Here is a 56,684-nt window from a genome sequence, read left to right as displayed (position 1 = left end):
TTTGGCTGGCGGCCAGCCGCTTCGGGTCGGCCGCGCTGATCAGCGTGTTGGTGCTGGCGTTGCTGGGCCGCCTGCGGCTGCCCACGCGCCAGGAATGGCCGTTGGTGCTGGGCGTGGCCCTGCTGCAGATGGGCGCGTTCACCGCGCTGGCGCTGTGGGCCTTGCAGTACGTTGCGCCGGGACGGGCGTCGGTGATCGCCTACGCCACCTCGATCTGGGTGATTCCACTGTCGTCGCTGGTGCTCAAGGAACGGTTGTCGGCGGCGCAGTGGCTCGCCACCGGGCTCAGCTATGCGGGCATTGGCGTGATCGTGGCGCCGGCGTTCAGCCCTTGGCAGGCGCAGGCGGCCATTGGCCTGCTGATGCTGCTGGGCGCCTCGTTCGCCTGGGCTTGCAACATCATCCAGCTGCGCGGCAGCCGCCATGTGCGGCTTGGCGCCGACATGATTCCCTGGCAGACCGCGATCGCCACCGTGCCGCTGGCGGCCTTGGCCTGGCTGCGCGACGGCGCGCCGGCATTCCTGGCCGTGCCCGATGCCTGGCCGGTGATCCTGTATACCGGCCCGCTGGCCACCGCGCTGACGTTCATCGTGGTGCTTGGCATGACGCAGAAACTGCCGCCGGTGGCGACGTCGATCGCGATGCTGTGCGTGCCGGTGATCGGCCTGGTGGTGTCGTCAGTGGTGTTCCATGAACGCATCTCGCCGGACCTCGCGCTGGGCCTGGGGCTGATCGCCCTGAGCGTGGCGGCGTCGGCGGCGGCGGCGCGCCTGAAGCGTCCCCTGGCGCTGCGGCCGTCATAGGGGCGGCGCGCTATCGCGGCGTGCTATCGTTGAGGCATTCAATTGAGAGTCACGCATGGCATTGCATCGTTTCGAAAAGGGTGAACTGGGTCACTGGCTGCGCGTCGTTGCCGATAATTCGGAACCGGGCGCCGTCCAGACCGGCGTGCCCGCGCATGTGGCCGAGGCGCTGCAAACCTTGCGATGCATCGACCCCGGCCCCGACGGCGGCTGGCGTATCACCGAGAAAGGCAAGCTGGCGCTGCGCATGGAAGAACCCGGCGCCATCCATTTGCGCTAGGCCGTTTTTCTCTCTCTCCCCGCATTCCAAGTCAGGTTTGTGACGAACTGCTCGCATTACTGCGAAATTGCGCTCGTTTCTTGCGAATGTTCTCGCCGTGTGTCATCAAGCGGCGCCACGCGCGGGCGGGCTACGGGAATCTCCTGAGACGGTTTGTTCGATTTGGCAGCGTCCGGACGTATCGCGCGCCGCGCGCCGCCGGTAAGATGAACTTGCGTGACGGAATCAGGTCTATTCATTGCGCGGGAATTCTGCACCCGCTACGTCACGCGTGGTTCACGCGTTTAGGTAACCGACTGGGAGGTAGCACATGCAGCATCGTGACCAGGAAGTACTGATCGACGTTTCCACAGCGGCCATGGATACCGGCGGATATGGCGTATTGCTGACGGTAACGGCTGAGGGCGGCACCGAGGTGGATGCCGCGTTTTCCCACTTGGGCAACTGCGCCTCCTTGGACGAGGCACGCGATCGCGCGGAAATCTTCGCGCAGAACTGGGTCGAGGAAAACATCTTCCGCTAGGCGCAGGCGCGCCTGCAGGAAGTTGAACGGCTGTACCGGTCTGTGTGCGCATGACTTTCAGAATGGCGTTCCAGAGATGGCGGCGAAAATTTCGGTTATCGTCGCTGCTCCATAACAAGCGGTCCTCATCGGACCTGCGTCGTTCCAAGATGACTGCCGCACAGACCAACTCCGCGCTGGCCGAGCAAATCAACGCTTTGCGCGAGCATTTCGACTCCGTCATCCTGCCCATGTGGATGGGGCGGGGCTTCAATGACGCGCTGGGTCTGCCATTCGAATCCCTGGATGCCGCCACCGGCGAGCCGCTGCCGGTAGTGCGTTATCGCGCCATGGCGTGCGCGCGTCAGTTGTATGTCTATGCCGAAGCGCCGGGCGCTGCCGCCGGCGCGCATGCCGACCGTCTGTTCTCCTCGCTGCGCCGCGTATTCCGCGACGAGACGCATGGCGGCTGGCGCTACAGTGTCGACCCGCAAGGGCAGCCGCTGGACACCTGCCAGGACCTGTATACCCACGCATTCATCGTGTTCGCCTGCGCCGCCTATTTCCGGCGTTCGCGCAACGCCGACGCGCGCAAGCTGTTGCTGGCCACCGCCGAGACCATCGAGTCGCGCTTTCGCGGCGCCGACGGGCTGTACCACGCGGCGTTGAGCCCGGACTGGCGCCAGCCGCTGCGCGGGCCGGCGCAGAATCCCATGATGCACTTGACCGAGGCCTACCTCGCCGCGGCGCAGGTTGCCGAACCGGCCCTGTTCGCCACGCGCCTGCGGGGCCTGGCGCAAGCCATGACCCAATCGTTCCTGAGCGCGCCGACGCAGTGCATCGCGGAATTGCCGCAAGGCACGCCCGGCAATCGCATCGAGCCGGGCCACCAGTTCGAATGGCTGTCGCTGGTGCGCGAGTCGGCCGAGGTGTTCGACGGCCTGGACCTGGCCGAATCGCTGCCGCGCGGCGTTCACTGGGCCCGGGGGCATGGGGTCGACGCGGCCGGTGTCGTGGCGGCGTTGGACGAGCGCGGCGGGGTGCTGGACGATATCCGCCGGATCTGGGCTCAGACCGAGTACCTGCGGGTATTGGCGGTGCTGGGCGAGCGGGCGGCCCTGGCAGAGGCATTGGCCGGGTTCCGCGCCCGTTTCCTGCATGCCGCGGGCTGGCACGAGTGCCTGGACGGCAGCGGCGCCGTGGTGCGCGCGGACATGCCGTCGACCTCGCCCTACCACTTGGCGACCTGCCTGGCGGCGCTCCCCGCCGTTGTTTAATTGCGCCGTTAACAATTTTTGTTTAGCCGGGGATAGCTTTTAATAGAAAAACATTGGTGAAATCCCTTACAATTTAGTAACTATGTTTGTGGGGAAGCATCAATGAGCGTTATGTGCTTGGCTTGCCAACGCATCAACCCCGGGCTTGCGGGTGTGACACCGCACGCGCACCTGGGGCATCAGGGATTCACCAACCCGACTCAGAAAGGCCGCGAGGAAAGCCGCGAGGACCACTTCCGCTGCCTGAACTGCGGCGCCAAGTGGCTGCGCGAGACTGACAAGTGGGGCGTGGATCTGGGGTTCAAGCTGGCGCCTTGAGGCGTCGGAACGACGCGGCCGAACGGCCACAAGCGCCTGTCATGATCGGGCCCCTTTTTGGGGCCCGTTTTGTTTTGTAACGTACGGATGCAAGTTCAGGCCGCGGGCAGGGCGCCAGCCTCGGGATCCTGTCTGGCGGTGTCGAGAAGCCACTGGCGGAAACAGGCCAGGGCGTAGTGGTCGCGCCGTTGCGGTGGGGCGCACAGGTGATACCCGCGGGCGATGGCGATGCGCAGATCGGGGAAGGGGGCGGCCACGCGGCCGGCCTGCAGGTCGTCCTGCACCAGGCAGCGCTGTAGCACGGCGACACCCATGTCGGCCATGACGGCGCGCACCAGGATGCTGACCTGGTCGAAGCCGCTGGCAAGCTTGAGCGGGGCGCGGCGCACGCCAGCGGCCTCGAACCAGCGGTCCCAATTGTCCTGGCCGTTGGCGTGGTACAGCAACGGCTCGCCGAGCAGGCCCGCGGGGCTGTCCCACAGGCCCGCGGCACGACGGGCGGCCAACCGGGCGGGGCTGCAGATGGCGATCATTTCGCGGCCGATCACGTAGTCGGCCTGCCAGCCGGGCCATTGGCCGGCCACGCCCGAGAGAATGCTGGCGTCGGGCGTGGCGCCCGAGAAATCCTCGTTGCGGCGGTAGGCCGCGAAATCCAGCTGGATATCAGGATGGCGCCGATGGAAGTCGGGCAGGCGCGGCACCAGCCAGGCGCTGGCCAGGGTCGGCACGCTGGACAGCGTCAGCCGCAGGCGGCGGTCGTCGGCGCGCAGTTCGGCGCTGAGCGCCTCGATGGCCTGCAGCGGCGCCAGGCCGCCTTCGTAGAGCTTGCGGCCGGTTTCGGTCAGGGTCAGCCCATGGGCGTTGCGGCGCATCAGGGGCTGGCCGAAATGGGCTTCGAGGCGGGCGATGGCACGGCTGACGGCGCCCTGGGTTACGCACAGGATCTCGGCCGCCTGCGTGAAGCTGCCCAGCCGCGCCGCCGTCATGAAGGCGTGCAGCTCGGACATGGACGGCGAATGCAGGCGCATGGCGCGGCGGGTTCCAGCAGGCCGCGAGCGCGGCCTAGCATGAACGTTGGTAATGAAGGCGTGCAATATAGTCGTTTGAAAGCGGATCGTAAAGTTCGGACACTGGCGGCCTCGCAGCAAGCCCTGCACCTTTTCCGGAGTCGCTCCATGTCCCGCCGCTTTTTCGGCTGTTCCGCGCGCATCGCGCTTGCCGGCGTCTGCGCCGCGCTGTCTTTCGCTGGTCCGGCGCACGCCGCCGACTATCCTTCCCGCCCCATCAAGCTGGTGGTGCCGTTCGCCGCGGGCGGTTCGACCGACATCGTGGCGCGCCTGGTGGCCGAGTACGCCGGCCGCGACCTGAAGCAGACCATCGTGGTCGAGAACAAGGCGGGCGCGGGCGGTTCGCTCGGCATGGAGCAGGTGGCGCGTTCGACCGCCGACGGCTACACCATCGGCATGGCGACGATGAGCACGCACGGGTCGAATCCGGCGGTCTATCGCAAGATGAACTACGACCCGCTCAAGGACTTCGAGCCGGTGGCCAACGTGCTGGCGGTGCCCAGCATTTTCGCGATCAATCCGCAGGTCCCCGCCAAGAACATGGCCGAGTTCGTCGCGCTGGCCAAGGGCCAGGCGGACAAGTACAGCTTCGCCTCGCCGGGCGTGGGCTCGCTGGGGCACGTGAACATCGAGAACTTCATGATGCTGGCCGGCATCAAGCTGCTGCACGTACCGTACCGCGGCGCGGGCCCGGCGCTCAATGACGTGATGGGCGGGCAGGTGGACGCCATCACCGACAACCTGTCCTCGACCTTGCCGCAGGTGCTGGGCGGCAAGCTGCGGCCGCTGGCGGTGCTGGGCGCCGAACGCTCGCCGCTGCTGCCGGACGTGCCGACCTACATCGAGCTGGGCTATCCCGACATGGGCACGGGCGGCTGGTTCGGCCTGGTGGCGCCGGCCGGCACGCCGCCGGCGGTGGTCGAGCGCCTGAACCAGGCCGTGCGCGCGGCGATGCAGGATCCGGAGTTCCGCAAGAAGGCCGAGGACGTCGGTGGTACGCTGATGCCGACCACGCCGCAGGAATTCAAGGTCCAGATCGAACAGGCCCTGGCGCGCTACGCCAAAGTCGCCAAGGCCGCCAACATCCAGGCTGACTGACGATGACGAACGCCGACTTCCAAGCCGTTTCCGTGCATGCCCCGACCGCGCCGGCGCTGCCGCTGGTGTGTGATTCGCCGCACAGCGGCGAGCGATATCCCGCCGATTTCGGCGCCGCGGCCAGCCTGGCGCAGCTGCGCCAGGGCGAGGACACGCACGTGGACGCCTTGTGGTCGGCGGCGCCGGCATTGGGCGCCACGCTGGTGGCGGCGCACTTTCCGCGCGTCTACATCGATCCCAACCGCACGCTGCGCGATCTGGATCCGGAGCTGCTGGCCGAGCCCTGGCCGGAGCCGCTCGACCCAGGCGAAAAGACGCGGCTGGGCAAGGGCCTGATCTGGCGCCGCATGGACAAGGCCACGCCGATCTACGACCGCAAGCTGTCGCTGGCCGAAGTGCGCCACCGCATCCTGGCGTACTACGAGCCGTACCACGCGGCGCTGGCGCAGGCCATCGAAACCGCGCAACGCGATTTCGGCGCGGTCTGGCATCTGAACCTGCACTCGATGCCCAACGATGCCTATGCGCGGCTGGGCCGCGATAGCGCGCATCCACTGGCCGATTTCGTGCTGGGCGACCGCGACGGCACCACCTGCGAGCCGGAGTTCATCGCCCTGATCGAGACCGCGCTGCGCGACCGCGGCTATACCGTGGCGCGCAACGACCCCTACAAGGGCGTGCAGTTGATCGCGCAGATCGGCCAGCCGGCGTTGAACCGGCACAGTCTGCAGGTCGAGATCCGCCGCCCGTTGTACATGGACGAGGCGACGCGCGAGCGCAATGCGGGCTTCGAATCGCTGCGCGCCGATCTGTCGCAAGTGCTGGCGCAGGTGGCGCAATACGTGCGCGCCCGCCTTCCGGCGATATCGTCGACAAAATAAACGCGCGTGCATCGTTGCGATCCCACGGCCCCGATTGATGTGAATCAATCGGGGCCGTTTCACGCGTGCTTAAGTTTCCCGGTGACGGGCCGTTGTCGCTAACAACGTGCTGCGTCGTTCACTGGCGCGGCCTATAAGGAACCGGTATGGCCGAGAAGATCATCAATGGTTTTTCCGTCGTGGCGTACGCGACGCAACCCGAGGGACGTATTCCGGCGCGCGCTTTTCTGGAAACGCGGCGTCTGCCGGTGAAGGCGGACACGGCCGCCAAGGACGCGGGCGCGCGGGAGGCCTGTGACGAAGCCGAGGCCGAGGACGAGCCCGAAAGCCTGGCCTTCGAGATTTTCATCACGCGCCGCTTTCGCGGCGCGGTCGAAGCGATGTCGGCGGCGCGCAACGCGCTGGATCGCGTCAAGTCCGTGGACGAGCACGGCGTGCCCGACCACTTGCCGGACTAGCGGCGCTTGAGTGCGGCGGTCGCCGGAGGCGCCGCCGCCCATATTGTTATCCCCACTTTGTATTTGTCGAACGCCTGAGCACGGGCCGATGATGCCGCATGGCAAGCATCGCCATTCACAGTCTGCTCAAAAGGAAGGTTGATGAATACGAACGTCCAAACGCGCGCCCATGCGGCGCGCGGCATTTCGCGACGCGCATTGCTGCGCGCGGCAACCGCGGCGGGCCTTGCGGCACCGCTGGGCATGCTGGGATCGCGGGTGCTGGCGGCCAATGGCGCGCCACGCACCTACAAGATCGCATGGAGCCAGACCGCGGTGTGCCAGTCGCCGGTTTCGGTGGCGCTGGAACGCGGCTTTTTCGACAAGTACAACCTGAAAGTCGAGCGCATCAATTTCAGCGGCTCGACCGATCAATTGCTCGAAGCCATCGCCACCGGCCACGCCGACGGCGGCATCGGCATGGCGCTGCGCTGGCTCAAGCCGCTGGAGCAGGGCTTTGACGTGAAGCTGGCGGTGGGCACGCATGGCGGCTGCATGCGCCTGCTGACCGCGGCCGATTCACCGATCAAGCGCGTGCAGGACCTGAAGGGTCGCCGCGTGGCGGTCTCGGACCAGGCCAGCCCGGTGAAGAACTTCTTCGCCATCCGGGTGGCGCAACTGGGCATCGATCCGGAGTCGGTGGACTGGCGCCAGTATCCGCAGGACCTGTTCGGCGAAGTGCTGCGCAAGGGAGAGGTCGATGCCATCGCCGGCGACGACCCGCTGATCTACACGCTGCGCGAGGACAACAAGCTGCGCGAGGTCGCCACCAACATCGAGGGCGACTATGAGAACCGTACCTGCTGCGTGCTGGGGCTGCGCGGCGATCTGGTGCGCAACGATCCCGAGTCGGCCGCCGCCATCACCCGCGCGGTGATCGACGCGCAGCGCTGGACCGCATCCAATCCCGATGAGACCGCGCGCATCTTCGCGCCCTATGTGCCGGGCAAGGTGCCGGCCGAGCGCGTGGCGGCGATCCTGCGCAGCCACAGCCATGGCCATGCGTCGACCGGCGGCGCGCTGCGCGAGGAGATCGTCGGTTACGCCAAGGACCTGAAGACAATCAAGGTGCTGAGCGCCAACCTGGACATCAACAAGTACGCGCAAGCGGTGGTGCCCAATGTCCTCGGCTGACACGCTGGCGGTTGGGGCGTTGCGCGGCGCGCCGGCCGCCGCGCAACCCTGGCGCCTGTGGAAGACCGGCGTGGCCGCCGCCGCCCTGTGGGCGGTGGTGGGCGCGGTGACGTTGCGCTGGCCCAATGTGGAGGTGGGCTTTACTTCCTGGGGCTACACGCGCGAGTTTGGCGTGGCGACGCTGGTGCTGGCGGCCGTGCTGTTGCTGGCGGCGGTGGCCGGCGGGGCGCGCCGCCGCCCGGTGCGCGCGTTGCACCGGGCCGGGCCTTGGCTGCTGGCGCTGGCCGTGGCGGTGGGCCTGTGGGAAATCGCGACGGCCAAGCTGGCGTTGCTGCCCAGCCCGTTCTTCGCGCCGCCGCAGTCGCTGATCGAGGTCTACGCTAGCGACTACAAGCGGTTGGCCGACAGCCTGGCCAATTCGCTCTGGTTGTTGGCCAATGGCTTCGGCCTGGGGGCGGCGGCGGGTTTCCTGACGGGCGTGGCGATCGGTTGGTCGCGTGGCCTCGGGTATTGGGTGCACCCGGTGCTGCGCTTCCTGGGGCCCGTGCCTTCGACGGCGCTGCTGCCCATGGCGTTTTTCTTTTTCCCGTCGAGCTGGTCGGCGGCCGTGTTCCTGATCGCGCTGGCGACCTGGTTCCCGGTGACGGTGCTGACCTGGTCGGGGGTGGCGGGCGTCAACCGCGCCTACTACGACGTGGCCCGGACGATGGGCGCGAGCGAGTGGTTCCTGGTGCTGCGGGTGGCGATACCGGCGGCGTTGCCGCAGGTGTTCGTGGGCCTGTTCATGGGCCTGGGCGCTTCGTTTTCGGTATTGGTCGCGGCAGAGATGATGGGCGTGAAGTCCGGCCTGGGCTGGTATCTATCGTGGGCGCAGGGGTGGGCCTCGTACGCCAACATGTACGGCGCGCTGATCGTGATGGCGCTGGTGTTCTCGGGACTGATCACGCTGCTGTTCGCGGGGCGCGACCGCCTGCTGGCCTGGCAGAAGGGAGTGGTGAAATGGTAGCGGCGGCACGGGAAGGCACGGCGGCATCCGCGGCGCGCGGCGCGGCGCTGGCGGTGCGCGGCGTAAACCATCGCTTCGAGCTGGACGGCGCGGCGTTGCCGGTGCTGGACGACATTGACCTGGAGGTGCGGCCGGGCGAGTTCGTTGCGCTGCTGGGTCCGAGCGGCTGTGGCAAGTCGACCCTGCTGCGGCTGGTGGCGGGGCTGGAGCCGCCGGCGCAGGGGGATCTGCTGGCCGATGACGAGCCGATAGACGGGCCATCGCCATCGCGCATCGTGGTGTTCCAGGATCCGACGCTGTATCCATGGCGCACGGTCTGGCACAACGTGGCGCTCGGCCTGCAGGCGCGGGGTCTGTTGAAGACACAGCGCGCCCGCGTCGACGACGCGCTGCAGCGCGTGGGCCTGGCGGCCTTCGGCCAGGCCTATCCGCATCAACTGTCGGGCGGCATGGCGCAGCGCGCGGCATTGGCCCGCGCGCTGGTGAACGATCCGCGCATCCTGATCCTGGACGAGCCGCTGGGCAAGCTCGATTCGCTGACGCGGATCGCGATGCAATCCGAACTGGTGGAGCTGTGGCAGCGCAGCGGCTTCACCGCCTTGCTGGTGACGCACGATGTGGAGGAGGCCTTGTTCATGGCGTCGCGCATCATCGTGCTGAGCGAGCGGCCGGCAAGGATCAAGGACGAGATCGTCAATGACCTTCCGTATCCGCGCCATCGCGGCGATCCGCGCCTGGCCGAGTTGCGGCGCCAGGCGCTGGCCCTGCTGGGACTGGATGCGACGTGGTGAGCAATGCGGCGTTGGCGCTGGCGGCCTTGGCGGCGCCGGCGGGCATGCTGGCGTGCCTGGCGGCCGCGCGCCGGCGCGGGCAGGAGATCACGGCCGGCCTGCCGCTGCCCTGGCTGGCGGCGCTGACCTTGGCGGCGGTGGGCGGCGTGCTGGCGTTGGCCTGGCAGCGGGCGCAGGGCGTGCCGGGCCTGCTCGGATCGCGGCTGGGGCATCTGGCCCTGGCCGTCGCGGCGCTGTTGTTGCTGACGGCGCTGGCGGCCGCCTGGTTGCACAGCCGCATGCCGGCGCCGGCGGCGCGCACGGCATCGCGCCGGGCTGGCGCCATGGTGCTGGGGGCGTTGGCATCGTTGGCGGCGTTGCTGGCCTTGGCGATTGCCTGGCAGCCGGAGGAGGCGCTGGCGATTGCGCACTGGCCGTTCGCCTGGCGCTATGACCCGGATCTGCCTGTCGGCACGCATACCTGGCGCCGCCTGGGATTGGCGGCGGGACTTACGGCGGTGGGCCTGGGGCTGCTGGTGGGCGCGCTGTTCGCGCGGCGCGGCAGGCTGGTGTGGCTGACGGCGGCCGCTGGCCTGCTGGCCAGCGCCAGTTGGCCAGCGCCGCGGATGCTGCTGACGGAGGCAACGGCCACCTCTTACCAGCGTTCGCCCCTGTTGTTCTCGGATCGCAATCTTTTACAGGGCGCGCAACTTTACCAGCGCCACTGCGCGGGCTGCCATGGCGAGCGGGCGGATGGGCGCGGGCCGCTCGCGGCCGGGTTGCCGGCCTGGCCCAGCGTGTTGGGGCCGGCCTTGTTCGACAACCGCCTGGAAGGGGAATTGCATTGGCGCCTGGCGCGGGATGACGCCCGCCATGGCAGTGGCGCATATGGCGGCGACGCCCGTAACGGAGAGGGGGTCTCCAACAACGCGCCAGCGGGCGGCAGGCAGTCCGGCGGCCGCGCGGCAGGCGCGCCGCCCGTTTCCGGTTCGTCCGAAACATTGACGGCCGACGATAGCTGGCGGGTGCTGGACTACCTGCGCGTGCACGCCTATGGGGTCGGCGGTGGCGCGGGCATGCCGGCCATTCCCGCGCCGGTGGTGGCGCTGACCTGCCGCGATGGACGCGCGGCCACGCTGTCCGGCCTGCGCGGCCTGCCCTTGCGGGTGGTGGCGGCCGCGCCAGGCGCGCCCCGGGAGCCGCAGGATCCGCGCCTCTTGACCGTGGCGCTGACGCGCGGCGGTCCGCCTCCGGAGGATGCCGATTGCGTGGCGCCGGACGATACCGCCTGGCGTGCCTACGCGCTGGCCGCGGGCCTGCCGCCGCAGGCGCTGGCGGGCGCGCAGTTCATGGTGGATCGCCGTGGCTGGCTGCGGGCCCGGCGCCTGCCGGGCGCGGCGCCCGCCTGGACCAGCGCGGACAACGTCTGCGGTCCCGGCGGTCGCATGGAGAACACGTCGGCCCAGGGACTGGGGGCGCTGTTGCTGGCGATGGATCGTGCCCCCATTGACATCCCGGATACGCGGCGCGGGCCATGAAGCGTTGGCGCGCGGCGTGGCGGCCGGGCCTTTTTTTTCCACTTTTTCACGCAAGCGAGGCAGGCAAATGAGTACCTTGAACGAATACCTGGGCCAGAAGCGCGAGGCGGTGCTGGCGCGCAATGCGCGCGATCCGCGTACCGTGGCACCGGTGAAGCTGCGCGCGCATGTCAGCGCGGAGGGCCGCAGCGGGGTGCGTCGCATCCGCATCCGCGACCACCAGGTGGTGAGCGACAGCCCGGCGGATTTCGCCGGCTACGACCTGGGACCGAGTTCGCCGGAACTGCTGCTGGGGTCGCTGGGCAGCTGCCTGACGCACATCTTCCTGATCAAGGCGGCAGAGCTGGAACTGCCGCTGGACGCGCTGGAGGTGGAGATCGAAGGCGACCTGGATCCGCGCGGCGGCAAACCGGGTTACGAGAAGGTGCCGTTCTTTCCGCACAATATCCGCTACACCGCGCACATCGTGTCGCCGGCCGACGAGGGGGCGGTACGTGCCGTGCATGAGGCGGTGGAGCAGTGGTGCCCGATCCTGAACCTGCTCAAGCAGCCGCAGCCGCTGGAAGGCAGCGTGCGGCACACGCGGCCGGCAGCGTGAACCATCGACGCGCTCGCCGGCACGGTCGGGGGGAGGCTCAGGTCAGCGAACTGCGCATCAGGATCTCGGTCAGCGCCCGGGTCGGCTTGTTGGGGGCGGGCGCCGAGATGACGATGAACTCCACCTGCGGCAGCGCCGGCAGGGCCAGGGCGCCGGCCGGCGCCGCCAGGCCGGCGGTGGACAGGTGCGAGGGCTGCACGGTGATGCCCAGGCCGGCGCGGGCGGCCGCCTGGCAGCCGGCATAGCTGGTGCTGGTACAGACGATCTGCCAGCCGCGGCCGGCGCGGGCCAGCGCATCCAGCGCCAGGCCGCGGGTGACGCTGGGCTCGCGCAGCAGGATCAGCGGCAGCGGCGCCTCGGGCGCCAGGCGCAGGCCTTCGCGGGCGCGCCACAGCAACGCTTCCTTGTGCAGGGTCTGGCCGCGGCGGTCGCCGCGGCGGCGCTTGCCGATCATCACGTCCAGGCCGTTGTCGTCCAGCAGTCGGTACAGATCGCTGGTGACGCCGATGGTGATGTCCAGCTCCACTTCGGGATGCGCCTGTCGGAACGCGGCCAGCACGTCGGGCAGCGGCCCCATCGCCAGGTCGTCGGAGGTGCCGAGCCGCACGCGGCCGCGCAAACGCGGGGCGTCGAACAGGCGCTCGGCGCGCTCGTGCGCATCGAGGATGATCTCGGCATGCACCAAGAGGCTGCGGCCGTCGCTGGTCAGGGCCAGCGAATGGGTGTCGCGCAGGAACAGGCGGCGGTCCAGCGCCAGCTCCAGCTGGCGGATGTGTTCGCTGACCGTGGGCTGGGTCAGGCCGAGGCGGCGCGCCGCCTCGCTGAAGCTGGGCGCGCCCGCGGCGGTGGCGAAGGTCTTGAGCCAGAGCGGATTGAGCATGGCGGCCTGCCTATAGGAAATTCCGATAGCAGTTACAGTAACCAGTGGCCTTCACGATAGCAAGCAGCGCGCCTATAGTTTCCGCAACCTTCCCGGAAACCTCCCGCCATGCGCCGCTTCCTGCCTGACCCGTTCACCCTCATCCTGATCGCCACCGTGGCGTTCGCCAGCTTTTTCCCCGCGGTGGGCAAGGGCGCGTCCTTCATGATGGTGGCCAGCAACGTGGCGATTTCGCTGCTGTTCTTCCTGCACGGCGCGCGCCTGTCGACGGACGCGATCGTGGCCGGGGTCAAGGACGTGCGGCTGCATGCGCTGATCCTCGGCTGCACCTTCATCCTGTTTCCGGCGCTGGGGCTGGCGCTGCGGGCCGTGTTTCCCGGGCTGCTGACGCCGTCGCTGTGGCTGGGCGTCATCTTCGTGTGCACGCTGTCCTCCACGGTGCAGTCGTCGATCGCCTTCACCTCGATGGCGCGCGGCAACGTGCCGGGCGCCATTTGCGCGGCCACTGCATCCAACCTGCTGGGCACGGTGCTGACGCCGCTGCTGGTGGCGGTGCTGCTGCATCGCCAGGGCGGCGGTCACGGCCTGGCCGATGCCGGCCGCATCCTGCTGCAGCTGCTGCTGCCGTTCGCGGTGGGCAGCCTGCTGCGGCCGTGGATCGGCGCCTGGGCGCAGCGCAACAGCCGCGTCCTGTCGAAAGTGGACCGCAGTTCGATCCTGCTGGCGGTCTATACCGCGTTCAGCGAAGCGGTGGCGCAGGGCATCTGGCACGCGTTCCCGGCGATCGACCTGGCGACCATGGTGCTGGTCAATGCGTTGCTGCTGGGGGCGGTGCTGCTGATCACGACCTGGGGCAGCCGCAAGCTGGGACTGTCCAAGGAGAACGAGATCACGCTGGTGTTCTGCGGCTCGAAGAAGTCGCTGGCGTCCGGCATTCCGCTGGCGACGGTGCTGTTCGGCACCTCGCAGATGGGCATTGTGGTGCTGCCGCTGATGATCTTCCACCAGATGCAGCTGATGGTTTGCGCGGTGCTGGCGCGCCGCTACGCCGATCGCGCCGAACCGGCGCAGGCGGCCGAACCGGCCCGCGCCTGACGCCGCGCCGGCCCGCGCCTGACGGGTCAGCCGCCGCTGGCCAGCGGCTGGATCTTGCCGCTGGGCTGCCAGTAGACGGCGCCGTCGCGCTCCTGCACCGTCAGCACCGTGAGGCGACCGTTCTTACAGGGGCCGCCCACGCACAGGCCGGTGTCGGGCTGGTAGGTGGCGCCGTGGCGGGCGCACATGATCAGGTCGCCGGCGCGCGTGAAGAAACTGCCTTCCCAATCGAGTTCGACGCCCACGTGGGCGCAGCGATTCAGATAGCCATGGACCCGGTCCTGGTAACGCACGAAGAACGCCGTGGTCTGCCCCGCGCTGTCGGAGACCGGCACTTTGACGCCCAGTCCGCCATTGACCAGGTCGGTGGCGGCGCAGACGCGGACTTCGGGAGCGATACGGGAATCCTGCATGGAAGGCCTTGGAATCAAAGGGTGCGATCTTGGGTCAGGGGGCGGGGCTTGTCAATCGGCCGGCGCGGCGGTGTTTTCCTGCTGCCGCGCCCACATCGCGGCATACAGGCCGCCCGCGGCCAGCAAGTACGTGTGGCGGCCGCGTTCGGCGATGCGGCCATCCTCCAGCACGATGATCTCGTCGGCGTCGGCCACGGTGGACAGGCGGTGGGCGATGATGAGCGTGCTGCGGCCGCGGCTGACTTCGCGCAGGTTGGCCTGGATGTCGCGCTCGGTGCGGGTGTCGAGCGCGCTGGTGGCTTCGTCGAACAGGAAGATGGCCGGGTCCTTGAGCAGGGTGCGGGCGATGGCGACGCGCTGCTTTTCGCCGCCGGACAGCTTGAGGCCACGTTCGCCCACCATGGTCTGGTAGCCGTCGGGCATGGCCATGATCAGGTCGTGGATGTGCGCCAGCCGGGCGGCGTGCTCGATCTCGGCGTCGGTGGCGCCGGGACGGCCGTAGCCGATGTTGTAGCGGATGGTGTCGTTGAACAGCACGGTGTCCTGGGGCACCACGCCGATGGCGGCGCGCAGGCTGGCCTGGGTGACGTCGCGGATGTCCTGGCCATCAACCAGGATGGCGCCGGCGTCGGCGTCGTAGAAGCGGAACAGCAGCCGCGCGATGGTGGACTTGCCCGCGCCCGAGGTGCCGACCACGGCCACGGTCTTGCCGGCCGGCAGCGTGAAGCTCACGCCCTTGAGGATGGGCCGGCGTTCGTCGTAGCCAAAGCGCACGTCGCGGAATTCGACCGCGCCGCCTTCCACGCGCAGCGGCTGCGCGCCGGGGCGGTCCGCCACTTCGCGGTCCTGTCCCAGCAGTTCGAACATGCGTTCCATGTCGATCATGGCCTGCTTGATCTCGCGGTAGATGAAGCCGAAGAAGCTGAGCGGCGAGTACAACTGCAGCAGGTAGGTGTTGACCAGCACGAAGTCGCCCAGGGTGTAGCGGCCCGCGGCGATGCCGCGCGCGGCCATCCACATCACCAGCGTGAGGCCGGCGGAGATGATGATGGCCTGGCCGACGTTCAGGATCGACAGGCTGACCTGGCTGCGCACCGCGGCGCGCTCGTAGCGGGTGAGCGAGGCGTCGTAGCGGCGCGCTTCGTGTTCCTCGTTGCCGAAGTACTTGACCGTTTCGTAGTTCAGCAGGCTCTCGATGGCCTTGGTGTTGGCCTCGGAGTCGGTTTCGTTCATGAGCCGGCGGAACTTGGCGCGCCATTCGGTGACGGCCAGCGTGTAGGCCATGTACAGGATCACCGTGGCGCCGGTGGCCAGCGCCAGCCAGGCGTCGAACATGCGCCACAGCACGATGCAGACCAGGCCGATCTCGAAGAAGGTCGGCAGGATGTTGAACAGCAGGAACGACAGCAGCGTCTGGATGCCCTTGGTGCCGCGCTCGATGGCGCGGGTCAGGCCGCCGGTCTGGCGTGTCAGGTGGAAACGCAGCGCCAGGCCGTGCAGGTGCCGGAAGATGCGCAGGCCGACCGAACGGATGGCGTGCTGGCCGACGCGGGCGAAGAGGGCGTCGCGCAGTTCCGAGAACAGCAGGGACAGGACCCGCGCGCCGCCATAGGCCAGGATCAGGCCCAGCGGCACCGTCACCGCGCCCGGCGCGCCTTCGCCCAGGGCGTCGATGGCGTGCTTGTACAGCACCGGCACGTACACGGTGGCCGCCTTGGCGGCGAACAGGCAAAGCAGGGCGGCCACCACGCGCGCCTTGAGGCCTGCCTGGCCGGGCGGCCAGAGGTACGGAAACAGGGTGCGCAGGGTGGCGAAGCCACCGCGGCCGGGCGTGCGGGGATCAGGTGCGGTCATGGGAGGCAAGAGCGGCTCAGGCAGGGGGCGGGCCAGGGTTCCATGGGGGGGTGACGAGCCCCGAAAAGGCCCATTATCCGGCACCAGCGCTATGATCTGGTTGAAAACCCCTGGGATGGACGTATCACTCCCGGGGGTTTTCCATCCGGTTTTCGCATTGTTTTTTTCCATACGGGCGCAGCAGGGCGGGCCCGTCATCAACAGTAGGCCAGGGGTACGCCCGGCAACATCCCTGGCTGCGCGACCTGGCGCGATTTCGCCGCGCGAGCGTCGCGTCGCAAGCTTCGGAGGGTCTTATGGCGAAGGTACCCACAGTGAAACTGAACGACGGCGGCAAGATTCCGCAATTGGGCCTGGGCGTGTGGCAGGTGCCCGATGACCAGGCCGCGGCCAGCGTCAAGGAAGCGCTGGCGGCCGGCTACCGTTCGGTGGACACCGCCGCGATCTACGGCAACGAATCCGGCGTGGGCGCCGGGCTGCGCGCGGCGGGCGTGGCGCGCAAGGATCTGTTCATCACCACCAAGCTGTGGAACGACAGGCACGGGTTCGATGCCGCTCACCAGGCGATGGATGAAAGCCTGGAAAAGCTCGGCCTGGCCTACGTGGACCTGTATCTGATCCACTGGCCGGTAGCGGGCAGCGACAAGTTCGTGGACGCCTGGCGCGCCATGATCGAGATGAAGGAAGATGGCCGCGCCCGTTCGATCGGCGTGTCCAATTTCACCCAGGCCAACCTGGAACGGCTGATCGATGCCACCGGCGTCACGCCGGCGGTCAACCAGATCGAACTGCATCCGGGCTTCGCGCAGCGCGAGTTGCGCGCCTTTCACGACAGGCATGGCATCGCCACCGAGTCCTGGAGTCCGCTGGCGCAAGGCAAGATCACCCAGGACAAGACCATCCTGGAGCTGGCGCGCAAGCATGGCAAGTCGCCGGCGCAAGTGACGCTGCGCTGGCATCTGCAGCACGGCCTGATCGTGATCCCCAAGTCGGTGACGCCGGCGCGCATCCGCGAGAACATCGACGTGTTCGATTTCGAGCTGTCGGGCGCGGAGATGGCGGCGATCGACGCCATCAAGGAAGGGCCCCGCCTGGGACCCGATCCGGAGAAGTTCGGCAAGTAGGACGGACGCGGGCGGCGGGCGCCGCCGGCGTGCCTGGGGCTTGCGCGAGGCGGATTCCCGTATCGACCGGCCCTACGCCTCGGGTTGCCTGGGCGGGAAGAACCAGTAGCGCACGATGACCACCAGCAGAATGGTCAGCGCCGTCCACGAGGCCCAGTGCCAGGCGCCGGTGCCCAGCAGCGCCGCCAGCAGGCCGAAGATGCTGAGCATACCCAGGAGGATCGGCACGCCCCAGACGAACAGGAAGCCGCGCGGGGATTTCTTGCTCATGCGGGACTCCGTTGCGGGGTAGCGGCGGCCTGGTGCTTGCGCACCAGTTCGGCGATGCGCGCTTCGGTGGCGCGGCGCCGCGCCAGCCACAGGTAGAGGCCGCTGACCAGCACCACGATAGTGATCAGATCGAGCACGGCCCAGATGATCTTCAGGGGCAGGCCGCCGTAGTCGCCGAAGTGCAGCGGACGCGACAATTCCAGCGCGGTCAGGTACCAGGGCATTTTCGCGATGGTGGTCAGCTCGCCGCTGCGGCCGTCGATCAGCACGGGCGTGTTCATCTTGGAGGTCAGGGGCGTGGCGCCGCGCATCCAGGTGATGTAGTGGTGCGGACTGCCGAAGGCGTTGCCGGGGAAGGCGATGAACGACACTTCGTTGCCGGGCAGGGCCTTGCGCGCGGTGTCCGCGGCGCTCTGGGCCGACGACAGTTCGGCCGGCACGCCCTGGCCCTTGTAGGGTTCGAGGATGCGCACCAGTTCGGTGGATTGCCACAGGCGGAACAGCGGCGTGGACAGTTCGTTGATGACGCCGGTCAGGCCCACCACGAAGGCCCACACCAGCGTCACGATGCCGAGCAGGTTGTGCAGGTCGAGCCATTTGAGGCGGGTGGAGCGGCCGGCGCGCACGGTGCCGAATTCCAGCTTCTTCATGAAGGGGCCGTACAGCACCACGCCGGAAACGATGGCGATGCAGAACAGCAGACCCATGAAGCCCAGGAACAGCTCGCCCGGCAGGCTGGCGAACAGGTCGACGTGCAGGGACAGCATGATGCCCATGAAGGTGAAGCGGTCCTGGGTGTAGAGCGGGCCGTCGAGCAGCACGTCGCCGGTGCGGCCGTCCATGCGCACCGCGTGGCCGGAGACCTGGCCGTCGCCAGGCTTCTTGGCCATGCCGACGTAGACCTGGGGCTCGTCGGGATCGAAGAACAGGTAGTCGACCACTTCGCCCGGATACATGGACTTGGCGCGCTCGACCAGGGTGTCCAGATTGGCCGGCGGGGTCGAGGCGGGCACGTCCGACAAGGGCTTGGCATCGTCGAGCCAGTGCTCGATTTCGTGGTGGAACACCAGCGGCAGGCCGGTCAGGCAGATGATGAGCAGGAAGATCGTACAGACCAGACTGGTCCACTTGTGGACCAGGTACCAGGTTTTGATGGTGGAGGCGGCGGTCATGGCGACGGCGGGGCGGCTGGCGCGGCCCCCTTCAGGATGGATTTTGGGAAAGACGGAACATTATCACGAATAATAGCTATTCTCGTAACGCAATTTTGCGAATGCGCGTGTGAAAGCCAGGTGTAATCGGGGACGTATAAAAGCGGGTTAAAAAGAAACATGGGCCCGATTGGGCGGGCTGGATCATCATGCAGCAACGTTTTCTGAAAGTGCCGCGCAACGAGCTGGGCCGTGATTTCGCGGTGGGCGACGTGCACGGTTGTTTTACCCGCCTGCAGGACAGCCTGGGGCGGATGGGGTTCGACGCCAGCCGCGACCGGCTGTTTTCCGTGGGCGACCTGGTCGACCGGGGGCCGGAGAGCGAGGCCGCGCTGGAGTGGCTGGCGCAGCCCTGGTTCTACGCGGTGCAGGGCAACCACGAGGACTATGCCGTGCGCCATGTGCGCACCGGGCAGGTGGACGTGGTGAACTGGCGCGGCTACGGCGGCGGCTGGTTCCTGGACCTGCCGGCCGACCGCCAGCAGGTCTATGCCGAAGCCTTCGACCAGTTGCCGATCGCGATCGAGGTGGAAACCGCGGCGGGCGCGGTCGGGTTGCTGCACGCCGACTGTCCGGTGCTGTTCTGGCCGCGCCTGGAATCGGCGCTGCAGGATCGCTACAAGCGCACCAGCGCCACCTGCCAGTGGTCACGCGAGCGGCTGCGGCAACTGGACCGCACCGGCGTGCTCGGGGTGCGCGCGGTGGTGGCGGGCCACACGCCGGTGGCCGCGCCGCTGGCGCTGGGCAACGTCTATCACATCGATACCGAGGGCTGGAAGGACGGCTACTTCACCTTCCTCGACCTGGCAACGCTGCGGGCCTGGCCGCGCGCGGTGGTGACCGAGCCGGATACGGAAGCGGTCCGCTGACGCGGGCCGCGCGCCCTCGATCCGGCCGCGCCTACCAGCGGTAGGTCGCGGTTGCCAGCACCGTGCGCTGATCGCCATAGCGGCAGGCGCCGGCGCTGCAATTGCTGAGATAGGTCTTGTTGCCCAGGTTGCGCACGTTCAGCGCCAGGTTCCAGCCCTGTACCTGGTAGCCGATCATCGCGTCGAACAGCGTGTAGCCCGGCAGCTTCTCCGCGGCCGACTCCTGGTAGCCCCAGTTCGGTCCGGTGTAGCGCGCGCCCAGGCCGATCTTGATGCCGGATGCGAAGCGGTAGTCGGTCCACAGCGCGATCTGGTTGCGCGACACCGCCTGCATCTGCTTGCCGACTTCGCTGGGCGTGCTGCTGGCCGTGACCTCGGCCTTGGGCGTGTACGTGTAGGCGGCCACCACGTTCATCTGCGGCAGCGGCCGGAACGCGGCTTCCAGCTCCAGGCCGCGCACCTGCACCTCGCCGGTCTGCTTGGGCAGGAACTCGGGCGTATAGGTGATGTAGTTGTGGCGCCGCAGGTCGAACACCGCCGCGCTGTAGCGGCTGCGCCCGCCGGGCGGCTCGTAACGGATGCCGAGTTCGTACTGGCGCCCGGTTTCCGGCCGCATCGGGCTGTTGGTCACCGGGTCGATGGTGGCGGTGGGCGAGAACGATTCGGCGTAGCTGAAGTACGGCGCGATGCCGCTCGGATGCAGGTAGACCAGGCCGGCGCGCTTGCTGAAATGGTGCTCGGAGATCTTGGTGCGGGAGCCGTCGATGTTGCTGTCCACGTCCGCGCTGGCCTTGTCGTAGCGGCCGCCGAGCGTGGCCACCCAGTTGCCCCATTTGATCTGGTCCTGCAGGTAGAAGCCGGTCTGGGCCAGCCGGGTGGTGGCGTCGAACCAGGGCGCGGCGGTCTCGACCGGGCTGCCGTAGGACGGCGAATAGCCGTCGATGGGCGCGACCACGCCGTCGTTGTAGGTGCGCTGGTAATTGCGCGAGTGCTGGTAGTCCAGTCCGAACAGGAAGGTGTGGGTCCAGTCGCCCAGGGCGACCTTGGCCTGCGCCTGGTTGTCGATGGTGAAGAGCCGCGCGTTTTCCTGGCTGCCGAACGGGAACCGTTCCAGCAGGCGGAAGTTGGCGGGGTCGTCCGGGTTGGCGGGATTGACCGTGGCGAAGCCGCCGCGCACGTAGACCTGGCGGTAATCGACGCTGGTGTAGCCGTAGCGCGTGTTCTGGCGCACGGTCCAGGTGTCGTTCAGGCGGTGTTCCAGCAGATAGCCGACCATCCACTGTTCCTGGTTGAAGCGGTCGAAGCCCGGTTCGCCTACATAGGTATTGCGCGAGAATTTCCCGTTCGGATTGGGCAGCTGCGTGCCGATCTCGGGAAAGCTGCCGTAGGAACTGCCGTCGCGCACCCGCAGATAGTGCGACAGCAGGGTCAGGGTGGTGTCGCTCGACGGCTTGAGGGTCAGCGCCGGCGCGATGAAGAACCGGTCGTTGGGCAGGCCGCTGGCGGGCAGCTCGGCGTCGCGCGCCAGGCCCGTGATGCGGTAGAGCACCTTGCCGTTGTCATCCAGCGGGCCCGAGAAGTCGCCGGCCACCTGGCGCCGCGAATGGTCGCCGACCTGCGCTTCCAGTTCGTGCAGGGGTTCGTCGGTGGGGCGCTTGCTGACGACGTTGATCATGCCGCCCGCGCCGTTCTGGCCGTACAGCACCGAGGTCGGGCCGCGCAGCACCTCGATGCGCTCGGCGCCGTAGACCTCGGTCTGCCAGACCGCCCAGCTGTTGTTGTTGCGCAGCTGCAGGCCGTCCAGGTAGTAGCCCGGCGTCTGCGCGTCGAAGCCGCGGATGATGGTCCAGTCAAAGCGCGTGTCGGCGCCCCAGGGCAGGGTGTTGATGCCCGGGGTGTAGGCCAGGCTTTCCTTCAGGCGCGAGGCGCCGGTTTCGCGGATGAAATCGGCGGTGACGACGGAGATCGACTGGGGCGTTTCGAGAATGCTGCTGTCGGTCTTGGTGCCGGTGGCGCTGCGGCTGGCCACATAGCCGTCCACCGGGCTCCAGGCCGTTTCGGGGCGGCCGGTGACGGTGACGGCCGGCAGCGTGGCGGGGCTGTCGGCGGTGGGCGCCGGACGCAGCGTATAGGCGCCGTTGGCGCCGCGCGCGACGCGCAGGCCCTGGCCCTGCAGCAGGGTGGCGAAGCCGTCCTGCACGGAATAGGCGCCGTTCAGGCCGGGGCTGGTCTTGCCGCGGGTCAGGGCGCCGTCGGCCGACAGCTCGATCCCCGCCTCGCTGGCGTAGCGGGTCAGGGTCTGGTCCAGCGGACCGGATGGGATCTGGTAGGTGCGCACCGGTGTCTGCGCCCCGGCGGGCGCAGGCGCTACCTGGGCTGGCGCCGGCGAGGTGGCCAGGAGGGCGCCGCCCAGCGCCAGGCAGAGCGCGGCGCGGCGCGGGAGCAGGCGGGGGGCGGTGGGCCGCGCGGAGAGGGGCGCGGTGATGCGGAACGGAGAGGAAAGGTGGCGGCTCGCCATCGGGTCGATCCCAGAAAGTACGGAAGAAAGTGTTGCGACTGCTATGTCTTCCGGACGAGCGGGCGATTTCCTCAATGCCGCGCCAACAAAAATTGCAACAGGGGCCAGGGTTTGCGCGGGGCGCTTCTGGCGGTCGATGCGCCCTAGCGTGCTGCCCGGGGGCCGACGGTGACCCAATAGCGGCTGAGCGTGTGGATGTCGACTGGCACGCCCAGCGTCAGGTTGTGCAGGGCGCGGTCGGTGTCGCGCAGGGGGAAGACCCCGGTGACGCGGAGCTCGGCGACGGCCGGGTCGCAGCGCAGGAAGCCGCTGCGGTAGCGGGCCAGCCGCGCGGTGAAGTCCGCCAGCCGCATGTCCTCGGCCAGCAGCACGCCGCGCGTCCAGGCGGCGTCGGCCTCGCGCGCCGCGGCGGGCGGCTCGGCGCGCTGCGGGTCGAAGCGCGTGCGCTCGCCCTCATGCACCCGCAGGACCGCCTGGGTGGCCGCGCCGGGATAGACGTCGACCGCGCCCTGGTAGACCGCCAGGTGCGCCTGCGGGCCGGCGTCGCGCAGGGTGAAGCGGGTGCCCAGCGCCTGCACCATGCCCTGCCGGCTCTGCACGCGCAACGGCCTGCCCTGGGCATCGACAGCGGTCGACACCAGGATTTCCCCGGCCAGCAGCAGGATGCGGCGCTCGTGGCGGTCGAAGCGCACGTCGATGGCCGAGCCGCTGTCGAGCACGACGCGGGAGCCATCGGCCAGGGTGATGTCGCGGATCTCGCCGACGGCGCTGCGGTGGTCGGCGGTCAGCATGCCCCAGCGCCCGCTTTCGCGCCAGAGCAGGGTGGCCCCGGCGGTGGCGGCCGCCGCGATGCCCAGTGTCCGCAGCGCTTTGCGGCGCGCGGCATAGGCCTGCGGACGGGCGTCGAGCAGCACCGTGCGGGAGGCCGGCTCGGAGACCCCGGCCAGCTTGGCGTCCATGACCTGCAGGCGGCGCCAGGCGCGCAGGTGATCGGGATGGGCGGCCAGCCAGGCGTCACAGGCCGCGCGATCGGCCGCGCTCGCCTCGCCCGACCACAGCCGCGCCATCCAGGCCGAGGCGCGGCGCACGACCGCGGGATCGATCGCCGGCCCCTGGCCGGCGGCCGCGTCAGTGCGCGCCATCGTAGAGGGCCTGGTAGCACGCCAGCAGCGCCGCCGCGACGTACTTCTCGACCGAGGAGACGGACACGTGCAGCCGTTCGGCGATCTCGCGGTAGCTCAGGCCGTCGAGCTTGCACAGCAGCAGCGCCATGCGGGCCTTGGGCGGCAGCTTGTGCAGGATGGTGTCGACTTCGATCAGGGCCTCGACCGCCAGGGCGCGGACTTCCTCGGACGGCGCCAGCGCCACCGGCAGCGCGGCGATGGCCTCGAGGTAGGCGGCTTCGATGCCGCGGCGGCGATACAGGTCGATCAGCAGGCCGTTGGCGATCTGGGTCAGGTGGCGGCGGGACTGGTCCGGCTGCGGCGTGGCGCCGGAGGCCAGGATGCGGACGTAGGTGTCGTGCGCCAGGTCGGCGGCGTCGAAGGCGTTGCCCAGCCGCTTGCGCAACCAGCCGCGCAGCCAGCCGTGGTGGTCACCGTAAAGCACTTCGATGGGCTGGGGGGAGGTCCCGGTCGCGGACATGATGGACTGGCGTGGCGTTGGCGCGGCGCATCCCATGATCCGGAATGCGAATTATTCCGGATCATAGTTGATCCGCGCGCGCGCCGGCAAGCCGGTCTTTCCCGGGCGGATCGGGGGGGTTAGAGCGGCCGCGCGGCCAGCGGCCCGGTGCCGTTGGCGGCGCTGGCGCCGGCCGGGATGTCGGCGTCGACGCGCGGCACCGGGATCGGCGGGATCGGGGTGTTGCCGCCGCCGCCGCCCGGGTTGCCCCCGGAAGCGCCACCCAAGGCGCCGCCCAGCGTGCCGCTGCCCGCGGCCGGGATCGGAATCGGCTGCGCCACCGGCGCCTGCTGGCCCGGCGCCGGCTGTGCGGGCTGCTGCTGCACGGGCGTCTGCTGCGGCGCGCCCGCCTGGGGCTGAGTCGCTGGCGGCAGCGTCGCGCCCGGCGCGGGCAGGGGCCGCACCGAGTTGTCGACGCCGTCGGTGGAGCGGTTGTTGTTGAGGAAGTCGGTCAGCGGGTCGCCGCTGGACAGGTCGAGCGAGGCCACCGCCTGGCCCGGCGGGAATTCGTTGAAATAGTATTCGCCGTTGTCCACCAGCAGGCCGTCGGGACGCGGCGCCGGCTTGGCCTCGGGCACGCCCTTGAGCGCCGGCTGCATGTAGTCGAGCCAGGTGGTCAGGGCCAGGCCGCTGCCGAATTCGTTGGTGCCCAGCGACTTGGGCTGGTCAAAGCCCATCCAGACCGTGGTGGCCAGGGTGGGGGTGAAGCCGGAGAACCAGACGTCGACCGCTTCGTTGGTGGTGCCGGTCTTGCCGCCGATGTCGTTGCGCTTGAGCACCTGGTGCGCGCGCGCCGCGGTGCCGCTGGTGGTGACGCCGCGCAGGATGTCATCCATGACCCAGGCGGTGCGCGGGTCGATGGCGCGCGCGGCGGCGTCGCCCGCCACCACCGGCTGCGCCTGCATCAGCACGTTGCCCGAGCGGTCGGTGACCTTGTCGATCAGGTAGGGCGTGACGCGGTAGCCGCCGTTGGCGAACACGCTGTAGCCGTTGACCACCTGCAGCGGCGTGGCGCCGCCGGCGCCCAGGCCCAGCGGCAGCACCGCCGGCCAGCGCGCCTTGTCGAAGCCGAAACGGGTCAGGTAGTCCTGCGCGTACTGCGGGCCGATGGCCTGCAGGATGCGGATGGTGACCATGTTCTTGGACTTGTACAGGCCCTGCCGCAGCGTCAGCATCGGCTCGTAGCGGTTGCCGTCGTTCTTGGGCTGCCAGTCCTTCGAGCCGGTCTGCGCGGCGGTCAGCATGAAGGGCTGGTCGGAGATCTGCGTGGCGGGCGTCAGGCCGCGCTCCAGGGCGGCGGCGTAGACGAACGGCTTGATGTTCGAGCCCGGCTGGCGCCAGGCCTGCGTGACGCGGTTGAAGGTGCCGCGGTTGTAGTCGAAGCCGCCGATCATGGCGCGGATGGCGCCGTCCTGCGGCACCATCGACACCAGCGCCGCCTGCAGCGCCGGCATGTTGATGATTTCCCAGCCGTCGCCGTTCTTGTGGATGTAGACCACCGAGCCGCGCTGGATGCGCTGGCTGTCGCTGGCCTTGGGGTTGAGGGCGCGCGCCACCACGGCCAGCGCCTTCTTGTCGGAGATGGTGATGATGTCGCGCGCGCTGCGCGCCACGGTCACTTCCTGCGGGCTGGCGGCCAGCACCACGGCGGTGAGCAGATCTTCGCTGTCGGGCGTCTTGTCCTGCACGCCGTCTAGGATGTCGTCGAATGCCGCGGCATCCTTTTCGACGCCGTCGGGCAGCTCGATCTGGTCTTCCGGCCCGGGGTAGGGCGCGCGGCGGGTGTAGTCCAGCACGCCGTCGCGCACGGCGCGGTAGGCGGCTTCCTGGTCCTTGGAATCGATCGTGGTGTAGACGTCGATGCCCTTGGAGTAGGTCTGCTCCTGGAACACGCCGTACATCAGCTGGCGCGCCAGTTCGGCCGGGTATTCGCCGTGGATGGCGAAACCGCGCAGGCTGGCGCCGTCGGCGCCGCGGATCACCACGTGCTGCTTGAGGGCTTCTTCGGTCTGTTCCGGCGTCAGGTAGCCCAGCGTCTTCATGCGGCCCAGCACGTAGTGCTGGCGGATCTCGGCGCGCGGGAAGTTGGTGATGGGGTTGAAGCGCGAAGGCGCCTTGGGAATGCCGGCCAGCATCGCGGCCTCGGCCGGCGTGACCTCGGACAGCGGCTTGCCGAGGTAGGTGCGCGAGGCGGCGGCGAAGCCGTAGGCGCGGTGGCCCAGGTAGATCTGGTTCATGTAGAGCTCGAGGATCTGGTCCTTGGTGAGCTCGGATTCAATCTTGTAGGTCAGCAGCAGTTCGTAGAACTTGCGCGAATAGGTCTTTTCGGACGACAGGTAGAAGTTGCGCGCCACCTGCATGGTGATCGTGCTGCCGCCCTGGGTCTTGGATTGCTTGACGAGGTTCACGAGCACGGCGCGCACCATGCCCATCCAGTCGACGCCGCCGTGCTGGTAGAAGCGGTCGTCCTCGGCCGCCAGCACCGCCTGGCGCATCACCGGCGGGATTTCGTCGAAGCGCAGCACGTTGCGGTGCTCTTCGCCGTATTCGCCGATCAGGACCTTGTCGGCGGTATAGATGCGCAGCGGCACCCGCGGCCGGTAGTCGGTCATGGCGTGCAGGTCCGGCAGGCTGGGCCAGGCGATCGCCAGCGCCAGGCCGACCAGCAGCGCCCCGCAGACGCCTAGGCCGGCGACGGCGACGCCGGCCTTGATCAGGAGTCGTTTCCAGGGAAAGCCCGATTTGCCGCCCGGGTTGGCGGAGGATTGCTGGGGGGTGCTCATTGCAGGCGATTCTAGGGCAGAACGCTATAGACCGGCGACCGCGCCGGAAGGTTTCAGTAACCAAACTTGCCCGCAGGGACGGTTCGGACCACGGACAAAGGATATAGGGACGGGTTTGAGCATACGCGCCGCGCGGGTTTCGCGTGGCGCCACACTGCAAGCGCGCGCTGAAATGTATTGCGCGCCGTGACAAACGGCAAGGCCGGTTGCAGATGTCATGCGGCCTGCGCCCGCAGATAGCGTTGCGGCGGCGCGCCCAGGGCGCGATGGAACATGGCGCTGAAGGCGCTGGCGCTGCGATAGCCCAGGTCGGCGGCGATGCGCGCCACCGGCTCGCCCAGTGACAGGCGGCAGACGGCGTCGGCTAGCCGCACCTGCTGCACCCATTGCCGATAATTCAGTCCCAGTTCAGCCTGGAACAGCCGGATCAGCGTGCGCGCGCTGGCGCCGACCTCGCTGCCCCAGTCCTCGATGCCGCGTTGCAGGCCGGGCCGATCCAGGATCGCCTCGCAGACGATCTGCAGGCGGCGGTCGCGCGGCCAGGGAATCTGGATGGGCACCACGCGCGCGGCGGTCAGTTCGGACAGGATCAGCGCGGCGATCTGTTCGGCGCGGCCGCCCAGCGGATAGTCGATGGGTTCGGCGGTCAGGGCCAGGATCAGCTCGCGCAACAGGCCGCTGACCTCGATTACCTGGCACTGCGGCCAATACGCCCGCGCCGCGTCGGCCTGGATGTAGAGCGAGCGCATCGAGACCGCGCCGACCATGTCGACGCCGTGCGGCACGCCGGCCGGCACCCACAACGCGCGCAACGGCGGCAGCGCCCAGAAGCCGCTGGGCGTGGTGACGCGCATCACGCCCTCGATGGCGTAGATGAGCTGGGCGCGCGGATGCGAATGGGCGCCGGTGCGGGCGCCGGCGGGGAATTCCTTGGCCATCGCCGTCACCCCGCGAGGGCGGTGCTGGTAGTCCTGGGCGTCGATGCTGCGGGCCGGATCGAGGCGCGCGGGGCGGGTGGGCATGTTGTCACTTCCGACAAAGGGAGGAGGCCGGATTCAAGGAGGAATACCGCTATTTTGTCACTTTGCCGACGAAAATTGTCAGCCGGGTGCGAGGCGTCCTTCCTACACTGGCAAGGTCCGGCGCCGCGCCGGGCTTTTCGTTATCCGACATCGCCTTTCGCCATGAACCCACCCCAGACCTCCGCCGCCGCGTTGCCCCCCGACGCCACGCCGCCCGCGCCGCGGCCCGCCGTTGCCGATCCCTCCACCGCGTTCGCGGTATTGGGCGCGATCAGCGTGGCGCACCTGATGAACGACATGATCCAGTCGATCCTGTTGGCCATCTATCCGATGCTGAAGGATTCGTTCAGCCTGTCGTTCGCGCAGATCGGCCTGATCACGCTGGTGTACCAGCTGGCCGCGTCGCTGCTGCAGCCGTTCATCGGCTTCTACACCGACCGCAATCCCAAGCCGTATTCGCTGCCCGTGGGCATGGGCTTCACGCTGGCGGGGCTGCTGTTGCTGTCGGTGGCGCCGTCGTTCGGCTGGCTGCTGGTGGCGGCGGTGCTGGTGGGCACGGGCTCGTCGGTGTTCCACCCCGAGTCGTCGCGGGTGGCGCGTATGGCCTCGGGCGGGCGCCACGGGCTGGCGCAGTCGCTGTTCCAGGTGGGCGGCAACGTCGGCTCGGCGCTGGGGCCGCTGCTGGCGGCGCTGTTCATCATTCCGCACGGCCAGCGCAGCGTGGCCTGGTTCTCGCTGGCGGCGCTGTTCGGCATCGTGGTGCTGACCGGCATCGGCCGCTGGTACAGCGCCAACCGAGTGCGCCTGAAGCCGCGCGCCCGGCGCGAGGGCAGCGGCCACGGCCTGACGCGCAACCAGGTGCTGGGCGCGCTGGGCGTGCTGGGCCTGCTGGTGTTCTCGAAGTACTTCTACCTGGCCAGCCTGAACAGCTATTTCACCTTCTACCTGATCGACAAGTTCGCGCTGTCGGTGCGCGAGGCGCAGCTTTACCTGTTCCTGTTTCTGGCCGCGGTGGCCGTGGGCACGGTGGTGGGCGGGCCGGTGGGCGACCGCATCGGCCGCAAGATCGTGATCTGGGTGTCGATCCTGGGCGTGGCGCCGTTCACGCTGTTGCTGCCGCACGCCAACCTGTTCTGGACCGGCGTGCTGGTGGTGATCATCGGCGTGGTGCTGGCGTCGGCGTTTTCGGCCATCGTGGTGTACGCGCAGGAACTGGTGCCGGGCAAGGTCGGCATGATCGCCGGCCTGTTCTTCGGCTTTGCCTTCGGCATGGGCGGGCTGGGCGCGGCGGCGCTGGGCAAGCTGGCCGATGCCACCAGCATCGGCTATGTGTACCAGGTGTGCGCCTATCTGCCGCTGCTGGGCGTCGTGGCGGTGCTGCTGCCGGACGTGGAGCGCAAGCGCGCCTGAAGGCGCGCGGGCCTGGCGCCGCGTGACGGCCCGTGATGGCCGCCTGCGGGGTCTGGTCGCGACGCGCCCTCAGGCCGCCGGCACGGCGGCCAGGCGCGGACGGGCGGCCTCGATGGCCTGGATCTCGCCGTCGCCGCCGTGATGGATGATGGCGACGCGCGCGGCGCGCAATTGGGCAAGTTGGCGCGGCGTGACCGCGAAGCTCAGCGCCAGCCGGTGATCGTCCAGCGGCGCGATGGGCTGGCGCCGGTCCTTGCCGCCGAAGCGCAGGTGGTTGTAGGCCGCCCACAACACCAGCACCGCCGCATTCAGCAGGGCCAGCACGGCGTAGCTGCCGAGCGTCTGCAGCGTGGGCAGGAAGGTCGGCCAGAGCGGCGCCTGCGGCCCGCTGGCCGCGCCGCGCAGGATGGCGACGATGCCGGCGCCGAACAGGTAGACGAAGGCGAACCAGCCGACCGCGGTCAGCAGCAGGTCGAACAGATAGCCCGCGCGCGAGCGTTTGGTCGTGATGATCATGATGCGTCCGGTGATTTGATGCCGCGGTCGGGGCTGGTCCAGCGCGCGCGCTCGGCCTGCTTGCGCAGCATGACTTTGGGGAAACTGACCAGGGTGGTGAGCAGGCTCACCATCCAGTAGGCCAGCGGATACCAGATGACCCAGTAGAGCGCGCGCCACAGGCCCGGCTCGTAGCGGCGGTCGATCAGGATGCTGATGGCGAACTGCAGCAGGCACACCACCGCCAGCATCATGCCGGTGAAGGCGGGCGGCATCAGGCTGGCGATGTGCATGTTGTTGGGCAGCGTCACGACCTGGCTGATGAGCCACAGCAGCACCGAGACGCCGAAGGCGAAGGCCCAGGCGGTCGACAGGCAGAACTCCAGCATCAGCGGCCACAGGCGGCGGTGGCGCCAGTTCCAGATCGAGCGCAGGTTCTTCAGGAATACTTCGGCGCCGCCCTGGGCCCAGCGCAGGCGCTGCTTCCAGATGCCGCGCAGCGTCTCGGGCATCAGGATCCAGCACAGGCCGCGCGGCTCGTAGAAGATCGACCAGTGGTCGCGCTGCAGCTTCCAGCTGATGTCGATGTCTTCCGTGATCATGTCCAGGCTCCAGTAACCGACCCGGTCGAGCGCGGCGCGCCGGAAAGCGGCCACCACGCCAGAGACGGTGAAGACCTGGCCGTAGATGCGCTGGGTACGCTTGATCAGGCCGATGATGGAGGAGAACTCGCCCACCTGGACGCGGCCGATCAGGGTCGAGCGGGTGCGGATGCGCGGGTTGCCGGTGACCGCGCCCACGCGCGGGTTGTCGATCAGCGGCGCCACCAGGTAAGCGGCGGCGTCCGGATCGAGCACCGCGTCGCCGTCGATGCAGACCAGGTATTCGCTGCGCGCGGCCAGCGCGCCCATGCGCAGCGCCATGGCCTTGCCCTGGTTCTGCGCCAGGTGCACCACGCGCAGGCGCGGATGCTGTTCGGCCAGGCGGTCCAGCATCGGCCCGGTGGCGTCGCTGGAGCCGTCGTTGATGGCGATGACCTCGATGTTCGGATAGCGCTGGTTGAGGGCGGCCAGCAGGGTCTCTTCGCCGTTGTCGGCCTCGTTGTAGCAGGGCACCAGGATCGACACCAGCGGATCGCCGGCCAGCGCCGGCGGCGCCGATCCGGGGCCCCATTGCCAGCGCCGCTCCCAATGCCACCAGAAGTACAGGCCGCCGGCCATCCACATGCCGGACATGAACAGCGGGTAGAAGAAGACGAAGCCCAGCAGCGCCTGGCCGGTCAGCATCATGGTGAAGCCGAACGGCGCGCCCAGCACCGCCAGCAGGATAATCAGGGCAATCAGACGGTCGATCATCGGAGGGGATACCAGGCTTCGGAGATGGCGGGCCGGATGCCTTGCAGCCGGGGCTGGTCTTGCGAGAAATCGTCGGGGTAGTAGCCGAAGCTGCGCGCGCCGCGCAGTTGCAGGCGTTGCATCCAGCCGGCCAATACCGCGGTGTCGACGGGCGTGGCCTCGGGACGGCCGGGGCCGGTGCGCCAGTCGCGCGCCTGCAGCTCGAACACGGTCCGGTCGAGCGCGCCGGGGCGCCGCGCCACGGCGTCGACCAGCCTGTCGAGCCAGGCGTTTTCCTGGCCTTTGGGCACGTTCTCCATCAGCGGCATGGCCATGGGCGCGGTCCAGTCGTAGGCGCCCAGGAAGTCGTCCAGGTTCTGCGCGAACCAGGCCTCCGATTGCGGCTCCAGGATCGGCATGGCGAAGATGTTGCGGGCGGTCTTGATCTGCGGGCCGCGCACGGCGCGCACGCGGTCGGTCAGCTCGGCGGTGAAGTCTACGAGGGCGCGGCTCTTGAAGCGCGTCCAGCGTTGCAGCGTCTCCGGGTCGGCGCGCAGCTGGCCGATGTCGCCGGGCAGGCCGGCGGCGCGGTAGGCCGCCAGCGCGCCGGGGCTGGCGTCCTCGAAGTCGGACAGCACGGCGTCGTCGTGGAACAGGATGCCGTCGAAGATGGCGTGGCGCGCCAGGTCCTCGTACAGGTCGCCGATGCGGGCGCGCGCGGTGGCGTCGAACGGCGACAGGCGGCGGTACTGGTCCGGATCTGGCCGCGCCTCGGCCTGGCCGGGCTGCCAGCGCGTGACGCGCGGGATCGAGGCGTCCAGGTCATAGGCCAGCACCGGCATCCAGGCGTACACCATGACGTTGGCGCGGTTGTGCAGCTGCCAGGCGGCGCGGTTGAACAGGTCGGCGCGCACCGGCAGCCAGCGGTTGGGGAAGTACACCGAACGCACCAGGCCGTCGCCGGTGGGGTCGGAATACGCCTGCAGGAACACGGTGTTGATCTGCATGTCCAGGATGCGCTGCACCAGCTCGCCCAGGTTGCGGTCGGTCTGCGCCGGATCCGGGTCGTAGACGTAGTCCAGGTCCACGTGGGCCACGCGCATGAAGGGCGTGGCCTCCATGCCCACCACGCTGTTGGCGAACGGCCTGAGCGCCGGGTCGCTGGCCAGCAGCATGCGCGGCGTGGACATCAGGCGGCCGAGGCGGCCGGGGCCGTCTTCCAGCGTCAGCGCCAGCTGGTAGCCGTTTTCCGCGGCGATGCGCAGCGTGCTGCCGCCCTCGGCGCCGTAGGGCCAGACCCAGACGCGCGGCTTTTTGCCGGTGACCTGTTCGATCTTGCGGCTGATGGCGCGCACGTCGCCGCCCATGCGGGCCTCGAATTGCGCCTCGGTCTCATAGCGGCCGGTCTTGGCGTCGTAGGCGCGGATCGCGGCGGCCGGCTCGGTGTTGCCCTGCGGGTTGGCCAGCGCGCCGTAGTGCGAGGCGTCGGTGTGGGCGGCGATCTCGACCAGCCCGGATTGCGAGATGGCGCGCACTTCGTCCCAGTTCAGGAAGCGCTGGCGCGGCTCGGGGCTGCCGCCGAAGTCGACCCGCTTGTCGGCCGGGGTGTCCATCCAGGTGCCCACCGGCGCCAGCAGCGCCGGCCAGCGGTAGGCCTTCAGGATCGGCAGCACGCGGGTGTAGAAGCTGCGGTAGCCGTCATCGAACGACAGCAGCACGGCGCGCTCGGGCAGCGGCTTGCCGCCCTGGCGCGCGGCCAGGATCTGGTCGACCGAAACGGCCTGGTAGCCGTTCTCGCGCAGCCAGGCCAACTGGTCGACGAGGCGATCGGTGCGCACGCTGAGAAAGCCCTGGTCAGGGTCGTCGTCTTCGACGTCGTGGTACGCCAGGGCCAGGAAATTCCCGGGCACCCAGGGTTTTTCGGCGGCCGCCACGGGCCGTTCGGACGGCGGCGTGTAGACCGGGATGTCCTTGGCGCAGGCGGTCAGCGCCAGGATGGCCAGCAGCAGCAGGGCCGCCAGCAGGAGTCGGGTGGGTAGCTTGAGCAACATGGCGGTCTCAGAAGCGGTAGGCAAGGTCGAACACGATGCGCAGTTCGCGCTCGCGCTGGCCGTCGTACGGGCGGCTGATGCCGGTGACCATCGCGCCCATGTCCAGCACGTCGTTGGCGCGGTAGCGCTGGCCATAGCCCAGGGCGATGACGCCGCCGGTGCCGTAGCCCTGCTGGGTGTAGCTGCCGGCGCCGACGGTGCCGATCTGTTCCCAGGCGGTTTCGTAGCGGCGGTACAGCGTGTGGGTCAGGCGCACGCCGGGCAGCGCCATCAGGTCCGAGCGCGGGTTGTAGTAGGGCGCGCCGTCGCGGCTGTTGCGCTGGGTCGACAGGTCCAGCGTCAGGTCGGCCTTCAGGTGCGGCGCGGTGTAGACGCGCTCGCGCCCGTCCAGCCCCAGTTCCCAGCGCTGGTTGCCGTCGGAAAAGCGCGACGGCGACAGCGACAGGGTCCATTCGCGTCGCTCGTTGGCGCGCCAGCGCACGAAGCCGGTCAGGCGGTTGGCGGTGATGTCGTTGGTCAAGGCCCGCAGCGGGGTCTCGCGCGACAGCAGCTCGCCCGAGCCGCCCACCTGCCAGTGATCGTCGATGTCATAGGCGGCCGACAGGCGCAGGCCCGGTTTGACGCCGTGGCCGTAGCTGTGGGTCGAGACTTCGCCTTCGACCGTCAGGTCGCGGCCGCGCCATTCGACGCCGGTGCGCAGCCAGCGGTAGTTGCCGCGTCCTTCCTCGAAGTCGCCGGTGGCGTAGCCGCCGCCGCCGAAGGCGCGCCAGTTGTAGTCGATGGGCGGGGAATACAGCACCGCGTCGATGCCGAAGTCGCCATTGCCGTTGACCGGGCTGTCCGAGGCCAGCCCGCGGTAGCCGCTGATGCGCAGCTCGGCCTTGTTGTGGACTTCCCATTCGCGCGCCAGGCGGCGGCTGGTCAGGTTCTCGGGGGCGCGTTCCAGGGTGTCGGCGGACAGCGCCTCGGCCTGGCGCCATTCCTGCAGGTCCAGGGCGGTGAAGCCCTGGCCGTTTTCCACCGACAGCGCGCGCGGCGCCAGCGTTTCGGCCAGCTTCAGCTCGCGTTCGGAAGCGCGCGGCTGGTCGCGCCGCCGGTATACGGACGCCAGGTCGGCGCGCAGGGTGGAGTTGTTGGGCGCGTTGGCGACCATGCCGGCCAGCCGCTGCTCGGCGGCCACGGTGTCGTCGGCCTGCAGGCGCGCCGCGGCCACGGTCTGCTCGCTTTCCAGCTTGAGGTCGTTGGGATTGCGGGTGGCCTGGCCCTTGTAATACAGCCAGGGCGCGTAGCCCGAGCCGATGGCGTCGGTGACGGCGCCGGTCTGGTCGAATTGCTCGGCCTCGGCCAGCGCGTAGTACAGGCCGGTTTCGGTGCTGAGGCGGTCCTGCGCATCATCATTGCGGAAGGCGTCATCCGCGCCGACCTGGCGATAGAGGTCGCGCGCCTTTTCGGGCTGGCGCAGGTAGAGGTAGGCCGAGGCTACGTCGTTGAGCGCATAGCGCGGCACGGCCACGCCTTCGGCCCGCAGCGCTTCGTACTCCCGCACCACGTCGGTCATGCGCGCCCGCGCGTGCAGCGCGTGCAGGCGGTCGATGCGGGCGCGCCGCGCGTCGTCGCGGGCCGCATCCCCCAGGGCCTGCCAGGCGGGGATCAGTTCGTCGTAGCGCGCCAGCGCGCGGTCGGCGATGACAAAGCGCTCGGCCTCGCCGCGCGTGGGCATGGACGCCAGGCGCACCTGCTGGGCCAGGGCGTCGCCTTCCAGGCGCCGCAGTTGCCTGGCGTCGAACAGGTCCGGGTGCTGCCGCGCCAGTTCCAGCGCGGGCTGCGCCAGGCGGGCGCGGCCTAGCGCGTCGATGTACTCGCGCAGCACGTAGGGCGTGCCCGGCGCGATGGCGAGCGCCTTGTCGGCCTGGTGCAGCGCCTCGTAGGGCTGGCCCAGGCGCGCGTGGACATAGCCGAGGGCCAGGCGCGCGTCGACGTTGCGCGGCGCGCGCGCCACCCAGTCCTGGCCGGCGCGCCGGGCGGCTTCGGTCTGGCCGGAGTCGGCAAGCGTCATGATTTCGCCGGCCGCGAACGCGGATTGGCCCGGATAGCGGCGCAGGCCGGCGCGATACGCCGCCAGCGCTTCGGGCCAGCGGCGCAGGTCGCGGTAGGCGCGCGCCACGGCCAGCTGGATGTCGGCGGGCGGGGCGCTGGCCGCCGGCAGGGTTTCGTACGCGGCCACGGCTTCGGCGGGCCGGCCGGCCCAGCCGGCGATGACGATGTGGTCGTACACCGCCTGGCGGCCGGCCGCCGGCCCTTGCTGGCGCAGCATGGCCAGGGCCGGTTCGTAGTCGCCGGCGCGGGCGCGGGCGATCAGCGCGTCGTAGTCGGCGCCCGGGGCGGCCAGCGCCAGCGCCGGGGCCAGCAGGGCGCAGGCTGTCAGCGCCTGCAGTCTGGTGCCAGCTGCCCGCCGTCGCGGGGCTCCCGAGAAGGCGTGCGTCAGAGGGCGCTGCGCCATGCCCCTGGAGGGCGTTTTTCTTTTCAGCATCTGTAAGAACTTCCGCAGTTGCAACGAGGGCGCTCATGGCTCCGCCGGCCGGACGCGCGGGCGTCGCGTTGCCGAAGGCGCTGCGCGGGCGTGTGAACGCGCCGGCGGCGAAGGGGAGAGCGTTGGGTAGTGACTGCGCGGCGCCCGCTGCGGGGACCTTCGCACTCGCACGAGGGAGTGCATGGCTAGTACGCGCCACGCCCGTGGGGCGTGGTTGCGGCGCTTCTGGCGGCGCCGGCAACAGGCCGAACTTTATGGGTTTTTGGCGCATCCAACTGTCAATTAGTGCAAAGGAAGGGTTATGCGCCCGGGGCTTGGCGTATTCTTTGTTGCATATCGCACAACCGTCGTGGCGATATGGCCGGTATTGGGGATGCCCCGGTTCGGAACGTTTTGCGCGCGACGGAAATGGCCGGCGAGTCCGCCATGCAGGTAACAAAAAACGTCAAAAGTGCAGGTCTGTAACGTGTCCCCGACTCTGCATCCGGTGCAACAGATGTTCCACGCGACGGCGACGGCCCCACGAGGGCGCGAGCCGGCAACAACATGACGACTTCATTATTCTTTCTGGTGTGGGGCCTGGCGACGGCCCTGGCGCTGCCCTTGCTGCTGCCGTTTCACGCGCGCGGCGGCGTGCCGGGCATCCAGGCGTTCACCGCGGCCAACGCGCTGGCGGTGTTGTCGCTGCTGGCCTATGCCTCGTCCGAGATCATGCCGCCGGGCGCCTATGTGATGGTGTCCAACGCTGCCTGGCTGGCCGCCGTGAGCGCGGTGTACGTGGGGGTGCGGCAGTTCTTCGGCCTGCGGCCGCACGCCGTGCGCGCGGCCGCGCTGACCGTGATCGGCATCGCGGCCATGGCGCTGATGCTGTACGGCGTTGACAACCTGGTCGGCCGCATGACGCTGTTCTCCGCCTACACGGCCGTGCTGATGGCGGCCACCGCCGCCGTGGCGTATCGCGAGCGCAAGCGCATCCAGACGCCGGGGGTAATGCTCTATGTGCTGCTGTCGCTGTTCAGCCTGATCGCGCTGCACCTGTTGCGGGTCGGGGTCTACGGCGGCGGCTGGGTGCAGACTTCGTCGTTGCTGGACCCGGCGCCGTGGGGCCTGTTCTTCATCGTCTGTGGCTCGGTGACGGTGCCGGCCCTGTTCCTGGCGCTGCTGCTGTTGATCCAGACATCCCTGTCCGAACAGATGCAGGCCGCGCTGACCTTCGACAGCCTGACAGGCGCCCATTCGCGCCGCAGCATCCTGGACGAGTTGGAGCACGAACTGCGACGCTGCGCGCGTAGCCAGGGCCGGCTGGCGGTGTTGGTGCTGGACATCGACCATTTCAAGTCGATCAACGACCGCCACGGCCACGCCACCGGCGACATGGCGCTGCGCCACTTCGCGCAGGTGGTGCCCAAGGCCGTGCGCGCCAGCGACCGCTTTGGCCGCCTGGGCGGCGAGGAGTTCGTGCTGCTGATGTACGACTGTGACGCTGCCCGCGCGCTGGTGCAGGCGCAGCGGGTATGCGATGCCCTGCGCGATTCGCCGATGTATCTGCAGGGACAGGAATTGCGCATGACCGCCAGCGGCGGCGTGGCCACCTTCCAGCCGGGCGATACCGCCGATGGCATCCTGGCCCGCGCCGACCTGGCCTTGTACAAGGCCAAGGAACTGGGACGCGACCGCGTTGAAATGGCCTGGAGCGGACGCGCGCCGGGCCGCCCGCAGGCGGCCCGGGAGGAGGCGGCCGACCTGGCGGCCGGGGCCTGAGCCTACGGCTTGAGGTGTTCGACGAAGAACTTCTCCATGGCCGCGTAGAACTCGAATTTGTTTTCGTCGTTGTGGAAGCCGTGGCCTTCGTTGTCCTTGACCATGTATTCCACTTCGACGCCGCGCGCCTTGAGCGCCTTGACCATCTGGTCGCTCTCGTCCTTGTTCACGCGCGGGTCCTTGGCGCCCTGGGCGATGAACAGCGGCGTCTTGATGCGGTCGGCGTGCAGCGCCGGCGAGGTGGCGGCCAGGCGGTCCTTGTCGCGCACCGGGTCGCCGACCATGTCCTGCATCTTGTCCAGCATCGGCTTCCAGTAGGGCGGAATCGACTTCATGAACGTGAACAGGTTGGACACGCCGACGTAGTCGACCGCTGCCGCGTACAGGTCGGGCGTGAAGGTCACGCCGGCCAGCGTGGCATAGCCGCCGTAGCTGGCGCCATAGATGCCGATGCGCTTGGGATCGGCGATGCCCTGCTTGACCAGCCATTGGACGCCATCGGTAATGTCGTCCTGCATCTTCAGGCCCCATTCGCCGAAGCTGGCTTCCCAGAAGGCGCGGCCATAGCCGGTGGAGCCGCGGAAGTTCATCTGCAGCACGCAGAAGCCGCGGTTGGCCAGGAACTGCACTTCGGGGTTGTAGCCCCAGCCGTCGCGCGCCCACGGGCCGCCGTGCGGGTTGACGATGCACGCCAGGTTCTTGGGGTCACGCCCGGCCGGCAGCGTCAGGTAGCCATGGATGGTGAGACCATCGCGGCTCTGGTAGCTGATGGGCTGCACCCGCGACATGTCGGCCTCGGGGATGGCCGGGTTGATGTCGGCCAGCTTGCTGAGGGTGTCGGCGCGGGCGTCGTAGATGTAGCGCGAGCCGGGCGTGCGGTCGTTGTAGGCGGCGACGATGAACTTGTCCTCGTCGCGGTTGCCGCCCTGGATCGCGAACTGGTAGCCCTCGAGCTGGGCTGACAGCTTCTTGAACAGGGTTTCGGTCTCGGCGTCGAAGAACTTGTATTGCGGCTTGTCGGTCTGGTACGAGGCGACCGTCAGCACGCGGCGCTTGCGCGAGAAACCGGCCGCGTCCAGGTCGACCGTGTCCGGGGTGAAGATCTCGTCTTCCTTGTCGGGGCTGGCCGGGTCGATCACCACCAGCGCGAGCTTGTCGCGGCCGCGATTGGACAGGGCGTAGAACTTCTTGTCGTCGAAGGTGAAGAAAGCCGGGCTGACGCTGGTGCGATAGTCGGTGGTGAACAGCGGACGGAACTCCGAGGCTTCGTTGTCGCGGTAGAGCAGAGTGGTGTTCAGGCCGTCGCTGGTGACGGCCGCGCGCACCTTGCCGGCGTGGTCGGTCTGCCAGCCGACGATGTTGCCGGGGTTCTGCGCCACCAGCACGCCTGCGCCGGTGTGCACGTTGACGCGGTAGACGTCGAACACCTGCGGATCGCGCTGGTTGTGGCTGATGAGGATGTGGTCGGGGTCGTCTTCGAGGTCGTCCTCGATGCTGGCGCGCACGCCGTCGTAGGGGGTCAGGTCGGTGACCTTGCCGGTCTTGGCGTCCACCGCCAGGACGTGGAAGTTCTCGTCGCCGCCGAAGTCCTTCTGGTACAGCACCACGTCGGGGCCCTTCCAGAAGAAATTGCTGATGTCGCGGGCCGATTCGCTGGTCAGCTTGCGCGGTTCGCCCACCGGCTTGCTGCCGTCCAGGGCCTGGACGTAGATGTTCATGCGCGGCGGCTTGCCGTCGACGCTGGTGGGCTGCATGAAACCCAGGGTTTTGCCGTCGTCGGCCAGGCGGAAGAAGCCGCGTTCCGGATTGCGGAAAAAGTCTTTCAGGGGGTAGGCCCGGGGCGGCTGCGCGGCGGCGCTGGCGCCCAGGGAGGCGCCGACGATACCGGCGGCCAGGATGGTGTGTTTCATGAATGAGAGCAAGGCATACCTCCGACGATTCCACCCGGCCGCGGGCGCCGCCGGACTCCTGATCGATAATGCCATAGCCTCGGGCGGGGTGTCGAACCGTCCCGGCCACTTATGCCGGTGGCCGGTTTGCGGGATAATCGCGGCTATCAATCTGGAGAAACACATGGTTCGGAATCTGGTCGCGGCATCGGCGCTGGCCTTGGGCCTGGCGGGCTGCTCGCTGGGCATTTCGCAGGACAGCGCGTCGCCGCACAGCGAATTCAAGGCGCCCGTGGCTTTCAAGGATGCCTATGCCACCACGCTGCGCCAGGCCAACGCCTGCCTGCGCAGCACCGACAACGCCTACCGCGTGGTGTCGAACCTGGACGAAAGCGCCCAGACCGCCGTGGTGCGGGTGCTGGCGCCGTACAGCGACAACGAAATGACCCGCGTCGACCTGAAGGCGGCCGGCCCCAAGACCACCGACACCCGCATCGTGATGTGGGGCAAGGGCACCTGGGACGCGGCGGCGCTGCGCGCCATGCAGGATGCGATCGTCTACGGCATGAGTTCATGCGCCAGCTACATGCCGCTGGACCCCCGGCCGCCGGTCAAGCCGTCGCGGGATCTGCAGAAGTAACGCGGCAGGCGCCGGCCGCGGTCCGGGTATTGCCCCGGACAAAAGCGGCGGGATGCCGCGCGGCGTCGTCGCGGAACGCGCCCGGACCATCGGCGAAGCGGGGCCGGGCGCGGTGGGCCGCGTTCAGAAAGGGGCGCGCTCAGAACTGATAACGCACCCCGATCTGGCCGCTGTAGTCGTGCTTGAGCTTGCCGGCGAAACTGCTTTCCACCTGGCTGTAGAGGCGCCAGTTGGCGGACAGCCTGGCGTTCAGCGACAGGTTCACCAGATAGCGGCTGTCGTCCGCCATCGGGTTGCGCAGCACATCGTCCGGACTGCCGTTGTTCACGATGTCGATGCTGCCGCCGCGCCGCAGGTTCTGCAGCCGGAACAATCCGGCGGACACGGCCAGCGCATGCTGCGCATCGGACTGCAGGTTCAGGCCGACGGCCGCGCCGATCTTGGCGTAGACCGGCCGGCTGGCATTGACGCGCACATCGACACTGTCTTTGCCGCCATGCAGGGTGTAGCCACTGGTGGCGCCCGCGACGACTTCGGCCGATGGCTCGATGAAGGCGCCGCCGTCGAGCAGGTTCAACCGCCATCCCGCCTGCACGCTGGCCAGCAGCGACGTTGACCGCGCGCCCTGCGCGGCAATGTTCAGTTGGCTCGGGAACTGGTAGGTCTGGTTGGTTTTCAGGTACTTGGCGATAACGTCGACGAAGGGGCCGTCCTCGTGGATCAGGGCGTAGTAGAGGCCGATGCCGCCCGTGGTGTGCCGCTCCGACAACGCGCCGTCGCCCTGGCCGGAACCCTGCGTGTAGCTGCCCATGATGCCGTACAGCTGTCTGCCCTGCTTGCGGTCGAGGCCGAATTGCAGCGTGGTGTGCTTCAGGCCGATCTGCTGGTAGTCAGCGCGCCCGTGGCTGGTCTTGATCCAGAGTCCGGCGTCTTCATTGAGCTGGCGCACGTCGCCCAGGCGCTTGTCGAGCTGGTTGGTTTCGAGCACGAAGGAGACGCGCGGCAGGCTGGCCAGCGTGCCGGTGCGCGCGATCTGCCGGCGCACCTCGGTGATCTGCCGGATGGTGCCTTCGTCCGCCGCCACGCCCGCCTGTCCCAGGCGCTTGACGATTTCCTCGCGCGACCCCAGGGCGTCCAGCTCGGACAGCTTCAACGGCACGGCCGTGAACAGGGACAGGCCGGGCCGGGTCTGCGCGCCGCCGCCCTGCGGCGTCTCGATCTCCGGCATTTCGGCGGGCTTTTCTACCGGCGGTTCCGCAGGTTTTTCGACTGGCGGGTCAGCAGGTTTTTCGACCGGCGTGTCGGCAGGTTTTTCGACTGGCGGGTCGGCGGGCTTTTCGACCGCCCTGTACGCCAACTGCCATTTTTTCTCCGTGTCGGTGCTGACGATTTCAAGGTTGGGCAAGTAGACGGTCAGGCCCTGCGTGACCGAGCCCGTCTTGAAATAGCTGTCGGCCGTGCTCGCGGGCGCGGACGCCAGCAGCAGCCTGCCGCTGGCGTTGTCCGGCACCTCGCCGCGAACCAGGAGCGTGAGGTCCAGGCTGTTGTCATCGCCCAGCGCCTCGGTGGCGACGCGGATGCTGTCGCTTGCGCCGTCCTGGGGCCGCGCGGTCAGGGCGAAATGCACGCCGGTGGCGTTCAGGGTGCCGGTTTGCAGGGTGCGCGGCGTCCAGTCGGCCGCCTGGGGCTGGGACAGCTCCACGCGGCCGCCCGTCGGCAAGTGCAGCGCGTCGAACTGGCGATCCTGGCTCAAGCGCCAGGGGGCGTCGTCGCGCATGCTGATGAACCACCATTGCCGCTGGTCCGCGTCATGGCTGACCGCCAGGCCGCCGAGCCACGGGTTGCCGCCCGACGATGTGCCGGCCGCGCCATCGGTGTAGGCCTGCTCCAGTTGAAACAGGTCAGCCGGCGCGGAGGCCGGGGCGCTCAGCAACAGGTCTTCGCGCGCGACGGGCGCGGCGCTGGCGGGGCGGTCGCCGAAGTTGGTGATCCGCAAGCGGTTGCCGCTGCCGCTCAGCCCGGTGGTGATCGTCAGGCGGTCATGATCGCCGCCATTTGGATCGACCCGCAAGGCAAACGTGCTGTCCGTCGCGGCGACGGTGTCGGCCGTCAGGGTGTAGGCGGGCAGGATTGCCGCCGCCGGCGACAAATTGCCGGCCATGTCGGGGCCGGACTGCGCCCGCGCCATGAATCCATTCCGTGTCTGGCTCATGTCGTCAAAGCTCAACAGCGCCTGGCTCGCCTGGAGTTGTTTGAGCGTGGAATCGCCCGTGACGATCCAGTGGGCCGTTTCCTGGATCCACATGCTGGCCTGCGCCGCGTTCACGCTTCCCGCGTAGACCGTTTCCGGCGCGGCGCTGTCGCCGAGGTCAGCCGCGCGAGCCCTTGTCGGGCCGCCGGATTCGCCGCCGCCAAGGCGGACCTGCGCGGTCTGGTCGGACAGAATATTGCCGGTCAGGCGGGTGCCGGGGCCGGCCTCGAGGACGGCGTCCTGGCCATTCAGTATCCAGGACGCGGCCGAGTAGGTCGTTACGGGGAGGGTGCGATCCGCCGCCGCCAACATCGACAGGATGGCGTTGGCGCCCACGCGGACTTCGCCATCGGAGGTGAGGCCGGCGCGGCCTGTCAGCCGGGCATCGTCGCGCAGGTTCAGCAGCGAGTGGGTGAATACGCTGGGGCGGTCGAGCAGTGCGTGGGCGGAGGAGACATGCGTTTCGCTGTCGGTGCTGTCGATGCCGCCGTTGAAGCGTTCCGTGATGGACAGGGTGGAATCGTTCGCCAGAGTCACTCCGCCCTCGAATCTGCTTGTATCGACGTCTGTGCCAGCCCGCGATTCACCGGCGCTCGGCGCCGTATTGATGTCCGTGCCGTCGTTCAGATCGATGAAGACAGACGAGCTGCCCAGGGTGACAAATGAATGATCGGCGTGGATATCGGTGGCGAGCGCGGCATTGCGGCCGAGATGGAGCTGCGCGTCGCGCAGTTCCAGCGCCGCCATGCGAAAGTGGCGCGTTTCCCAATCGGGCTGCGTAAAGGAGACAGGGCGGGTTGGCAGCGAGTCGTCACCCAGGGACTTGAGCATGTCCACGACGGCGGCGGCATTGGCGGCGTGGACGACCGGGTGTCCTTGCAGGTACAGCAGGCCGTTCTTCTGGATGAACGTGCCGCTGCTGTCGATTCCTCCGTCGATGGCGAAACGGCTCTGGGGCGTGGCGGTATTGGCGATGTTGACATTGCCGGTGAAATGGCCGTGCCAGAGGGTCGTGGCATTAACGCCGCCGGGGGCGGCGAAGGCCAGGTTCACCGTGGCGGGGGAGCTGCTATTGGTGAGAACGGCGCCGGCGTCGGCGCCGTTCAGTCGATGAAAGGTGACATCGTTGCCGTTGATGTCGAGCGTGCCCCCGCGGAATCCCCATTGGATGTTGTCCGGATCGATCTGGCGGCTGTCCGCCAGCACCAGGGTAGGGCGGCCGCTGACGATGCGGGCGGCCGCGAAGGCCTGGACCCGGTTGGCGGCATCGGCGCGTTGCGCCAGGATGACGGTGCCATCTCCAATGTTCAACGTGCCCGGGTTGACCCCTGAAGCGCTGATCTTCAGCGTGCCGGCGCCCAGCTTGTGCAGGCTGTCGGCGGCCACGCCGTTGACCTGCCAATCCACGAACGATTCCGCGTTCACCGTGATGCCGCCGCCGCGCCAGGTCTGGGTGTCCTTCGGCATGACGGTGTAGCGGCCGTCGAATGTGAGGGCGCCGGCCCCTTGGTCGACCGTGCTTTCCAGCACGACGAGACCGTCGCCGCGGAAGGTCAGATCCTTGCCGTGGTCCAGCGCCGCGGCCTGATTCGGCCCGAACCTGCCGTGCATGGTCCAGGAAGCCTGCGCCTGGTTCAAGGCGCCGGTTCCGGTGGTCCCGTCGTAGGTCCAGTGGATCTCGCCGTCGGACTGGTGGGTAATCACCGGCGCATCGGTCTTGCCATCGATGACATCCATGACATCCGGCAAGGGAATCACATCGAACGCGCTGAGCGTCGCGCCCTCGCCGGACCAGCCGGTCTGCACCGCGACCAGTATCCACTGCCCGCGTCGCGTGTCCCAGGCAAACAGCGGAGAGCCGCTATCGCCGGGGCCGCCGTAGGAAGCCATCGGACCCTGCTTGGGCGAGTAGGTGGCGCCCGGCAGCGCCTGCAGGAACCAGTAGGAATCCTCGGGGGAGCCCACCGTGCCGCCGGTCAGGTAGGCATAACCGCCCGCGATGCGGGTGCGCACGCCGGCCCTGTCCCGAACCCGCTGCACGCCGGAGCCGACCCGGTAGAACACCGGGAAGCGGGACAGGTCCGCATAGGTGCCGGCGGCATCGCCAGCATCGGTCATGGCGATGGGCGCCACTTCGGTCACGATCTTGTTCAGGCGTGGGGAATGGAAGTCCTCCCATCGGTGGTTGTTGCGGTTGACCAGGGTATAGCGGGTGTCACCGCGATAGCCGAACGTGACGCCGGTGTAGCCGCCGTTGTGCTTGACGCTGACGACGTATTGCGGCGCAACCAGGGTTGCGATGCCCGTGGTGTCGGCTACCCTGAAATCGATCATGGGCGCGCGGTCCAGGACCGCGTAGGGCGCTCCGGCCTTGTCGTACAGCGAGATGTTCCGCGCGCCCGGTCGGAAGACCCCTTTGTTTTCCGCGAAGTCTCGATAGGTCTGGTAAGGCAGATCCGTGCCGACCATGGCGGCATGCAACGGAGCCGCCGTCAACAGGCCCACCAGGATCGACAGCCTGTGGCAGATCGGGCGGATGGCCCGACAGGGCGCGCCATGGCGGCCCGGCCTGTCGCGCGGATCGGGTCTTGCCCGGCTGGCCGAGAGGGAGGAGATGAGGTCGCGGCCAGGTGATAGAGATTTCCAGATCATGCGGCGCTTTCACCGAGGTAAGCGAAAGCGTCCATTGTCATGGACCAAGGTCCGAACGCAGGTCTGATAATGGGATGCCCCAGGACCTGCGCCCGCCTGACCGGGCAACCTTGCCGGCTCAGAACTGATAGCGCACACCGATCTGGCCGCTGTAGTCGTGTTTCAGCTTGCCCGCAAAGCTGCTTTCCACCTGGCTATAGAAACGCCAGTTGGGCGACAGCCTGGCATTGAGCGACACGTTGACCAAGTAACGGCTGTCGTCGGCCATCGGTGTGCTCAGCATATCTCCGCGGACGCTGTTGTTCAGCACATCGATACCGCCGCCCCGCCTCAGGTTCTGAAGCCGGAACAGCCCTGCTGCAAGGGTCACCCCGCGTTGTTCATCCGACTGGAAGTTCAGGCCGGCGGCGGCGCCGATCTTGGCATAAACCGGCGTGCTGGCATTGACCCGGACATCGACGCTGCTTTCATCGCCATGCAGCGTATAAGCGCTGGTGTAGCCCGTGACCACCTCGACCGAGGGTTCAACGAAGGCGCGATCATTGAGCAGGTTCAGCCGCCATCCCGCCTGCACGCTGGCCAGCAGGGAGGTGGACTGCGCGCCATGTCCTTCGATGCGCAGGTTGGCGGGCATCTGGTAAGTATGGTTGGTTCTCAGGTACTTGGCGATGACGTCGATGAAGGGGCCGTCCTCGTTGATCATGGCATAGTAGACGCCGATGCCGCCGGTGGTGTGCTTTTCCGAGAGGCCCTCATCGCCTTGCCCCGAGCCTTGGGTATAGCTTCCCATGACGCCGTACAAATGCATGCCCTGCTTGCGGTCAAGGCCCAATTGCAGCGTGTTGTGCTTCAAGTGCACTTGCTGATAGTCGGCCTGTCCGTGGCTGGTCTTGATCCATAGCCCGGCCTCTTCATGCAGTTGACGCACGTCTCCCAACCGTTTGTTGAGCTGGTTGGTTTCGAGCACGAAAGCGACCTTCGGCAGGCTCGCCAGCACGGCGGTGCGGTTGACCTGCTGGCGTAGCGCGTTGACCTGGTTGACGACGTCATCATCCGCGGCGATGCCATTCTGTCGCAATCGGTTGATGATTTCCCCGCGCGACTGCAGCGTGCTTAGTTCGGACAGCCTCAGTGAATACGGCGTGAATAGCGACAGTCCGCCGGTATTTGGCCGGGCTGTTTCGACAGGGGCGTCGGGCTTGTCCATCGGATTGCCGGCTGGAGGTTCCGCTGGCTTTTCGACTGGCGGGTCCGCAGGCTTTTCGGCCGGCGGGTCGACAGGCTTTTCAACCGGCGGGTCGGCGGGCTTTTCAACCGGCGGTTCCACGGGCCTTTCGACCGCCCGGTACGCCAATTGCCATTTTTTCTCGGTGTCGGTACTGACGATCTCAAGGTTGGGTACGTAAAGCGTGAGTCCCTGCGTGACGGAACCCGGCTTGAAGTAGCTGTCCAGCGTGGCCGCGGGCGCTGTCGCCAACAGCAAGGCGCCGCTGTCGTCGGCCGGGACCGGATCGTTGACGAGGAGGGTGAGATCCAGGCGGTTGTCGTCGCCCTGCGCCAGCGATGCGATATGGATACTGTCGCTTTCGTGGCTCTGTGGCCTCGCGGTCATGGCGAAACGCACGCCGCTGGCAATCAGCGTGTCGACGCGCAGTTCGTGCGGGGTCCAGGCCGGGCCGGGTTGCGACAATTCCACTCTTTCCTCCGACGGCAGGTGCAACAAGTCGAACTCGCGGCTTTCCGTCAACCTCCAGGGCGCGGCGTCGCTCATGCTGATGAGCCACCATTGGCGCTGATCCGCGTCGTGGCTGACCGCAAGGCCGCTGCGCCAGGGATCGGTTTGCGCAGGGATGTCCGAGGCATCGTTCCTGACGAAGTAGGTTTCCGGGGTGAAGAGATTCGCGTCCGTGAGGGCCGGGGCACTGATCAGCAGTGTTTCCCGGGCTTGAACGGGCTCGCCGGCGGGCTCATCGCCGGCATAGGCGGCCCGCAGGCGGTTGCCGCTGCCGCTGAGCAGCGTGGTGACGGTCATTTGGTCGTGAGCGCCGCTGTAGGGGTCGGCGCGAAACACAAAGACGCTGTCGGACGCGGCGAGCGTGTCGACGGTCAGCACTGAGGAAGGGGGCGCGGACGTGGCCTGGATCTCACGCATGGCCAAGGTGTCGCCGGAATCCGTCTGTGGCGGGAGCACGCCTTCGGCCCGGCTATTGCCACCGAAACTCAATAGCGCGTTGTCCGCCTGCAGCCGGTTCACGGCGGAGTCGCCTGTGATGAACCAGTGGCTGTTTTCGTGCATCCGCATGGCGGCCTGGCTGGCTGTGACTGCGCCGGTGTAGAGCGTGGCGGCACTGCCGGGCGCGACGACGTCACCGCCGCCGAGCAGGCTGACGCTCGCGTCGTCGTCCGCGAAGATGTCGCCCAGCAGGAGGATGCCGGCGCCTGCTTCGAGGGCGCCATGGGCGCCCTGCAATCGCCACGAGGCGGCGCTGTAGGTGGTCCGCGACGCGGCAGCTTGCGGCGCCGCCTGCATTGACAGGACGGCGCCCGCGCCGACCTGCACTTCGCCATCGGAGTGAAGGTTGGCGCGGCTCGTCAGCTTGGCGTTTTCGGCCAGGGCCAGCGAGGAGCGGGTGAACTCGCTGGGCTGCGTCAGCTCGGCCTGGGTCGAGGCCACGCGGATGGCGCTGTCGATGGCGTCGATGCCGCCCGCGAACTGTTGATTGATGTTGAGCGTGGATTGCTCTGCCAGTCTCACCCTGCCTTCGAAGCGGCTTTGGTCGGCCTGGACGAGCGCCTTCGACTTGCCCAGCACAGGCCGGGTCTTCACGCCATTGCCGTCTTCGAGATCGATGTAGAGTTCGTCACTGCCCAAGGTCACGCGGGAGTTCCGCGCCAGGATGTTTGCGGCGAGCGTGGCATTTCTTCCAAGGTGCAGTCCCACGTCCGTCAGGACGAGGGATTCCATCTCGAAATGCCGTGTTTCCCAGTCGTCCTGTTTGAAGGAGACGGGTTGGGTCAACGCCGAATTGTCGCCCGTCCTGCTGAGCTTGGTGGCGATCGGCTTCTGGTTGACGGCATGGACGACGGGATGGCCCTGCAGGAAAAGTCGTCCATTGCTCTGATGCAGGGCGCCAGCGAGCCGGGTGCCGCCATCGATCACGAAATCGTTCTTCGTGCCAGGTTCGACGCGGTTCACCACGTCCAGATTGCCGGTGAAATGGCCGTGCCAGATGTTGGCGATGGCGGCGGTATCAGTAGCGGCGGTATCCGTTCGATTGAAGTCGAGGTTCAGCGTCGCCTGCGGGCCGCGGTTCGTCAGGACCGCGCCCTTGTCCGCGCCATTGAGGCGGTGGACGGTGATATTGTTGCCGTTGACGTCCAGTTGGCCGCCGCGATAGCCCCATCTGACGTTGTCGGGGTTGACCTGCCCGGCATCGCCAAGAACAACGGTCGGACGGCCGCTGGCGATATGGATGGCATCGAAGGCCTGGACCTTGCCGTCGGCATCGGCGCGTTGTGACAGCATGACCGTGCCGTCGCCGACGCTCAGCTCCCCGGGGTTCACGCCCACGCCATTGATTGTCAGCGTACCGGTTCCCAGTTTGTGCAGGCTGTCGGCGAGCACGCCGTTGATGCCCCAGTCGACGACGTGATTGTCGTTGACGATAATGCCGGCGCCCATCCAGGTCTGGTTATCGGCGGGCTTGATGGTGTAGTCGTCGTTGAAGGTCAGCGAGCCGGCGCCCTGGTCGACCGAATTCTGCAGGATGACGGTGCCGCCGCCGCTGAAGATGAGGTCCTTGCCGTGGTCGAGCGCCGCCGTGACGGTGCTGCCATGCCTGCCGTGCATATCCCAGGCGTTGTCTCCCTGGGTCAGGGTGCCTGTGCCCTTGGCGGCGTCATAGGACCAGATGATGTCGCCCAGGGCGGGCTGGGTGACGACCGGGGCATCGCGGTTCTTGGCCATGACGGCGTTGAACTCGTTGACGAGGATCACCACGAACGAGTTGGATGTTCCCTGGAGTTGGTTGAATGACCTGGTGACGGCGAGCAGCACCCATCGATTCTCCTTGGCGTCCCAGACAAATAGCGGCGAGCCGCTGTCTCCGGGGGTTCCGTACGACGCCATCGGGCCTTGCGCCGCGTTGTAGGTGCTGCCAGGGTTCGACACAATGCTCCAGTCGGAAATGCCGGGCGAGCCCACCGTCCCGCCAGTCCGATAGTGGTAGGCGTACTCGAGATCCGTCAGCGTGCCGGCCCGGTTCTTGACATATTGGTGCCCCGAGCCGATGGTATAAAACACGGGAAAGCGCGTCTTGTTCTGATAGGTGCCGCGCGCGGTGCCAGCGCTTGTCACGGGCATCGGCGCCACTTCGGTCACGAGCTTGACCAGGCGGGGACTGTGGAAATCGCGTGCGTAATCGTCATTATTGCGATTGGAGAATCGATAGAGTGTATCGTCCGCATAGCCGAATCTGACGCTGCCGTACAGGGTATTGTGCTTGACGCTGACGACGTACTGCGGCGATATCAGCGTTGCGATGGCCGTCCGGTCGACGGCGCTGAAATCGGGCATGGGCGCGCGATCCAGGACGGCATAAGGGGCGCCGGTCTTGTCGTACAGTTGGATGTTGGTCGCCCCGGGCTGGAATGCGCCCTTGTTCTCGCTGAAATCGCGATAGGTCTGGTAGGGCAGGTCGGTGCCGACGATGGAGGCGTGAAGCGGGAGGGGGGCCAGCATGCAGGCCAGGATCGACACGCCGCAGAGCGCCCGCGCTTTGCGCTGATGCTTCGAACGACTGGTCTTTTTCACGCCGCGCCGGATCTCGGCGACCGGAACGATTTGTTGCCTGGCGTTTTTCTTCAGTGCGTAGATCTTGTTCATACGGCATTCCGGTTATGGCGCCTCTCCCAGGAGCAAGGGCTGAAAAAAGGCGAGTGCGTGCGTTCGTCCCGGCGCCTGAGGGCGTCGGGAGCGTCGAGAGTTCAACGGATGAAAGGGGGAGGCGCCGGCAGCGGCGCGGGCGTCAACCGGGCGAGACCCGCATCAATCGGGCCCGGCCTTCGGGCAAGGGGATGTCCAGGGCAAGTACCGCGTGGTGGGGAGGTAGCGCAGGGATCAAGGCGCCGGATGCCGGGTTCCGGGTGGCGGCCCGCAGGCGGGGCGCGGGAAGGCGGGGCGGGTCACCCGCAAGTATCCGCGGGTGCAGCCCGGGGGCGTGCGGAGCCGCGGTAGGGGCCAGTAGCTCGAGTGTCCAGTCCATGCAACGCTTTCACAATCAGGTGATCAATGGCGTTTATTGTCATGGAATAGCGTCCCACAGCGGGTCCGATAATGGCGGCGCGAGTCCTATATTGGTGCCGCGCGCTTGCCGGTTCAGTCGCCGCCTGGGCGGCGGCGGATGATTTTGAAAGTGGCGGTTGCACGGGCCACCAGTTCGCCGTCGGCGCGGCGGATGTCGCCTTCACAGAAGGCGATTGACGTGCCGCGGCGTAGGCAGCGCGCCTCGATCACCAGGTCGCCGGTGGCGGGCGACAGGAAGGTGGTGTTCATGTCGATGGTGGCCATGCCTTCGGTGGCTTCGGCCGACCCGCGCGCCGCGGCGCTCAGGGTGAAGTCCAGCACACTCATCAGGGTGCCGCCGTGCACGTCGCCGCGGCTGTTGGTCAGGTCCTGGCGCCAGGGCAGCGAGGTGCGGGCATAGGCCGGCCCGATCTGTTCGGGCACCAGGCCCAGGAAACTCATGAAGGGAATCGCCAGGCCGAAATACTCGCCCGGAGCGGGGGTTGCGGTTGCAGTCATGGAAGGGGGGCGGGGATAAGGAGGACAGAAGGAAATCAGGGCATTGCCGGTCATAATATCCACTTTTATGCCGCCAGCCCGCCCGGAACCTGCGCGTGTGTCCATTTTTCCGATGACCGTACTTTTCGTGTCCGCTGCCCCGCTTTGCCGCGTGGTCCGGATTCCCGTTTTGCCACCGCCATGAGCGACGCCAGCCGCAAGATCGTACATATCGACATGGATGCCTTTTATGCATCCGTGGAACAGCGCGACAACCCCGAACTGCGCGGCCAGCCGGTGGTGGTGGCGTGGACCGGGCCGCGCTCGGTGGTGTGCGCGGCGTCGTACGAGGCGCGCCGCTTCGGCGTGCATTCGGCCATGTCGGCGGTGCGCGCGCAGCGGCTCTGTCCGCAGGCGGTCTACGTGCCGCCCGACTTCAACCGCTACCGCGAGGTCTCGCGCCAGATCCGCCAGATCTTCGCCCGCCACACCGACCTGATCGAGCCGCTGTCGCTGGATGAGGCCTACCTGGACGTCACCGTCAACAAACTGGGATTGCCGTCGGCCACCGAAGTGGCGCAGGTGATCCGCCAGCAGATCCGCGCCGAGACCGGCCTGACCGCGTCCGCCGGGGTGGCGCCCAACAAGTTCCTGGCCAAGATCGCGTCCGACTGGAACAAGCCGGACGGCCAGTTCGTGATCCGTCCGTCCAAGGTGCTGGAATTCCTGCAGCCGCTGCCGGTGCGCAAGGTGCCGGGCGTGGGCAAGGTCACGCAGGCGCGCCTGGAACAGCTGGGCATCCAGACCGTGGGCGACCTGGCCACCCATGGCGTGCAGGAACTGGAGCACTACTTCGGCCGCTACGGCCGCCGCCTGTACGAGCTGGCGCGCGGCATCGACGAGCGCGAGGTGCAGACCGACCAGCCCTTGCAGCAGGTGTCGGCGGAAACCACTTTTTCGGAGGACGTGCGGCTGGAGGCCATCGGCGAGGCCATCGATCGCATGGCCGACAAGGTCTGGGACCAGGCGCTGAAAAAGGGCGCGCTGGGGCGCACGGTGGTGCTCAAGCTCAAGACCGACCGCTTCCGCATCCTGACGCGCAGCCAGACCAGCCCGCATCCGCCGGCCTCGGCGGCCGAGCTGGCGACGGTGGCCCGGCTGCTGTGCGAGCGGGTCGACCTGCCGGCGCAGACGCTGTACCGGCTGGCGGGCGTGGGCATGAGTAACTTTGCCGATCCGCAGGAGCAGTCGCGCCAGCCGGATCTGTTTGGCGGGGCGTTCTGAATCCCGGGGCGTAGCGTCCCGGCGGCTATCGTCCGGCGCGTTGCGCGCCGGACGATGCGGCTTCAGGCGAGCCGGGCCTTGACCTGCTGCGACAGCGCGGTCATGTCGGCGCGGCCGGCCAGCGACTGCTTGAGCAGGGCCATGACCTTGCCCATGGCGGGGGCGCCGGTGACGCCCTGGGCGGCGACTTCTGCCAGCGCGGCGTCGATGGCGGCGGCCACTTCCTCGGGCGTGGCTGCTTGCGGCAGGAATTCCTGCAGCACGACCAGTTCGGCCTTTTCCTGCTCGGCGGTCTCGGTGCGCCCGGCCTGTTCGAACGCGGCGATGGATTCGCGGCGTTGCTTGACCTGCTTTTCGATGATGGCGGTGATTTCGGCGTCGGTCAGGTCGCGGCGTTCGTCCACTTCCTTCTGTTTCACCGCGGCCAGCAGGAAGCGCAGGGTGGCGAGACGCTCGGTGGCCTTGGCGCGCATGGCGTCCTTGACGGCGTCGGAGAGGCGGGTCTTGAGCGTAGCGGTGCTCATGGTTGAACCTTTGTGGTGTTGCATCGAAGGGGCAGTGTAACCGTGGGACGGCCATCCGGGGACGGCCAACCGGGGATGGCCAACCGGGGATGGTCAACCAGGGACGGCCAACCAGGTACGGCCAGCCAGAGGCTGCCCCCTGGAGACTGCCAGCGGCTGCCGGCCCGTCGTGGACCAACCCGGTGGCCGCCTTACTTGACCTGGGCCAGGTCGCCGCGCAGGGCGACGCCGGCCACCATGGCGCCGGCATGGCATTCGTAGTCGGTCTTGCTGCTGTATTCGTTCTTGCGGTAGTAGCTGACGATGTTGGTGACGGCGTTGGCGCCGGCCTTCTTGGCGGCCTCGTGCAGGGCGATCACGGCCGATTGCGCCACCCACAGGCAGGCCTCGGCGTCTTTCTTGGCGAAGGCGTTGGTCTTGCGGTTGGTGACCACGCCGGCCTCCAGCACCTTGCCCTTGGGGCCGGTGCCCGCCAGGTAGAACTTTACGCTGCCGTCGATCTTGCCGGCGGCCTGGGCGGCCTCGATGGCCGGCTGCAGCGGCAGGAAGACGGTGCGGTCCGCGGCCAGCGCCGGGGCCGAGCAGGCGATCGACAAGGCCAGGGCGCCAAACAGCTTATGGGAGACGTTCATGGGATGCGTTCCAGGTGAGGGGTTGATAATGACTTCACGGCCAGCGGCGGAACACCAGCGAGGTGTTGATGCCGCCGAAGGCGAAGTTGTTGTTCATGACGTATTCGTGGCTCATGCGGCGGCCTTCGCGCAGGTAGTCGAGGTCGCCGCAGCGCGGATCGACGTTCCGCAGGTTGAGCGTGGGGGCATACCAGTCGCCGCGCAGCATCTCGATGCTGAACCAGGACTCCAGCACGCCGCAGGCGCCCAGGGTGTGGCCCAGGTAGCTCTTTTGCGAGCTGATCGGCATGCGGGCGCCGAACAGGCTGTGGGTGGCCTGGGTCTCGGCGATGTCGCCTTGTTCCGTGGCGGTGCCGTGGCCGTTGACGTAGCCGATGGCCTCGGGCGGCAGGCCGGCGTCGGCCAGCGCCATTTCCATGGCGATGCGCATGGTGGCGGCCTCGGGGCGGGTGATGTGGGTGCCGTCCGAATTGCTGCCGAAGCCGACGATCTCCGCATGGATGCGGGCGCCGCGCGCCTGCGCGTGTTCCAGCGATTCCAGCACCAGCATGCCGCCGCCTTCGCCGATGACCAGGCCGTCGCGGTCGCGGTCGTAGGGGCGCGGCGTCAGGTCGGGCGTGTCGTTCTTCTGGCTGGTGGCATACAGGGCGTCGAACACCAGCGCTTCGCTCGGGCACAGTTCCTCGGCGCCGCCGGCCAGCATCAGGGCCTGGCGGCCGTAGCGGATGGCCTCGTAGGCGTAGCCGATGCCCTGGCTGCCCGAAGTGCAGGCGCTGGAGGTGGGGATGATGCGGCCCTTCAGTTCGAAGAAGATGCCGACGTTGGCAGCGGTGGTGTGCGGCATCATGCGCACGTACGAATTGGCGTTGAGGTCGTCGGTGACGCCGTTGAGCAGCATGTTGCCGAAGGCGCGGATCTCGGCGGTGCTGCCCACCGACGAACCGCAGGCCACGCCCATGCGGCCATCGCGGATGCTGGGGTCGCCCAGCAGGCCGGCGTCATCCAGCGCCAGTTCGGCGGCGCGCACGCTCAGTTGCGAGACGCGGCCCATGCTGCGCAGCTGCTTGCGGGTCCAGTGCGCGGGCGCGCGGAAATCCTCGATCGGGCCGGCCAGGCGCGTGTTCAGCTCCTGGTAGCGCGCCCAGTCGGGCATGACGCGGATGGCGCTGCGGCCGTCGGCGAAGGCCTGGCCGATGGTGGCCCAGTCGGAACCGAGCGCGCTGATGCCGGCCATGCCGGTAATGACGACGCGTTGCATCAGCACAGCCCTCCGTTGACCGCGATGACCTGGCGCGTGATGTAGGCGGCGCCGGGCGACATCAGGAAGGCGACCGTGGCCGCCACTTCCTCGGGCCGGCCCATGCGCTGGGCCGGGATGGCCTTGAGGATTTCCTCGACCGGCACGTGCTCGTCGATCATGTCGGTGTCGATCAGGCCGGGCGCCACGCAGTTGACGGTGATCTGGCGCTTGGCCAGCTCCACCGCCAGGGCCTTGGCGGCGCCGATCAGGCCGGCCTTGGAGGCGCTGTAGTTGACCTGGCCGCGATTGCCGACCAGCCCCGAGACCGAGGCCATGCAGACCACCCGGCCTGGCGCGCGGCGCCGGATCATGGGCATCGCCAGCGGGCTGAGCACGTTGTAGAAGCCGTCCAGGTTGGTGCGCAGCACCTGGTCCCAGTCGTCGCCGGTCAGGGCGGGAAAGGCGCCGTCGCGGGTCAGGCCGGCGTTGAGCACGACGCCGTAATAGGCGCCGTGGGCCTCGACGTCGGCCTGCAGCACGGCGGCGCATTGCGCGCGGTCGGCCACGTCGAATTGCAGCACGCGCGCCTGGCGGCCGCGGGCGGCGACTTCGGCCTGTACGGTTTCTGCCTGGGCGCGCTGCTGGCGGCAGTGCAGCACCAGGTCATGGCCGGCGTCGGCCAGGGCCAGCGCGATGGCGCGGCCGATGCCGCGGCTGGAGCCGGTGACGAGAATGGGAGCGGCGCTCATTGGGGCGAATCTTCCTGGATGAAAACGTTGGGGTCCTTGGGTTGATAGACGTTGAGCCGGGCGCTCGCCAGTTGGCGTTCGCCGTCGCGCAGTTCGCATTCGAATACGCTCATGCCGCTGTCGTCGATGAACCCGCGTTGCACGTGGACGGAGAGGACGGCGCCGGCCGGCAGCGCGTCGACCTGGCAGTCGTAGCGGCGCGTGCCCAGCAGGAAGCCGAGCTTGACCTCGGCGCCTGCCAGGCGCGCCTGGCAGCCGGCCCAGGCGCCGACGGCCTGGGCCATCAGTTCCAGGCCGAGCCAGGGCGGCAGCGCGCCGTCGGGCAGGGAGTAGGGGCCGGGGCGCACCACGGCGCGCGCCGTCAGGCTGTCGGCGTCGTGCGCCAGCACCTCGTCGATCAGGATCATGTCGCCGGCGTGCGGCAGCAGGCTGGCGATGGGCCATGGGCTCATGCGGCACCCCCCAGGATCAGGCTGGCGTTGTTGCCGCCGAAGGCAAAGGAATTGCTCATGGCGATGCGGCGGCGGCCCGCGGCGTAGCGGTGCGCCGGGGTACTGAAGTCCAGCGCCGGCAAGGCCGGATCGGGCTGGCCGTCCCAGACGTGCGGCAACAGCCGGCCGTCGGCGTTGGCGGGCGCCAGGGTGATCCAGGCGAGCGCCGCTTCCAGCGCGCCGGCCGCGCCCAGCGCATGGCCGGTCAGCGGCTTGGTCGACGCGCACGGCACGCCCTGCGGGAACAGGGTGTGCACGGCCAGGCTTTCCATGGCGTCGTTGTGCGTAGTGCCGGTGCCGTGCAGGTTGATCCAGCCGATGTCGGCGGGTTCGAGCCCGGCGCCGTCCAAGGCGGCGCGCATGGCCTGCAGGGCGCCGGCGCCGCTTGGCTCGGGGGCCGACATGTGCCAGGCGTCGGAACTGGCGCCGCCGCCCAGCAGGGCCACGCCGGCCGCGTCGGCGGGTTCGCGCTGCATCAGGAACAGCACGCCGGCCTCGCCGATGTTGATGCCGCGGCGGTTGGCCGAGAACGGCAGGCACAGGGCCTCGTCCACCGCTTCCAGGGTGGCGAAGCCGTTGATGGTCAGGCGGCACAGCGTATCGGCGCCGCCGCAGACCACCGCGTCGCACAGTCCCAGCGCCAACAGGCGGCGCGCGGACAGCAGCGCGCGGGCGCTGGAGGTGCAGGCGGTGGACAGGGTGTAGGCCGGGCCGGCGGCGCCCAGCCACTCGGCCAGGAACTCGGCGGGCGACGACAGCGCCTGGCGGCGGTAGTCGTAGTCGGCGGGCCAGGCGCCGCTGGCGGCCAGGGCGCGGAACGCCGGCGCGTTGTCGTTCACGCCCGAGGTGCTGGTACCCAGCACCACCGCCACGCGGTGGGCGCCGTGGCGGGCGATGGCGCCGCGCAGCTGGGGCTCGATCTGGGCGGCGGCGGCCAGCAGCAGCTGGTTGTTGCGGCTGTGATGATGCGGGGCGAAGGTCTCGGGGATGGCCGGCAGCGGCGCGGCGACGGCGCCGAGCGTGAGCGCGCGGTCCGCCACCCAGCCGGCCAGCGGGCGCATGCCCGCGGTGTCGCCAGCGAAGGCGGCATGGGCCACGGCATCGATGCCGGCGCCGAGCGCGCAGACCACGCCCGGGGGGCTCAGCCAGGTGGCGGTCATGGTTGCTCCTTCAATGGCGCGACGCGCCACACCGTGCCGGCGGCGTCGCGGATTTCAAGCGCGCCGTCCGGCGCGTCCGCCGGCCAGCGCACGGTCCAGCGCGGCAGGCCCCGTTGCAGCAGCTCGCGCTGCGCCGAGCCGTCGGCGGCGCGGGTAGCGCGCCAGGCGCCGGCGCCATAGGCCGCGTCCCAGCCTCGGCCTGCGGGTCCAGGCGAACAGCAGCGCGGCGAACAGGTCGCGCGCCTGGCCGTTGGGCCGCAGGAAGCCGTCGTTGCGCCAACGGCCGTCTTCCAGCATCTGACGGGCCTGCGGCACGCC

General features: G+C 68.5%; 45 protein-coding genes and 1 pseudogene (1 of these 46 running past the window's edge). 20 read left to right on the top strand and 26 right to left on the bottom strand.

Going from position 1 to position 56,684, the window contains the following annotated elements:
* From AruCF_RS17915 to AruCF_RS17895, 5 genes are all read left to right on the top strand, one after another.
* Positions 1-803, top strand: the 3' portion of a protein-coding gene (locus AruCF_RS17915) for a DMT family transporter (protein WP_049074985.1). It extends 109 nt beyond the left edge of the window; the window shows 803 of its 912 coding nt (coding positions 110-912); the start codon falls outside the window, past its left edge; it ends in the stop codon at positions 801-803.
* A gap of 55 nt (positions 804-858) precedes the next feature.
* Positions 859-1,083 carry a hypothetical protein gene (locus AruCF_RS17910; RefSeq protein ID WP_049074984.1) on the top strand — a complete coding sequence of 75 codons (225 nt, stop codon included), beginning with the start codon at positions 859-861 and terminating at the stop codon, positions 1,081-1,083.
* 310 nt (positions 1,084-1,393) lie between these two features.
* A complete protein-coding gene (locus AruCF_RS17905) occupies positions 1,394-1,606 on the top strand; it encodes a hypothetical protein (RefSeq protein WP_006218759.1) in 213 nt (70 codons plus the stop codon).
* A 149-nt stretch (positions 1,607-1,755) separates the two neighbouring features.
* Entirely contained in the window at positions 1,756-2,862 is a 1,107-nt protein-coding gene (locus tag AruCF_RS17900) for an AGE family epimerase/isomerase (protein WP_049074983.1), read from the top strand.
* A gap of 102 nt (positions 2,863-2,964) precedes the next feature.
* Entirely contained in the window at positions 2,965-3,180 is a 216-nt protein-coding gene (locus AruCF_RS17895; protein WP_049074981.1) for a hypothetical protein, read from the top strand.
* Between the two features lie 95 nt (positions 3,181-3,275).
* Here AruCF_RS17895 and AruCF_RS17890 read toward each other — a convergent pair whose 3' ends face one another.
* The gene (locus tag AruCF_RS17890; RefSeq protein WP_049074979.1) at positions 3,276-4,208 is read right to left on the bottom strand and encodes a LysR substrate-binding domain-containing protein; all 933 of its coding nucleotides are present in this window, start codon (positions 4,206-4,208) and stop codon (positions 3,276-3,278) included.
* Positions 4,209-4,355: 147 nt separating this feature from the next.
* Between AruCF_RS17890 and AruCF_RS17885 the strand changes: the two genes are divergently transcribed.
* The 8 genes from AruCF_RS17885 to AruCF_RS17850 all read left to right on the top strand — a co-directional run bounded on the left by AruCF_RS17885 (position 4,356) and on the right by AruCF_RS17850 (position 11,769).
* The gene (locus AruCF_RS17885) at positions 4,356-5,345 is read left to right on the top strand and encodes a Bug family tripartite tricarboxylate transporter substrate binding protein (RefSeq protein WP_049074970.1); all 990 of its coding nucleotides are present in this window, start codon (positions 4,356-4,358) and stop codon (positions 5,343-5,345) included.
* 2 nt (positions 5,346-5,347) lie between these two features.
* Positions 5,348-6,226, top strand: coding sequence for an N-formylglutamate amidohydrolase (locus AruCF_RS17880; protein ID WP_049074968.1), 879 nt, complete (start codon positions 5,348-5,350; stop codon positions 6,224-6,226).
* A 146-nt stretch (positions 6,227-6,372) separates the two neighbouring features.
* Entirely contained in the window at positions 6,373-6,684 is a 312-nt protein-coding gene (locus AruCF_RS17875; protein WP_049074966.1) for a hypothetical protein, read from the top strand.
* A 141-nt stretch (positions 6,685-6,825) separates the two neighbouring features.
* The gene (locus AruCF_RS17870; protein WP_049074964.1) at positions 6,826-7,857 is read left to right on the top strand and encodes an ABC transporter substrate-binding protein; all 1,032 of its coding nucleotides are present in this window, start codon (positions 6,826-6,828) and stop codon (positions 7,855-7,857) included.
* A complete protein-coding gene (locus AruCF_RS17865; protein ID WP_049074963.1) occupies positions 7,844-8,863 on the top strand; it encodes an ABC transporter permease in 1,020 nt (339 codons plus the stop codon). The genes AruCF_RS17870 and AruCF_RS17865 overlap by 14 nt, the downstream gene beginning before the upstream one ends.
* On the top strand, positions 8,857-9,654 hold the full coding sequence (locus AruCF_RS17860; protein ID WP_049074962.1) for an ABC transporter ATP-binding protein: 798 nt from the start codon (positions 8,857-8,859) through the stop codon (positions 9,652-9,654). Before AruCF_RS17865 ends, AruCF_RS17860 begins: the two co-directional genes overlap by 7 nt.
* Positions 9,648-11,171, top strand: coding sequence for a c-type cytochrome (locus AruCF_RS17855; protein ID WP_235432679.1), 1,524 nt, complete (start codon positions 9,648-9,650; stop codon positions 11,169-11,171). The genes AruCF_RS17860 and AruCF_RS17855 overlap by 7 nt, the downstream gene beginning before the upstream one ends.
* 67 nt (positions 11,172-11,238) lie before the next feature.
* On the top strand, positions 11,239-11,769 hold the full coding sequence (locus AruCF_RS17850) for an OsmC family protein (RefSeq protein ID WP_049074960.1): 531 nt from the start codon (positions 11,239-11,241) through the stop codon (positions 11,767-11,769).
* 37 nt (positions 11,770-11,806) lie between these two features.
* Here the strand turns inward: AruCF_RS17850 and AruCF_RS17845 are convergent, their stop codons facing one another.
* On the bottom strand, positions 11,807-12,649 hold the full coding sequence (locus AruCF_RS17845; RefSeq protein WP_049074959.1) for a LysR family transcriptional regulator: 843 nt from the start codon (positions 12,647-12,649) through the stop codon (positions 11,807-11,809).
* 108 nt (positions 12,650-12,757) lie between these two features.
* Between AruCF_RS17845 and AruCF_RS17840 the strand changes: the two genes are divergently transcribed.
* Positions 12,758-13,744: a bile acid:sodium symporter family protein gene (locus AruCF_RS17840; RefSeq protein ID WP_049074956.1), complete on the top strand. Its 987-nt coding sequence runs from the start codon at positions 12,758-12,760 to the stop codon at positions 13,742-13,744.
* A 26-nt stretch (positions 13,745-13,770) separates the two neighbouring features.
* On the opposite strand, the gene AruCF_RS17835 is transcribed toward AruCF_RS17840, so the two are convergent.
* Both AruCF_RS17835 and AruCF_RS17830 read right to left on the bottom strand, forming a co-directional pair.
* A complete protein-coding gene (locus tag AruCF_RS17835) occupies positions 13,771-14,157 on the bottom strand; it encodes a Rieske (2Fe-2S) protein (protein ID WP_049074954.1) in 387 nt (128 codons plus the stop codon).
* Between the two features lie 51 nt (positions 14,158-14,208).
* Complete coding sequence (locus AruCF_RS17830) at positions 14,209-16,011, bottom strand: ABCB family ABC transporter ATP-binding protein/permease (protein ID WP_049074953.1); 1,803 nt, start codon at positions 16,009-16,011, stop codon at positions 14,209-14,211.
* Between the two features lie 296 nt (positions 16,012-16,307).
* Here AruCF_RS17830 and AruCF_RS17825 point away from each other — a divergent pair, with 296 nt between their 5' ends.
* Positions 16,308-17,135 carry an aldo/keto reductase gene (locus AruCF_RS17825; protein ID WP_049074951.1) on the top strand — a complete coding sequence of 276 codons (828 nt, stop codon included), beginning with the start codon at positions 16,308-16,310 and terminating at the stop codon, positions 17,133-17,135.
* Between the two features lie 72 nt (positions 17,136-17,207).
* Here the strand turns inward: AruCF_RS17825 and AruCF_RS17820 are convergent, their stop codons facing one another.
* The gene (locus tag AruCF_RS17820) at positions 17,208-17,405 is read right to left on the bottom strand and encodes a hypothetical protein (protein ID WP_049074950.1); all 198 of its coding nucleotides are present in this window, start codon (positions 17,403-17,405) and stop codon (positions 17,208-17,210) included.
* Positions 17,402-18,577 carry a PepSY-associated TM helix domain-containing protein gene (locus AruCF_RS17815; protein WP_049074948.1) on the bottom strand — a complete coding sequence of 392 codons (1,176 nt, stop codon included), beginning with the start codon at positions 18,575-18,577 and terminating at the stop codon, positions 17,402-17,404. Before AruCF_RS17815 ends, AruCF_RS17820 begins: the two co-directional genes overlap by 4 nt.
* A 188-nt stretch (positions 18,578-18,765) precedes the next feature.
* On the opposite strand from AruCF_RS17815, the gene AruCF_RS17810 reads away from it, so the two are divergent.
* Positions 18,766-19,485, top strand: coding sequence for a metallophosphoesterase (locus tag AruCF_RS17810; protein WP_049074946.1), 720 nt, complete (start codon positions 18,766-18,768; stop codon positions 19,483-19,485).
* A gap of 31 nt (positions 19,486-19,516) precedes the next feature.
* On the opposite strand, the gene AruCF_RS17805 is transcribed toward AruCF_RS17810, so the two are convergent.
* The 5 genes from AruCF_RS17805 to AruCF_RS17785 form a co-directional block, all read right to left on the bottom strand.
* The gene (locus AruCF_RS17805) at positions 19,517-22,003 is read right to left on the bottom strand and encodes a TonB-dependent siderophore receptor (RefSeq protein ID WP_144419151.1); all 2,487 of its coding nucleotides are present in this window, start codon (positions 22,001-22,003) and stop codon (positions 19,517-19,519) included.
* A 143-nt stretch (positions 22,004-22,146) separates the two neighbouring features.
* The gene (locus tag AruCF_RS17800) at positions 22,147-23,145 is read right to left on the bottom strand and encodes a FecR domain-containing protein (protein WP_049074944.1); all 999 of its coding nucleotides are present in this window, start codon (positions 23,143-23,145) and stop codon (positions 22,147-22,149) included.
* The gene (locus tag AruCF_RS17795) at positions 23,132-23,647 is read right to left on the bottom strand and encodes a sigma-70 family RNA polymerase sigma factor (protein WP_049074942.1); all 516 of its coding nucleotides are present in this window, start codon (positions 23,645-23,647) and stop codon (positions 23,132-23,134) included. The genes AruCF_RS17800 and AruCF_RS17795 overlap by 14 nt, the downstream gene beginning before the upstream one ends.
* 119 nt (positions 23,648-23,766) lie before the next feature.
* Positions 23,767-26,469 carry a penicillin-binding protein 1A gene (locus AruCF_RS17790; RefSeq protein WP_049074941.1) on the bottom strand — a complete coding sequence of 901 codons (2,703 nt, stop codon included), beginning with the start codon at positions 26,467-26,469 and terminating at the stop codon, positions 23,767-23,769.
* A 215-nt stretch (positions 26,470-26,684) separates the two neighbouring features.
* The gene (locus AruCF_RS17785; RefSeq protein WP_049074937.1) at positions 26,685-27,491 is read right to left on the bottom strand and encodes an AraC family transcriptional regulator; all 807 of its coding nucleotides are present in this window, start codon (positions 27,489-27,491) and stop codon (positions 26,685-26,687) included.
* 162 nt (positions 27,492-27,653) lie between these two features.
* Here AruCF_RS17785 and AruCF_RS17780 point away from each other — a divergent pair, with 162 nt between their 5' ends.
* The gene (locus tag AruCF_RS17780; RefSeq protein WP_049074934.1) at positions 27,654-28,901 is read left to right on the top strand and encodes an MFS transporter; all 1,248 of its coding nucleotides are present in this window, start codon (positions 27,654-27,656) and stop codon (positions 28,899-28,901) included.
* A gap of 69 nt (positions 28,902-28,970) precedes the next feature.
* On the opposite strand, the gene pgaD is transcribed toward AruCF_RS17780, so the two are convergent.
* The 4 genes from pgaD to pgaA are packed head-to-tail and all read right to left on the bottom strand — an operon-like array spanning position 28,971 to position 35,311.
* A complete protein-coding gene (gene pgaD / locus AruCF_RS17775; RefSeq protein WP_049074933.1) occupies positions 28,971-29,417 on the bottom strand; it encodes a poly-beta-1,6-N-acetyl-D-glucosamine biosynthesis protein PgaD in 447 nt (148 codons plus the stop codon).
* Positions 29,414-30,751 carry a poly-beta-1,6-N-acetyl-D-glucosamine synthase gene (gene pgaC, locus AruCF_RS17770; protein WP_049074931.1) on the bottom strand — a complete coding sequence of 446 codons (1,338 nt, stop codon included), beginning with the start codon at positions 30,749-30,751 and terminating at the stop codon, positions 29,414-29,416. Before pgaC ends, pgaD begins: the two co-directional genes overlap by 4 nt.
* Positions 30,748-32,781, bottom strand: coding sequence for a poly-beta-1,6-N-acetyl-D-glucosamine N-deacetylase PgaB (gene pgaB, locus AruCF_RS17765; protein ID WP_049074929.1), 2,034 nt, complete (start codon positions 32,779-32,781; stop codon positions 30,748-30,750). Before pgaB ends, pgaC begins: the two co-directional genes overlap by 4 nt.
* A gap of 7 nt (positions 32,782-32,788) precedes the next feature.
* A complete protein-coding gene (gene pgaA, locus AruCF_RS17760; RefSeq protein ID WP_254431139.1) occupies positions 32,789-35,311 on the bottom strand; it encodes a poly-beta-1,6 N-acetyl-D-glucosamine export porin PgaA in 2,523 nt (840 codons plus the stop codon).
* A 546-nt stretch (positions 35,312-35,857) separates the two neighbouring features.
* Here pgaA and AruCF_RS17755 point away from each other — a divergent pair.
* A complete protein-coding gene (locus tag AruCF_RS17755; RefSeq protein ID WP_049074927.1) occupies positions 35,858-37,072 on the top strand; it encodes a GGDEF domain-containing protein in 1,215 nt (404 codons plus the stop codon).
* Positions 37,073-37,074: 2 nt separating this feature from the next.
* On the opposite strand, the gene AruCF_RS17750 is transcribed toward AruCF_RS17755, so the two are convergent.
* On the bottom strand, positions 37,075-38,982 hold the full coding sequence (locus AruCF_RS17750) for a S9 family peptidase (RefSeq protein ID WP_372364187.1): 1,908 nt from the start codon (positions 38,980-38,982) through the stop codon (positions 37,075-37,077).
* 163 nt (positions 38,983-39,145) lie between these two features.
* On the opposite strand from AruCF_RS17750, the gene AruCF_RS17745 reads away from it, so the two are divergent.
* A complete protein-coding gene (locus tag AruCF_RS17745; protein WP_049074924.1) occupies positions 39,146-39,601 on the top strand; it encodes a BPTD_2524 family lipoprotein in 456 nt (151 codons plus the stop codon).
* 139 nt (positions 39,602-39,740) lie between these two features.
* Here the strand turns inward: AruCF_RS17745 and AruCF_RS17740 are convergent, their stop codons facing one another.
* From AruCF_RS17740 to AruCF_RS17730, 3 genes are all read right to left on the bottom strand, one after another.
* Positions 39,741-44,504, bottom strand: coding sequence for a S6 family peptidase (locus tag AruCF_RS17740; protein WP_080977458.1), 4,764 nt, complete (start codon positions 44,502-44,504; stop codon positions 39,741-39,743).
* A 118-nt stretch (positions 44,505-44,622) separates the two neighbouring features.
* The gene (locus tag AruCF_RS17735) at positions 44,623-49,389 is read right to left on the bottom strand and encodes a S6 family peptidase (RefSeq protein ID WP_083036821.1); all 4,767 of its coding nucleotides are present in this window, start codon (positions 49,387-49,389) and stop codon (positions 44,623-44,625) included.
* 492 nt (positions 49,390-49,881) lie between these two features.
* Positions 49,882-50,307, bottom strand: coding sequence for a PaaI family thioesterase (locus AruCF_RS17730; RefSeq protein ID WP_049074923.1), 426 nt, complete (start codon positions 50,305-50,307; stop codon positions 49,882-49,884).
* 180 nt (positions 50,308-50,487) lie between these two features.
* Between AruCF_RS17730 and dinB the strand changes: the two genes are divergently transcribed.
* A complete protein-coding gene (gene dinB / locus AruCF_RS17725; protein ID WP_049074922.1) occupies positions 50,488-51,570 on the top strand; it encodes a DNA polymerase IV in 1,083 nt (360 codons plus the stop codon).
* A gap of 62 nt (positions 51,571-51,632) precedes the next feature.
* On the opposite strand, the gene AruCF_RS17720 is transcribed toward dinB, so the two are convergent.
* The 7 genes and pseudogenes from AruCF_RS17720 to AruCF_RS17690 form a co-directional block, all read right to left on the bottom strand.
* Positions 51,633-52,094 carry a GatB/YqeY domain-containing protein gene (locus AruCF_RS17720; RefSeq protein WP_049074920.1) on the bottom strand — a complete coding sequence of 154 codons (462 nt, stop codon included), beginning with the start codon at positions 52,092-52,094 and terminating at the stop codon, positions 51,633-51,635.
* A 191-nt stretch (positions 52,095-52,285) separates the two neighbouring features.
* Positions 52,286-52,726, bottom strand: a complete 441-nt coding sequence (locus tag AruCF_RS17715) for a hypothetical protein (protein WP_049074917.1) — start codon at positions 52,724-52,726, stop codon at positions 52,286-52,288.
* A gap of 34 nt (positions 52,727-52,760) precedes the next feature.
* Positions 52,761-53,984, bottom strand: a complete 1,224-nt coding sequence (locus AruCF_RS17710) for a beta-ketoacyl-ACP synthase (protein WP_049074914.1) — start codon at positions 53,982-53,984, stop codon at positions 52,761-52,763.
* Complete coding sequence (fabG, locus tag AruCF_RS17705; protein WP_049074911.1) at positions 53,984-54,715, bottom strand: 3-oxoacyl-ACP reductase FabG; 732 nt, start codon at positions 54,713-54,715, stop codon at positions 53,984-53,986. Before fabG ends, AruCF_RS17710 begins: the two co-directional genes overlap by 1 nt.
* Positions 54,712-55,167: a hotdog family protein gene (locus AruCF_RS17700; RefSeq protein WP_049074906.1), complete on the bottom strand. Its 456-nt coding sequence runs from the start codon at positions 55,165-55,167 to the stop codon at positions 54,712-54,714. The genes fabG and AruCF_RS17700 overlap by 4 nt, the downstream gene beginning before the upstream one ends.
* Positions 55,164-56,366, bottom strand: coding sequence for a beta-ketoacyl-ACP synthase (locus AruCF_RS17695; RefSeq protein ID WP_049074903.1), 1,203 nt, complete (start codon positions 56,364-56,366; stop codon positions 55,164-55,166). Before AruCF_RS17695 ends, AruCF_RS17700 begins: the two co-directional genes overlap by 4 nt.
* Before the next feature lie 54 nt (positions 56,367-56,420).
* Positions 56,421-56,684: pseudogene (locus tag AruCF_RS17690) on the bottom strand (hypothetical protein); the annotation flags it as partial.

Source organism: Achromobacter ruhlandii (assembly GCF_002082135.1).
Lineage (GTDB): Bacteria > Pseudomonadota > Gammaproteobacteria > Burkholderiales > Burkholderiaceae_B > Achromobacter > Achromobacter ruhlandii.
This window is presented reverse-complemented; position numbering and strand designations above follow the sequence as displayed.

Coding starts and splice junctions, on each gene's coding strand:
- AruCF_RS17910 (WP_049074984.1), top strand. CDS start 859: ATGGCATTGCATCGTTTCGAAAAGGGTGAACTGGGTCACTGGCTGCGC.
- AruCF_RS17905 (WP_006218759.1), top strand. CDS start 1,394: ATGCAGCATCGTGACCAGGAAGTACTGATCGACGTTTCCACAGCGGCC.
- AruCF_RS17900 (WP_049074983.1), top strand. CDS start 1,756: ATGACTGCCGCACAGACCAACTCCGCGCTGGCCGAGCAAATCAACGCT.
- AruCF_RS17895 (WP_049074981.1), top strand. CDS start 2,965: ATGAGCGTTATGTGCTTGGCTTGCCAACGCATCAACCCCGGGCTTGCG.
- AruCF_RS17890 (WP_049074979.1), bottom strand. CDS start 4,208: ATGCGCCTGCATTCGCCGTCCATGTCCGAGCTGCACGCCTTCATGACG.
- AruCF_RS17885 (WP_049074970.1), top strand. CDS start 4,356: ATGTCCCGCCGCTTTTTCGGCTGTTCCGCGCGCATCGCGCTTGCCGGC.
- AruCF_RS17880 (WP_049074968.1), top strand. CDS start 5,348: ATGACGAACGCCGACTTCCAAGCCGTTTCCGTGCATGCCCCGACCGCG.
- AruCF_RS17875 (WP_049074966.1), top strand. CDS start 6,373: ATGGCCGAGAAGATCATCAATGGTTTTTCCGTCGTGGCGTACGCGACG.
- AruCF_RS17870 (WP_049074964.1), top strand. CDS start 6,826: ATGAATACGAACGTCCAAACGCGCGCCCATGCGGCGCGCGGCATTTCG.
- AruCF_RS17865 (WP_049074963.1), top strand. CDS start 7,844: ATGTCCTCGGCTGACACGCTGGCGGTTGGGGCGTTGCGCGGCGCGCCG.
- AruCF_RS17860 (WP_049074962.1), top strand. CDS start 8,857: ATGGTAGCGGCGGCACGGGAAGGCACGGCGGCATCCGCGGCGCGCGGC.
- AruCF_RS17850 (WP_049074960.1), top strand. CDS start 11,239: ATGAGTACCTTGAACGAATACCTGGGCCAGAAGCGCGAGGCGGTGCTG.
- AruCF_RS17845 (WP_049074959.1), bottom strand. CDS start 12,649: ATGCTCAATCCGCTCTGGCTCAAGACCTTCGCCACCGCCGCGGGCGCG.
- AruCF_RS17840 (WP_049074956.1), top strand. CDS start 12,758: ATGCGCCGCTTCCTGCCTGACCCGTTCACCCTCATCCTGATCGCCACC.
- AruCF_RS17835 (WP_049074954.1), bottom strand. CDS start 14,157: ATGCAGGATTCCCGTATCGCTCCCGAAGTCCGCGTCTGCGCCGCCACC.
- AruCF_RS17830 (WP_049074953.1), bottom strand. CDS start 16,011: ATGACCGCACCTGATCCCCGCACGCCCGGCCGCGGTGGCTTCGCCACC.
- AruCF_RS17825 (WP_049074951.1), top strand. CDS start 16,308: ATGGCGAAGGTACCCACAGTGAAACTGAACGACGGCGGCAAGATTCCG.
- AruCF_RS17820 (WP_049074950.1), bottom strand. CDS start 17,405: ATGAGCAAGAAATCCCCGCGCGGCTTCCTGTTCGTCTGGGGCGTGCCG.
- AruCF_RS17815 (WP_049074948.1), bottom strand. CDS start 18,577: ATGACCGCCGCCTCCACCATCAAAACCTGGTACCTGGTCCACAAGTGG.
- AruCF_RS17810 (WP_049074946.1), top strand. CDS start 18,766: ATGCAGCAACGTTTTCTGAAAGTGCCGCGCAACGAGCTGGGCCGTGAT.
- AruCF_RS17805 (WP_144419151.1), bottom strand. CDS start 22,003: ATGGCGAGCCGCCACCTTTCCTCTCCGTTCCGCATCACCGCGCCCCTC.
- AruCF_RS17800 (WP_049074944.1), bottom strand. CDS start 23,145: ATGGCGCGCACTGACGCGGCCGCCGGCCAGGGGCCGGCGATCGATCCC.
- AruCF_RS17795 (WP_049074942.1), bottom strand. CDS start 23,647: ATGTCCGCGACCGGGACCTCCCCCCAGCCCATCGAAGTGCTTTACGGT.
- AruCF_RS17790 (WP_049074941.1), bottom strand. CDS start 26,469: ATGAGCACCCCCCAGCAATCCTCCGCCAACCCGGGCGGCAAATCGGGC.
- AruCF_RS17785 (WP_049074937.1), bottom strand. CDS start 27,491: ATGCCCACCCGCCCCGCGCGCCTCGATCCGGCCCGCAGCATCGACGCC.
- AruCF_RS17780 (WP_049074934.1), top strand. CDS start 27,654: ATGAACCCACCCCAGACCTCCGCCGCCGCGTTGCCCCCCGACGCCACG.
- pgaD (WP_049074933.1), bottom strand. CDS start 29,417: ATGATCATCACGACCAAACGCTCGCGCGCGGGCTATCTGTTCGACCTG.
- pgaC (WP_049074931.1), bottom strand. CDS start 30,751: ATGATCGACCGTCTGATTGCCCTGATTATCCTGCTGGCGGTGCTGGGC.
- pgaB (WP_049074929.1), bottom strand. CDS start 32,781: ATGTTGCTCAAGCTACCCACCCGACTCCTGCTGGCGGCCCTGCTGCTG.
- pgaA (WP_254431139.1), bottom strand. CDS start 35,311: ATGCTGAAAAGAAAAACGCCCTCCAGGGGCATGGCGCAGCGCCCTCTG.
- AruCF_RS17755 (WP_049074927.1), top strand. CDS start 35,858: ATGACGACTTCATTATTCTTTCTGGTGTGGGGCCTGGCGACGGCCCTG.
- AruCF_RS17750 (WP_372364187.1), bottom strand. CDS start 38,982: ATGAAACACACCATCCTGGCCGCCGGTATCGTCGGCGCCTCCCTGGGC.
- AruCF_RS17745 (WP_049074924.1), top strand. CDS start 39,146: ATGGTTCGGAATCTGGTCGCGGCATCGGCGCTGGCCTTGGGCCTGGCG.
- AruCF_RS17740 (WP_080977458.1), bottom strand. CDS start 44,504: ATGATCTGGAAATCTCTATCACCTGGCCGCGACCTCATCTCCTCCCTC.
- AruCF_RS17735 (WP_083036821.1), bottom strand. CDS start 49,389: ATGAACAAGATCTACGCACTGAAGAAAAACGCCAGGCAACAAATCGTT.
- AruCF_RS17730 (WP_049074923.1), bottom strand. CDS start 50,307: ATGACTGCAACCGCAACCCCCGCTCCGGGCGAGTATTTCGGCCTGGCG.
- dinB (WP_049074922.1), top strand. CDS start 50,488: ATGAGCGACGCCAGCCGCAAGATCGTACATATCGACATGGATGCCTTT.
- AruCF_RS17720 (WP_049074920.1), bottom strand. CDS start 52,094: ATGAGCACCGCTACGCTCAAGACCCGCCTCTCCGACGCCGTCAAGGAC.
- AruCF_RS17715 (WP_049074917.1), bottom strand. CDS start 52,726: ATGAACGTCTCCCATAAGCTGTTTGGCGCCCTGGCCTTGTCGATCGCC.
- AruCF_RS17710 (WP_049074914.1), bottom strand. CDS start 53,984: ATGCAACGCGTCGTCATTACCGGCATGGCCGGCATCAGCGCGCTCGGT.
- fabG (WP_049074911.1), bottom strand. CDS start 54,715: ATGAGCGCCGCTCCCATTCTCGTCACCGGCTCCAGCCGCGGCATCGGC.
- AruCF_RS17700 (WP_049074906.1), bottom strand. CDS start 55,167: ATGAGCCCATGGCCCATCGCCAGCCTGCTGCCGCACGCCGGCGACATG.
- AruCF_RS17695 (WP_049074903.1), bottom strand. CDS start 56,366: ATGACCGCCACCTGGCTGAGCCCCCCGGGCGTGGTCTGCGCGCTCGGC.